Source organism: Dysgonomonas mossii DSM 22836, from assembly GCF_000213575.1.
In the GTDB taxonomy this organism is placed as follows: Bacteria; Bacteroidota; Bacteroidia; order Bacteroidales; family Dysgonomonadaceae; genus Dysgonomonas; species Dysgonomonas mossii.
Genome location: NZ_GL892012.1, coordinates 57,672 through 106,600, shown reverse-complemented (window position 1 = coordinate 106,600; position 48,929 = coordinate 57,672). Strand labels below are relative to the sequence as shown.

Below are 48,929 nucleotides of genomic sequence, written 5' to 3'. Positions count from 1 at the left end.
CTAGATAAATATGTTGATAAAGACAAGAAAAGAAAATCCTGCATTTTTCACAGGACATATAAGCTGCCATACACTTCGGCACACAAAAGCAATGCATTTGCTTCAAGCCGGAGTTATACTCCATCATATAAGGGATATTCTTGGACATTCTTCTGTTATGACAACAGAAATATATGCACGTTCAGACTCAAAGCAAAAAAGAGAGGCAATAGAAAGAGCTTATTTACGACTAAGCCCCAATATTGAATCGGAAAATCTATGGGAAAAGGACAAGGGATTACTTGAAGAGTTGATGAGCTTCCGATAAAAATCTTATTTCATCCGTTCGCCAGTCAATACAAAGACGAGCGGATGAAATTTATTATGTAAAGAAAAAGCGTTAAGCAAATCCTCTAATTGATTGTAATATAGGATTTTTAAAAAGAGAAAAGCTGTTATCTAAACATAATGTATAGCTACGCATAATGTTGTTTATGGATAGCTATCCATAACACACAGTCGTCTATGTTCTTATCGGGTTTAGCGAATGATTCGGCAAATTGAGCATCCGTTTCTGCTCGTTTCTCCAAATAGGTTAATATCGTGCGTGTAAAATATGCTGTTGATTTCATGGTTTTGGTTATTTGTTGTTATTCAGATTTAATACTCCTTCTAATTCTTCTCTCTTAGTTTTGGAAAATATCCATCCAGCCTTCTTGGTTTCCTTGTATGTCAATCGGGGATTGAATTTTCCACCCATAGCGAATAATAGGTCTTTAATAGGCTTGGCATCTCCAAACAGGGCAATAGCTTTCTCGGAATAATCAACTATCTCAAATTGCAGATTGTCGGATTGTATGTATATAGTAGATTGCTGTTCCGATTCGTTTGGACTTATATTATCGGTATAATCTATTTTATTATTAATCTTGCCTGTCTTATTAGGTTTGATGTGGATACCATCGGGAGAGCCTGCTGTGTAGGCGAATTCTTCTATTGTCCTTTCTCGGTTATAGATAGGCTCTTTCTCTATTATCCAACCTCTGTATTTACTTTCGCCTAAATAGTAGCCTGCACCCATAGAGTATTTCTCTCTATGCTCATAATCTTCGTTATATTCCGCTAAATAGGCTATCCCTTCAAAATTAGATGCGTGTTTACGCATTTCGGAGAATATATCCCGTGTATGTTTGGAGAAACCTAATATAACATTGCTTAGAGTAGAGGATGCAAAATAGTCTGTCTGTGAATCGGATTCATCTTGTTTCAAACGACCTACAATAATGGCTTTTGCATCAGTTGGGAGATTGTTTTTAAGCCATTCACGACCAACAACCCGAACTTCTTCCCTGCGTTTTTCTTCGGCTCTCTGCTGTTCCATTTCATCTACATGTTTGGCTTGTGCTTTGGCATAGAGTTCTGCTACTTCTTCTTCGGTCATAAACTCAATGTTCTTATCATCATAGTACATACCGATACCGAACTTCTGACTTAACGGCTTGATTATCTCTGATTGGTGGAAATCGTGGGTTCTGAGGTTGATTAGGTGGTAATGATACCCGAATTGGTTATGTGTTATTTTATGGACTACATACCTGCTGTATGAATAACCTTCCATTTGTACAATTTGGTTTACTTCTACTGATTTAACTTCTGTATCTGTTGTTGTTCCTCCGAAAAGGGAATATAATTTTGTCATGGCTGTTTGGTTTTAAAAGATGAGTAATAGAATTAATGCGGTAATGATGATAAAGGAGAGTAGGGAAAGAATAACTTTCAATACAAACTTCACGACCTTGAATACAAGGCAGATTCCCATATAAGCAAATACACAACCTAAGACTACGGATGTGTTTATACTCAGATGAGTAACTACCCACGCACACAATGCAAACCCTGCCACCCACAAACCAAATTTTATGATGATTCCAGAGGCGAGGGAGTTTTGTTTCAATATGTTTTTCCCGTTTCTCATAACTATGACATTTTTTTTCATGCGTCATCCGTCAGGTCGGTCGTTTTTGTTTCATAGAGCAACAAAAGGTATTGTGTTTAAAGCAGGGATGTTTTTCCGTCAATAAATACGCTCGCCGAAGGAAAGAGGAAGATTTTTGCGGAAACCGACAGGCTCTGAACATACATGGTCTAAACACTATCATACCTTTGCTCTGATGAACAATAGACCGAACAAGGATGGCTCCCAGACAAACGTGGAATAGTTATGGAAGAAACGGGAAAGGGCATCGTTAGATAGTGGATAATATAAAAATATGCTATCACAGCATATCAATAGCAGTAGAAAGTTAAATATTCAAGTGTAGCCTGAAAGTAGCTACTCTTGGTTTATTATCCGAGACTGTTTCCGAAATGGTAGTTATTATTAATGTAATTGTAGAATACGCAGTAATAGTGAGTATTCGAATTACAAATGATATAACGAATGACGGAAAGGGTCGCAGGATACATTAAGTACCTGAAATATTTTCCGGGAATAATATCTATCATAAACAATTCATTCCCTATTTTTGCATTAATACATTATTTCTTTAATAGATAATAAGCCGAAATGAAATTAGCCATTGAAAAGCATATTAAAGGAGATGAGCTCTATTTATATATGGGTGGAAAACTTATCTATAAACGCTGGTTGAAAACAGGAGAATCAAAGATCTTTGATGTGATGGCTTATGATAAATACACATACACCAGCATAAAGGATATCGAATGTAAAGGTGTAGATATGATTTGCCTCAAAGCCAGGATTAAAATGAGAACCACATCTGAAGGTGGCCGAAAAACAGGTTTTTCATCGGGATACAGGCCTAACCATGTTTTTAATCAAGAGCAGGAAGGCGTGTGGATAGAATCTTTTATCGGTGATATAACTTTTGATGATTCTGAATTGATATATCCTGGTGAAGAGCGAATCGTAACTGTAAGATTCCTGTGTTATTCGTCTATTGAAAGGTATCTGAACGTGGGAAGAGAATGGTATATTTATGAAGCGAATAAGTTGATTGGTGTAGGCGAAATATTAGAGTTTAATAAATAACAGAAGATATAACATGGAACTAAACAAAACATTGTGGAATAGATGGCAGTCAGACTGGTCATGGATAATGTCTATTGCAGAGACTAGAAACTGGGATTATAGTAAAATAGTTATTAAAGACCCTATCGCATTAGAAGAAATAAAAACTTTAGAAAAAAGTTTGGATATAGAATTACCTTCTGATTTTAAACATATATTATGTGAATATTCTTCCGGTATTGATTTAAACTGGCATATGGATGATGATGAGATCGAGTCATTCGAAGCTATCTTTTGTGGAGGCAGTGATGGAATTTTATGGGATTTCTCACAATTAGACAGAATGTACAAAAACTATCTGGACTGGGTTGCTAAATGTTTCCCCGATCCGAATAATGAGTATGACAAAATATGGCATAATAAAATCCCGTTTTTGGAAGTCGGTAACGGTGACATGATCGTTTTTGATAGGGTAAGTACGGAAAACGGCTGCCCGGTTATATTTTTAAGCCATGATGGCAGCGATTTCCATGGAAGCCACCTTGCTGATAGTTTTATTGAGTTCATAACTAACTGGTCAAATATTGGTTGTGTTGGGACAGAAGACTGGATTTTAGAAATTTTCTATGATTCTGATAGTAAAAAGCTAATGAGTGAATCTTCTGTCATTAATGAATGGAAGCAAGCTTTGATAAAAGTATAAAACTATGAATGAGGCGCTTAGAAACGCAGCATATTCAGATAAATACAGGGAAGAATGTGCGAAATTCCAACCTTTGTTTTCAGAAGACAACAGGGAAGAGGACGAAACCATCACTCTTCCAGAGGATTACAAAATACTCAAAACTACATATAGAGGAAAAGTGAATGGCTGTAATCTGCATGGTAATAGTAATGTATTGTTGGATAGCAATGGAGAAACCATCCACATATGGAATAGCTTTGATAACGATGCTGAATTTCATACTTTTATTTATCACCGGAATGGCAATAAATATTTAGTTTACAGGCAGGAATTATATGGATATACAGTTTTCGATTTGGCAAACAATAAAGAATTCCAGTATTATCCGCAATGTGTGCTGGATGGTCGGGAATATTTTATCTGGACAGACGTACACTATAATCCTCTAAATAATTTGTTGGCTGTGTCTGGTTGTATATGGGGTGCGCCGTGGAGTACACTCATTGTCGATTTTGAAAACCCTATGGCTGAACCAAAATTTCAGCATGATATTATCGATTGTCTGGAGGGCGGTTATGATGTTTACGATGATGCCGATTTTGTAAGATGGGAGGACTTAAATCTAGTTTTAAGTTGTTATAATATAGAGAAAAACGAGAAAGAAGAAATTATAGTACCACCCGGCATCTATCAAAATACGGATTCCAATTAATAGATTTGTAGGCTTTTTCCTTTTAGCGTAGCTTTCAGTATATTCTTTCGTGTGGTTTTTAACGAAGGGGGTAACTGTGATGCTTCTATCATATCCAATGCCACACGATATTCCTGTAATAATTCGGGAATCATCCGGCACATTTCATAGGCTAGTTTCATACAAAGGGTAGTTGTGCCGGGAGCTTCTTTCATAGCAACCATTTCCTCCAGGCAATAATCGAGAAAGTCTACGCGGGGCGGATCTGCTAACGGCTGCCTGTAAAGCAGATGGAGAAGCAAACGTAAATGGGAAGGATGTCTGGCAGCCAATAACTTGTCTATCATTTCATTCTGTTTTGAGTATAGCCACTTATTTTCAGATAGCGAAAAATGTGTCATTATCCACAAAGCATTAGTCACAACTGTGTCATCTTCATCGAAAATAAAATTATATAGCTGTTGCTTTCCTTTATTGCTACTCTGAATAAGGTAGGTAATCTCATGGATTTCGTCCATTCCAATACGGCCAGATAGCTTTTTTACGAGTCTTGCCGGGATTGTATTGTTACTCTCTTTCTTTTCGAACTGAAAAATCATTCTCGGTATTTCATCCATGATGGATTAACGGATAAAGTTCGTTATTATACGAGCTTCGGGTTCAGGTACAGCTTCTGTGCCGGATTTCAGGTTTTTCAATAGTCATGCCATATTCCGTCCGAGGGTACGCATCGTTTGCAAACCTTCACCATCCTGAGCGGCTTCTCCCGGAAGCCGGCCATGAACACTGTTCCAATATTGAGAAGGAACAACAGGCATATTGGTAATTGTAAAATATTTGTTTAACCGGTCGAATGTGGCACTTGCCCCTCCGCGACGACAAACTGCTATTGCAGCAGCAGGCTTGTATTTCAAATATTGGGAACTGGAATAAAAGACCCGGTCGAGCAAAGCACAGAGTGAACCGTTAGGTCCGGCGTAATAGGTCGGTGAGCCGACTACCAGGCCATCCGCATCTTGAATTTTCTCTCTTACAGTATTGTATAATTTATCTTGGAAAGCACATCGCCCTAGTTCCATACATTTATTACAGGCGATACAGCCTTGTACAGCTTTGGCTCCAATGGAGATAATTTCGGTTTCAATACCACAACCCTCTAATGCGGATGCAACCTCTGATAGAGCAATATATGTATTACCTTTACCTCGTGGACTTCCGTTTATAAGTAAAACTTTCATAGTTATTTTAGTTGATCTTTATTTACAAAGATATTCAATGTTTCGAAAACAAATTTATCTTTGTGCTTCAATTTAAAAATAGAAAATAATGAAAAACTTAGTAGAGAACTTGAATCAACTATTTGCAGATTTCGCAAAAGATGCAACATCACAAGTAGAAAACGGTAATAAAGCGGCAGGAACAAGAGCTAGAAAAACATCTTTGGCTATTGAGAAGGCTTTAAAAGAATTCAGAAAAGTGTCTATCGAGGATTCTAAGAAATAAGAAAGGTGCAAATGCACCTTTCTTATTTAACCTACTTTCATATTAATCCTTTTCGATAAGTCCTCCATGTCTTTACTGACTTTCAAGTCAGTAATTTTTGCATAAATCTGAGTAGTTTTGATGTCTTTATGTCCTAACATTTTAGAAACACTTTCTATTGGGACACCATTTGACAAAGCTATGGAAGTCGCAAATGAATGTCTTGCTATGTGAAAAGTTAAAGTTTTATCAATATTACAAATTGCAGCTATCTCTTTCAAATAATCATTCATTTTTTGATTAGTAATTACAGGTAATACTTTTCCATTCTTTTGTTTTCCTTTATACTTCTCAAGTATCTTATAAGGAATATCTAACAATCGTACTTTGACTTTTACTCCGGTCTTACTCCTTTTAGTCATTATCCACAAACTTTGATCAAAAGCTTGTTGAATGTTAGATTCTGCAAGGTTAAAAACATCTATGTAAGAAAGTCCCGTAAAACATGAAAAGATGAAAATATCACGGACCTGAGATAATCTTTTTGATGCGAATACTTTTGTGTAGATTGTATTAATCTCATCTAAAGTCAATATTTCCCGCTCAACTTCATCATAATGAAATTTGAAATTTATGAATGGATCTGGAATTGTTTCTCCATGCCCTTTTATAATAAAATTAATAACCCTGCGTAGTCGTTGTAAGAACTTCATTGCAGTATTATTATTTATTTCTGATTTATTTCTGAGGTACAAATAGAAATCTTCCAATAATATAGTATTCATTTCTCGAATAGAGATATCTGTTAGGTTATATTTTTCTGATAAAAACTCAATCAGTCTTGTCTTAACTAATTCATATCTTTTGTATGTAGTGTATGTCGTATTTTTACCAACTTTTTGCTGATATTGTTCATTGTGTTTGGTAAAATAATATATTAAAGTTTTATGAGCAGTATCTGTACCCAATAAATCATTCTTTATTTCTTCGGGAAGAGCATACCCATTTTCTTCCATTCTCTTATTGTATGCTTTGTCTATACGCGAGGATAGATTGGTGAGTTTTCTGTTTATTTCTGCAATTTCTTCTGTTCTACCTTTTGCTTTTCCGGCTTTTGCATCCCATTGGTTCGGATGAATATCAATCTTTGTGCTAAATTGTGTAACCTTACTGTTGATCGTTATCCGGAGCATAATCGGATACATACCATTACTTTTAGGTTGATTCTTTCTTAAATAGAAAAGTGTTCTGAATGTTGACTTCATAATCTTCAATTTTAATGTTACAAATTACAGTTTTTGTTATTGAAGAATCTTAGACAACTCTATGACAACTTGTAGTAAATGAGATGTTTATTTAGTAAATCGTTACTAAAATTTAGTGTCAAAAAATAGTAACGATTTAGTAACGATTTATGGCTTTTAAATGTCTTTTTTATCATCCTAAGCTGTCTTTCAAAAACAATAAAAAGCCACCTGAAATCTAATTCTCAGATGGCTTTTCTTTAATTTGTCTTAGTCTATACTTTGACTTTTGTGACCTCGGAGGGGTCGTTTTTTATACCATCTTTGAATTGATATTCAATCGTTTAATCAATAAATCAAGTTTATAAGTAATGACTTCGGAACGATTTAGAGTAGGCATTCATACAAAAGAAAAACCTTCTAAATCTACTATTTAGAAGGTTTCATTTTCATTGGCTCAGATTTGACTCTGGCCTTTTGTGACCCCGGAGGGGCTCGAACCCTCGACCCATTGATTAAGAGTCAATTGCTCTACCAGCTGAGCTACGGAGTCGTTTGGTGAGTGCAAAAGTATAATAATTATTCTTTTTAAGAAAATATTTTCGGAAAGAATCTTTTAAAATCCTTACTTTTGTAGCCGAAGAGAGATTTCTCATCCGTGTATCTTAGGATTAACCACGTAAAAAACAAAGTTATAGAATGAATAAAAAAGAATCAGCGTTGGTCTTGTTTTCGGGTGGACAAGATTCAACAACATGCCTTTACTGGGCATTAGAAAATTTCTCATCCGTCCGCACGCTGTGTTTTACTTACGGGCAACGTCACTCCAAAGAGGTGGAAGTGGCAAAATCTATTGCCGAAAAAGCGAATGTGCCGTTCCAACTGCTGGATGCCTCTATTATCAGCCAACTATCTGTCAACTCTTTGACAAGCGATATTGTTATGGATCAGGAAAAACCGGCAGACTCTTATCCAAATACGTTTGTACCGGGACGCAATTTATTATTTCTTACTTTTGCGGCTGTCATCGCCCGCTCGCACGGTATACGCCACATTGTAACAGGAGTATCAGAAGCCGATTACAGTGGTTACCCCGACTGCAGAGACACTTTCATACTTTCAGCGAATGCTTCCATTAATCTGGCTATGGACGAACATTTTCAGATACATACACCATTGATGTGGAGAGATAAAACTGCTGTATGGCAATTAGCGGACGAACTGGGTGTTTTCGATATCATTCGCACTCAAACCCTGACCTGCTACAACGGTATCATTGCCGATGGTTGCGGACACTGCCCTTCTTGCAAATTGCGCAAACAAGGATTAAACAATTATTTAAAGACAAAACTATAATATGACAATAGAAGGACTTAGCCATTTAGGCGCAAAAACCGAATATAAAGACAATTACGCTCCTGAAGTATTAGAAGCGTTTGAGAACAAACATCAGGATAATGACTATTGGGTAACATTCAACTGCCCGGAGTTTACAAGCCTATGCCCTATTACGGGACAACCCGATTTTGCAACAATACACATCAACTACATACCTGATGTAAAAATGGTAGAAAGCAAGAGTCTTAAGTTATACTTATTTAGCTTTCGTAATCATGGAGCATTCCATGAAGACTGTGTAAATATTATGATGAAAGACCTTATTAAGCTGATGAATCCGAAATATATCGAAGTAGTAGGAATATTTACGCCACGTGGAGGAATTAGTATTTATCCGTTTTGCAACTATGGACGTCCGGGTACGAAGTTCGAGCGACTAGCAGAAGAGCGTCTGATAAATCATAACGCACAGCAAATATATAAATAGTTAAGAGGCTTTAAAGCCTCTTTTTTTATTCTGATTATGCAATCTTAGGTCTTCGTTTTTGTACTCTTTTATAGACTACCGTAAACCAAACAGGCAGTATTATGCCTTTACAAACCGTAGATATAGCAATTGCCCACCATACACCAACAATACCCATTTGCGAAGCCAGATAATAGGCCAAAGGGATGCGTAGCGCATTGAATGTAATACTTATCACGGCAGGCTCTACCGTACGGCCAATACCATTAAACATACCTTGTGTAGTCAACTCAAACATCATAAAAATCTGCACTAAACCCATTACAAACAAATATTCGGCTCCGGCTCGCATAGCATTCTCTTCGGGAACAATAATTCCAAAAATTTGAGCACCAAACAAAATAAATGCAATACTGACAAAAATTCCTAACGTAAACATAACACGTATCGTATAGATATATGCCTTTTTACCTCTTTCCAATTTATTAGCAGCATAGTTCTGAGCAACAAAAGCACTCAACGCCGTAGAAAAGCCCTGTGATGTATTCCATGTAACCGCCTCTATTTGCCCTCCGGTTGTCTGAGCCATCATGCCTAGATGCCCACCATGAATAGAAGCAACACGAGCCAGATTCATATTAATGATGGCATACAATGAGTTCATTATTGAAACAGGCGTTCCCAGAAAAATTATGCGTTTAAGGTAAATCGCTTTTGGCCTAATAAAAAAAGAAAAATCGCCTAAAATACGATTACCATATTTAATCTGATAAAAGAACAAAGAAAACACAAACAATTGCGCAGCAACTGTGCCAATAGCAGCACCGTGCAATCCCATACCCATACCAAACATCAATATAGGGTCGAGTATCATATTTAACACGAGCCCGGCTGCATTATTTTTGAACGGAACAGTACTTCGCCCTGCTCCATTATATATCCCTGCGAAATTATAGGACAAGAACTGAAATGGAAGACTAATCGTGAGTATTCGTAAATAAAGCACCGCATCAGCTGTAATATCAGCAGATAATTTGAAAAAAGATAAGATAGGATTAGCAAATATAAAGAGTGTAGACACCCATACCACGCTAAGTACAATAGAGGTAGTTGTAGAATGTGAAGCATATATAGCTGCACGCTTCATTTTCTTCGCACCTATCGATTGGCCTACTGCTACCTCCGATCCTATCATAGCTAGATATGCGACCGATGAAGTCAACCACAACAACATCCCTATAGCACCAATTGCAGCTTCCGACTTAGTTGCTATTTCGGGATGAGATACAGTACCCAGCCTGCCAACCCACGACATAGCCATGAGCGTGTAAGCCATCTGTAAAAAGCTTGTACCCATCAGCGGCAGAGCCAAGCGTATTAAGGTAGAGAATATTTTTCCCTCGGTAAGATTATGAATACCTGATTTCACGTGTATGAATTATAAATTTTTGAGCAGTTTGTCTCCATTTTCACTATCCGAAAGCTCTTTAATTTCTAAAATAGTCTCCCACTCTCTCCTGAATTTTACATTTGTATCAATCACAAAATCCTCCGAACCATATTGCTCTATTTTCTCAAACAGATAACTTACGGTAATATGATTGATATCCAAAGCAGGAATAAAAGCAGGTACTAATGCGTTTTGAGATGGAGTTTCTACAATAAGACCGATATCCTGCAAATAAAAAAGAGTATCGCTTGTCAACTTTGTTGGGATTTTATATTGCTCCGAAAGTTCATCAGCAGTATAAGGCATATCGCCTTTTTCAAACCGCTTAACGATCAAAGTCATTATTAGTAATGCAACAAAATCCTTATAGCGACGACTTATTTTAGATGTTTCGTGCTCGAAACTAAACTTATTTACATTCTGATAAGCAAAAGATAGCTGCACACCAAACAAAACAAAAAACCATGTCAGTTGCAACCATAGCAACAGCAAAGGTAAAGCGGCAAAACTACCATATATTGCATTGTATTTAGATATCCATATCTGACCGCCGATATACAGCATTTGGAATACCTGAAAACATATACCCGTAAACACACCTCCTAATAAGGCACTGGTAAACTTAACCTTCGTATTCGGGATGTAAATATAGAGTATTGTAAAGAGTAAAATGGTAATAAGAAAAGGAACAACTTTCATAAAAGGGCCAATAACCAGCCCCAGTATATACTGTTGTTCGGCTGTAGTGCTCAAAAGAATATTAAGACCTGCATTGCATATAAGAAAAATAGGTGCAATAATGATAAGAGCGAGATAGTCTGTGAACATCCGAAAATAGGTGCGCCCTTTTTTTATCTGCCATATTTTATTGAAGTTGTCTTCTATGTTCGAAAGCAGATTGATTACAGTATACAACAACAAGATAACACCAACGCCTAAAAAAATCCCACCCTGAGCATATTCGATCGATTTGTCGATAAAAGCAGTTGCCTTGTTCAGGATCTCTTCTTGTCCTGCAAAATAGCTAAAGAGCTGAGTCTTTACAATATTCTGAAAACCAAACCCACGAGCTATCGCAAACAGTACAGCAAGCATGGGGACGATAGACAGTAAGGTGCTATATGTCAATGCTGATGCACGTGTAAAAAGTTGCTCTCCATCAATATTCCTGATAGCAAGGATAAAAGACTTAATAATATCATAAAATCCCATTTTACGGGATGACCTCTCGCGTTTGTTTATCCGCCAGATATCATACGTAAGAAATCGAATTATTCTTTTTACAAACTCTTTTATTCTTTCAATCATACAAGATTTTTATCCGAAATATCTACAAATATAGCTTGTTCTTTATAAGTAAACATACTTGATAGATAGAATCTTAAAAATAGTAACAAATATATCTACAAATAAGATCAATCTTCATTGCTAAAATTTGTAAAAAAATCTCTACTATACCAATAACCTAACCATAAGAGACACTGTGTAGAATATTCACGAAAGAAGAAGACCGATAAGTATAATTTAACTTTGGCATAGAAATATAAAATATCTATACTGGGATATTTTTATTACTTTCGTGTTAGTAAATAACAATGATAGATCAAGCCACCATAGACCGTATAATAGATGCTGCACAAGTAGTAGATGTAGTATCTCAGTTTGTTACGCTCAAGCGTAGAGGAATAAACTATGTAGGGCTGTGTCCGTTCCACGAAGACAGGACTCCGTCATTCTACGTTTCTCCATCCAAGAATATATGTAAATGCTTTGCTTGTGGTGAAGGTGGAACTGCAGTTCACTTCATTATGAAGCATGAGCAGCTCTCTTATTTCGATGCGCTACGCTATCTGGCAAAGAAGTATAACATCGAAATACAAGAGCGAGAGTTAACCGATGAGCAGAAGCAGGCTTATAACGAGCGTGAAAGCCTTTTTATATTAAACGACTTTGCCCGAAATCATTTTGTAAAAACGCTGCATGAACATATCGAGGGTAAATCTGTAGGTCTAAGTTATTTTAAAGAAAGAGGATTCCGTGAAGATATTATACAGAAATTCCAACTCGGATATAGTCTTGAGCAAAGAGATAGCCTCACGCAAGAAGCTATAAAAAATGGCTACAAAGAAGAATATCTTGTAAAAACAGGTCTCACGATAAAAAGTGAGAGTAGCGGTGCTCTTATCGATCGTTTTCGGGGACGAGTTATATTTCCCGTACACACATTATCGGGGAAAGTTGTTGCCTTTGGCGGACGTATCCTCAAAAAGGCAGAGAATACAGGAAAATACGTAAATTCTCCCGAAAGTGAGATATACCACAAAGGCAGCGAACTATATGGGATATATTTTGCAAAACAAGCTATCACCAAAGCCGACTGCTGCTATCTGGTAGAAGGATACACCGACGTGATATCGATGCATCAGGCGGGTATAGAAAATGTAGTTGCTTCCTCAGGGACTGCGCTTACTCACGGACAGATCAGACTTATCCATCGCTTTACGGAATATGTAACAATACTCTACGACGGTGATGCTGCCGGTATAAAAGCGGCACTGAGAGGGATAGACCTCTTGCTTGAAGAAGGAATGAAAATAAAGGTCGTACTTCTTCCTGATGGTGAGGACCCCGATTCATTTGCACGCAAGCAAAATGCCGAGTCGCTGACAAAATACGTACAGGAACATGAAGTGGATTTCATACGCTTCAAAACGCAATTACTATTGGATGATGCAGGCAATGACCCAATAAAGAGAGCAAACCTTATCTCCGACATAGTAAGCAGTATCGCGGTTATTCCTGACAATATTATACGCAGTGTATATATAAAAGATTGCAGTATACTGCTGAATATAGACGAACGAATACTTATTCAGGAAGTAAATAAGAAAAGGCTTGCTCACCTAGAGAAGGCTCCTCAGCCGAAGATAGATCCTGAGCTATCGGCAATCAACGTTGACCTCTCACAGCCTGAAGCGCATAGAGGAAAACCCATTGTAAAAAAGACAAACATCGATAAGTTTGAGTTAGCGATACTCTATTTCATTGTCAGGTATGGAATGGAAATATTGATTGAAGGAGGAGAAAACAATCCTGCGACAGGCGATATGCCGACAACCGTAATAGATTGGGTGAAATTTGACTTGCAAAGAGATGGTTTTTGGTTTACGAATCCTTTGTATAAAACAATACTGGAAGATGCAATAGAGCACTCGGCAAATGAATATTTCAATCCGAGCCGTTATTTCCTGGCTCATACAGACGCTCACATAAGCAAGATTGCAGCCGAACTGGTAAGCGACAGGTATCAGTTGAGCAAACTACATATGAAGCAATTCGGAGAGAATCTAAAAAAGGAAGACACACCTCTTGCCGAAGAAAAACATCTTTGGAAAAACGTACCTCGTGCAGTTACCGAGTTAAAAGATGCTCATATATCGAAACAGATGAAGGAGATCAAAGAAGACCTGATAAAGAAACAAAAGGAAAAAGACTGGGACGGGGCTATTATCCTTATGCAAAAGCTTAAGGAAATGGACGAAATAAAAAAAATTCTGGCAAAAGAACTAGGCGAAAGAATTATTCTGCGGTGGTAAGTAGTTTAAAGTATTTATTGCCGTATCTCATCTTCACATCTCAAGTCCTTTTAGAAAAGGAAATACTTAGTCACATATAAAATACGACAATCACTCTTCGCGGAAACTTAGAGTACCTTATTCTTCATCCTCAACGATAAACCAGCGAGTACTATCTTTTTCTCTCGTAGCAGCTTGTCCCGGTTGCAAATCAGGGAGTTTCTTCAATATCGGTTCCATTTCCAATATCTCGTCTACCGATACCAGATAAGCATCCTCTTCATCATCAACTTCATCATCACCAAACAACTGCCAGTCTCCGTCCTCATCGTAGAGAACGAAAGTTATCGGAGAGCCGTTTGTTAGTACATAACTGGTTGTGAGTACCGATTTGTTTTTTTGTTCTTCTTTTAGTTTCATTGTTTTATATTTTGAAAATAAAGGTAAGCATTATTTAATTAGACAAGGCTTGATTAACTCTCCTATTTATACGCCTTAGCAAAGAAACCTTTTACACATATACATAAACTACTTATTCACAGGAGCGAAATAAAATATCTCAGCCATTATTTTTCGCTTCTTTACAGTTTCTATTACATTCTTATTTTGCTCTTGGAGATTGATTCCTGTCGACGACGATACAACTCTGAATATTTTTCGCAAGTAATCACTAAGCATCATTTATTGCAGAATAATTGACACAAAAAATTAAGAATAGATAAGGACTTTTCGTTAAAACATCCTTAAAAAAGCTCAATAAAATGACACAACACTTCGATTTTTTTCCTAATTATATTTATTGGCAGTACTCTTGTAGCTTCAAATAATTAGTTAAATGAAAAAATCGATAGGAGTACTATTGCTTGGTATATTATATATATTTCAGTCATGCGAGATGATCGAATATCATCCGTACGATGGTCGCATTTCAGGAAAAACAGATATCAACAAAAAGAATATAGCTCGAATAGAGGAAGCTTGTAGAAACAAAGAAACGATACGCTTTGCTTTGATTGGCGATACCCAACGATGGTATGACGAAACGGAGGATTTTGTGAATGCACTAAACAAAAGAAACGATATAGATTTCGTTATTCATGGAGGAGACGTATCAGATTTTGGGCTTACCAAAGAATTTCTGTGGCAACGGGATATTCTAAACAAACTGAAAGTACCCTATGTAGTCTTATTGGGAAATCACGATTGCCTCGCAAATGGAATAGAAGTCTTCAGGAAAGTTTTTGGAGAAGAAAACTTTTCCTTCATTGCCGGAAGGACGAAATTTGTATGTTTAAACACCAATGCCCTGGAGTTCGATTATTCGCTCCCTGTACCGGATTTTCAATTTATAGAACAAGAAATAAAAGACCGGAAAGGTGAATATGATAAAACAGTAATGGCAATGCATGTCCGTCCTTTTTCAGAACAGTTCAACAATAATATAGCCAATGTATTTCAACGCTATATAAAAGAATTTCCAAATCTTCAATTTTGCCTCAATGCTCACGATCACAACATAGCAGTAGACGATCTCTTCGATGATGGAATAATCTATTATGGCACACCCAATATAGCTAAAAAGAAATATTTACTATTCACATTAAATTCAGATAACACCTATGACTATGAAGTGGTCGCTTATTAAATATATATCTTCTTCATCACTTATTCTATTGCTCAGCCTATCCGGCTATTCTCAGAATGGCTACGAAAAACGTGTAGAAAAATATCAGAACCAGTGGGCCAATCTCATTCCTACACATATAAAATTTCAGTATGCAGGCGGGATGGGACTTATATCCATAGGAACTGGATGGGATTATGGAAAAAACAATCAATGGGAGACGGATGTGTTCTTTGGATTTCTTCCTAAATACTCAACAAAAGAAAATAAGGTAACTTTTACCTTGAAGCAAAACTTTATTCCCTGGACAAAGCCAATAGGGACAAAAGGATTCTATATCGATCCGCTAGCCTGTGGCTTGTATATCAACACTATTCTTAACGGCGATTTTTGGATAAGTGAACCCGACAAATATCCAAACGATTACTATTCGTTCTCTACAAAGATGCGGTTTAATGTCTATATAGGACAAAGGCTTACGTATAAGATTCCACACGAAAAGCGTTTTTTTGCTAAGTCTGTTACGGCCTTTTACGAACTAAGTACAAATGACTTATATCTTGCAAGTGCTTTTACGAACAAGTACCTTAAACCAAAAGACTATTTAAGATTATCGTTTGGACTGAAACTTCAATTGCTTTAAAAAATCAATACTGTTCTTTTACAAACTTATTTTTAGAAGACAGCTTAATCGGATTACAGGAAAACCAATCTGTAAAGCTTTTCCATTTACTTTCATTCGCCGACTTCCACTGGAGAAATTCGGAAGGATTTCCCTGCATCAATATCCAATAGTTATAGGCTTCAAGGTGTCCGGCATTCATCAATAACTTTTGATAGTCGAGCAGTACATTTGGATATATATTCTCTATATTATTTTTATAGTAGATATTCAAAAAATTAGTGCGAATCGTACTCAATGTAGCTAAATCTAAAGTTTTAACATCCGGAAGAGACAACATAAGAATTGGTTCGTAAATACCACTACCAAAAGAGGATTCCAAACTATTTTTTAAATCTAGTCCTGCATATTTACAAAAACTGACAGACACAGCAGAGTCACTCACAATCGTGATCTCACTCTTATATGTCTCATACAGCAATTTACTCATCTCAACCGTACGATGTGTATTACGCTCCAGATTCATAAACAGTTCGCCGTAGAGCATCCCCCATACTTCATCTTCTGTATCTAAATATATTTTAGCTGCCCAATAATAATTAGACGGATATGTAGGGTCTGCGGCGATTCCTTTCTCAAAATAAGATAATGCAGTGTATTTTTCATCTTGAGCCATATACGCATTTGCTAATTCGAAATAAAGAGCACCTGAATCAGGAAACTTCTTTATACCTTTCTCAAAGGTCTTTATTGCACCTTCATTATTCCCTATAGAGTTATAGCAGATACCCAACATTTGGAAAAACGTATCCGAAGCATCTTCATTATCCTGTATCGGTTTCAGAATACTAATAGCCTCTTCATAATTTTCTTCGAGACAATGCGCATAAGCTATTTCGTAAGGGTATACAATATTGGCGGGATCAAGTTCCTGAGCTTCCTTAAGCAGAGTGATACTTTCTTCTACTTTTCCACAGTCCATTAATTTTACTGCTTCTATTCCCTTTTGTACCGCAATGTCCTTTTGGGACTGCGAAAGCAAAGGAAGCGTTGAAAGAAAAAAGATTGATGATATAATTAAGATTTTCATTTACGTCTAGTACATGTTTTTTATGGTGTTTAGCATAGCAAATATATAAATAAAAAAGACCGGAGATATAATTTCCGATCTTTTTTGTATTTATCTTAACGTTGATAAACTTTAATCATTGAATGTTGGCAATGAAGAGAACTCTTTCGAGTACCGAATCATTTGCTCTGCATAACCTTCTTTATAATTAATTTTCACATCTGTAATTTTACCATTGCTATCCTTCACCAACTCGAAAGTAGGGTTTACAAATCCCTTGTAAGGCTTCATGTTCAGCTTCTTATAGCGAGCCAAAACTTCACTATGTAATTTTTGATCTACCTTGACTGCATAATTCTCTACAATCGCTTTTGCTCCTTTAAAATCGCCTTCCGATTTTATGCGTTGAATTTCAGCTAACAGATCCCCGAACAGAGTACGTAATTTATTGTAATCGTTAACCACAACGTATGTTTTTCCGTCTCTCACTTTATATTCGACTACATTGTCTGCTTTTCCTTTTTCATAAACCCATTTAGCGATCAACTGACGATTGCGCATGTGCGACTCTTCTATATTCTTACCCGGCTCTATCCGCACCAACTGAGTCATAAGACCATTCATCATAAACTTATAATACTCTGCTTTGTATGCATCACCATTCGGAATTATACCTAGTTCTACAAGCTTAGGATCGGCAAGGAAATAAAGACCGAACAAATCGGCACGGGCTTCTTCTATTGTCGAGCTGAATTCTCCTAATGCATTCGGATCAACCTCCGGCAGCAATTTACCCGAGCCATGGCCTAAACATTCGTGAAGGTCGGTATGTAGCACGTCTGTTATAAAGCCATATTGCTTTACCGAGTTAACTTCACGCTCAGACCACATAAACTCATCATTGAAGCCGGTATGTGCTCCCGCAGCATCGTAAGCCTCCATTATGTTTTCTATTGTCACCGATTTAGAACCATGATCTTTACGTATCCAATCGGCATTAGGCAGGTTGATACCGATAGGTGTTGCAGGATAACAATCTCCACCCAATTGAGCTACTGTAATTACTTTTGCAGATACCCCTTTCACACTTTCTTTTTTGAAACGTTTATCCACAGGAGAATGATCTTCAAACCATTGAGCGTTTGAGCTGATAACTTCTGTCCGTTTGGTAGCTTCTACATTCTTGAAGTTTACCACCGATTCCCAACTTGCTTTAATTCCTAGCGGATCACCATACACTTCTGTAAAGCCATTTACAAAATCAACCTGAGATTTCAGATCTTCCACCCATGCTATAGCGTATTCGTCAAATGTCTTCAAATCTCCTGTTTTGTAATAAGAGATCAGCTTAGTGATAACCGCTTTCTGCTGATCGTTTTCTGCTACAGCCTCAGCCTTCTCAAGCCACCCTACAATTCTTTCAATGGCAGGAGAATAAAGACCTCCTACTTTCCACACATCTTCTACCAGCTTGTTTCCTTGTTTTACAAGGCGGCTGTTAAGTCCGTATGAAATCGGAGTTTGATCTGTCGTATCTTTCATAGCTCCATAGAAAGCCTGTACCTCTTTCTGGGTTACGCCTTCTCCGTAATAGTTATTAGCTGATGAAAGAATAAGGTCGTTACCGGACTGATTTACTTTCTTCGCCATTACATTCGGATCAAACATAACAGGAGTAATCATTTTTATAAATTCATCTGCACTCACAGACTCATTCCCCGAACGACTGGTTCTTGGAATCACATTATCGGGCAAGGCTTTTACCTGTTCGGCAAAAAACTGTTTAGAAAAGCCTGGAAGGAATTTTTCTTCTCCATAGTGGTGATGTATACCGTTAGAGAACCAAACACGTTTCAGATAAACCTCAAACTCTTTATAATCGTTCGTATTCTTGTCACCTTTATAATTTTCATATATAGCTTCGAGCACACGGCGGATAGCCAGATTGTATTTATTATTTTGGTCGTAAAGAATATCACGCCCTTCGATGGCTGCCATCGATAGATAGTAGACCAGTTCCTTTTGTTGTAACGAAAGATTATTGAACCCGGGAACGTAATAACGTAGAATTTGGAGATCGGCAAAGGCATCAACCTCATATTTAAAATCAGCAGGAACAGAGTCGGCCAAGACAGCCTCTCCTTGGGATGCTTTTTGCGCTCCTCCACAGCCTGCAAACAACATTGAAAATCCTGTCATAGCAATTAATACTGTTTTTTTCATTGAGTTATATATTTATTGTTCGATCGTCTCATTATATCTATAATCTCAAAAGGTGACAAAAGTGACACTTTTTTGATTGTTTCATGTGTTACCTTTTCTCTTGCTCTACACTAGCTTAATCATATCTAGATAATGTTTATTCAAAAAAGTAAACGAATTACAAATATACATATTTTAAGAAGAAAATGATAGAGAAGCTTATCCTACTATTCTCATATAGACTTCAAATACAAATTATTCCTTTCATGCATTTCAGATTATACTGATGCATAAGCTCTATTAAAAAAGCTATCCGTATCTTTTCAGAGATACGGATAGATATATAAAGTACAACTATATTCTTATCTAGCCGCTCTACCCTCTCAATACAAATAACGGAGTATCTGAGTGGAACAACATCTTGCGCGAAATACTAGGACTAAACATCCGGGCAAATATATTCCGTTTGCTGGTTGTTAGTGCCAACACCTGTATTCCGTCATCTTTGATATATTCGTCGAGGCTTTTCAGCATATCGGAAGTATCGATGAGCTTATAATCGAGATTCAGATTTGGATATTGCTTCGAGAAATACGTTTTAATACCTTGAAGCTTAATTTCGTCCCACTGATCCGATTTCTTGACAGCAATATGAGTCAAAGAGATACGGATGTCCTGGTAAGGTTGTAATAATTTAGCCAATAAGTCGAACGAGATAAGGTCTCTTTGGCTAAAGTTTGTAAGAAACGCAATGTGTTTCACATCCTTGAAATCCTTAAACGGAGTATTCTCTGGAATGGCTATCAACGGCACATGTGTCATTTCTATCACTTCGGCTGTTACGCTACCTATCAGATCGGCATCCTTCTGGTCTTTCCCTCTAGTGCCCATTACGATGATTGATGGCTTATATTCCTTTGTGAATGTCACTATTTCTTCTTCAGGCAAACCTTCTCTAAGCACATAAGAGTAGTTAACTGACGGAAATTCGCCTTCAGATACTTTCTTATCGATGGTATTGCAGAGACGTTGAATATTTTCTTTTACTTTCTCTATTATGTTTTGAAATTCCTTTTCCTCTTTCCCCTGATAGGCAAAAGCCTCTGCCATAGGAAGGGCGGTAGGATAATAAGGATTGAAATACACATGGAGTATTTTGACCTTCGCACCCAGCTCACGAGCCAAATTGAAAGCGATGCGGCAAGCCTTAAGAGAGTAATCGGAGAAGTCCACAGGAATCAAAATCCTTTGACGTCCATCATCGGTACGATATGTTTCTTCCTCATCGTAGCTAAACAAATGGCGACTTTCTACAACACTTAATGCCTTCGGAAGATCAGATTCTTTTATTCGGATACGAACTCCGGCCGATACTCCGGGATTATCAAGATCTACATCATTGATATGTACTTCAATGTTCTCACCTTCCAATACATGTTTTAATATTTGGGCTTTTTCATTTGTATGAATAGCTAGTGTTACTAATTTATCTTCCATAATCGGCATATTTATATAATTTCTTGTACAAATTTTGTAATCGTTTTCTCTCAGTATTTTAAATTATCATATTCGCAGCTAAGAACGTCGGGATATATTTGAAAAGAGATGAACACTTTTTGGCGTATTCATCTCTTTAATTCTTAGACCTCCCTTGATTCCATCATTTCTAAAGCCATATCCAAAATAGTGGTATCATCAATAGAGACATATCCCCCATCCGGCCCCGGTTCTATATGAATTCCGCAACTTTGACCTTTTTCGTAACTATATCCGCCAAAGTAGTTCCATACAGTTTCCACCGGGAGTTCTAACTTTTCTGCTATTTGGTGTATACTTCCATCCGGTAAGGTGTCCTTAATCCTTCTTAGCTCTGTAAATTTGATAACTCTAGTCATACTCTCTAAGTTTTAAATGGTAAATGATTAGGAATATGTTCTAAAGTTATAAAATTCTTTTTTGAAAAACAATGGATTTTATGTGGGAATATTAAATACTGCGCTATAAATAGCAATCGAAATCACCAGAACCCAAATCGTGCACATTAGTATCTGAGCCCTAACTTTAGTGTAGACAGGAATTTTCAATTCTTCTTTAGGAACTTTTAAGATATACCTGCGTGAGGTTAAATAAACATAATACATAGAAATACCGACCAATGCACCCCATATTGCACCTCCAACAACGTCGGATACAAAATGCACTCCAAGGTATATTCGGGAGTAGCCTGTTATGCATGCCCATAAAAGAACCGTGATTGTATAATATTTATATCTGAAGAGCAGAGATGTAAAAGCGACAATACCAAAGCCATTAGCGGCATGATTGGATATAAACCCATACTTTCCTCCCCGGTAATTACGGACAGTGTCTACATAGTTCTGAAAGTCGGGATGATGGGTAGGTCTGAGACGTTCGAAAAAAGGCTTTATTAGAGAAGAAGATACATAGTCACAAAGCACGCCAACCAAAACTGCACATAGCAATAATAGAAGAGCCTCTTTCCATTTTATTTTGTAGACAAAAACACCTATTGCAACGATTGCGAGTGGAAGCCATACAAGCTTGCCGCTATATATCCACATAAAAACATCCCAATAAGAGGTATGCTGATCATTAAGCCACAAAAAGAGATTCCTCTCATAGGGTAAAATTCGTTCTACTAAACTCATTAAAATAATATTCTCATGTAAATATATAAATGGAAGAAAAGGAATCAGATTATTTCCAGTTTATCGCGCTGTATCCAGCCCACTGTACCATTATCTATTTCTACTTCAAGCCAGTTACGATCTTCTTTTGTTATCGACACTTTCGTTCCTGCGTGCAATACTGTAAGCTCTTTGCTATTTATATCGGGAGAGCTAACCATAGGAGCCGAAGCTGCCATTACTACGGCTGTGTCCCGGTATTCCAAGCGACTCTTTTGCCTAAACGAAAACACATTGGCAAATATAACGACTATAATGAATACTATACCGGTATAAAAAGCTATTTTTTTTATCGTAATCAGTTTCGTGAAGAAGAATAATACCAAGCAGCCGATCAATAGGAGAAATGAAACAACACCGATATTCGCCCAGCTATTTGAGCTAAACAGGTTCTGTACACCATTGAACCAGATGCTAAGAAAGAACGTATCAGCAACAGGAATCTTATCTTCAATCTTAGTCATAATATAATCTATATTATGCTTCGTATCCCTGTCTCCCGGATCGAGCAAATGTGCTCTTTCGTAATATAGGCGGGCTTTTGCAATTTCATTAACCCGATAATATGAGTTACCAAGGTTATAATATAATTCCGCAGACTCTAACCCCTGTTTCTTTTGTTCATTCTTTTCGTTTTCCAGCAAATCTATTGCTTTGCGGAAGTCTCCGCTATTGTACAACTCGTTCGCTTTATTAAATACAGTTTTATTGCCGCCCTTGTTGTCTGCAATCGTAGCAGAAGGCTTCACTGTTGCACTATCTACTTTTACATTGGTTGTATCTTGTGCATATGAAGATATAGCGAATACAAAAAGGAAGAATATGTATGATAATATGACTCGTTTCATCTCACGCATCATTATTTTATTTTTTTGATTGTATTTTCCATTTTACCGATAGCATTTACCGTGTCGTTATAGAGCTTATCCATCGCATCGTCCGATTCTGACGGAGCATAACGTGCAAACTCTCCGGTATCGAGTATATTTATAAACGTTCCTATAATATCGTCTCCAACGCCGTATTTACGAAGTTCTGTTTCAATATTCTCTCTATTAAGATCAGCTACCGGAATAGTCAGTTTATCGCTCAGATATCCCCACACAGCACGAAGTATCTCCTCGTAGAAATTATCTTTTTTGTGCGTAAGCAAATATTGTTTAGCAAGTTTCAGACGTTTAGTCGCAACTTTATTTGCCTTCTTAGTACGCATTAGGGCTATATCAGCATTTGCCTGTATTTGCTTCCTATATACAATAGAGAAGATAATAAACAATGCAAGCGGAATGAGATAGCAAAGAACATAAGAAAGAGAACCTACAAAGAAGTCGTTGGGATTCTTAAACGAATAGTTGCCTGTTTTTATATAACGTATATCCTGATTTATCTCCAGTTCTTTCTGATTAGAATAGCTTGTTGATACATTCTTTCCTGCATTCGGATCTTTATCTACATCCAATTCGTAAGATGGAGAAGATACCGTTTTGTAAGTATTGGTACGTGTATCGAAATATGAAAATTCGATAGGAGGAATAGTAAATTTACCCGGATAACGAGGGATAAACATATATTCTATCGTCTTTGTACCCGACAAACCGTTCTCAGTCAACTTATAATCGTTTTTCACCTGAGGATCGTAAGTCTCTATATCCTTAGGGAATTTTATTTCCGGATTCTTTATAAGCTTCAGGTTACCTGTACCCGAAATATTTAGCTTGATGGTTACAGCATCATTTGCTTTCACTTTCTGTGAAGAAATAGTAGGCGTAAACGTAAATGCACCCACTGCTCCCGAAAAGTTAGCAGGCTTATCTTGTAACGGAAGAGCCGAAATATCGACAGTAACAGGTGTTGTTTTCAATATCTTCTTAGCTTCTGTCATCACATCCTGAGGACCGAAGAAGGTCTGTACTTTACGTCCTGAGGAAACCTCAAAAACAATCTCCATCGTTCCCGAAGGGATAGTTATCTTGCCCGATCGCTGAGGAAACAACAAGGTCTTCTTTACATCTATTGCCATGTAGTTTCGACCTTTATAATGCTCAGCTGTCATTTGTCGGTTTGTGGCCATATCAAAATCCTCTGTCATGAAGCCTTCAAATTCAGGGAATTGTATTTTACCGACATCTCTGATATTAAGTACGGTATAGAATCGGAATGTTACTACAACAGCTTCCTGTTCTTTTACTTTAGTTTTAGAGAATATGGCTCTTACAAAGGCATCATCAGGACTCACATTTCCTTCTTTTGATGTCTGGGTAATAACTTGAGGATTACGTCCCGGCTGTTGAGGCTGTGCATTCTTATCAGGAGGCAACACTTTGATTTGAGCCGTTCCCGACCTATAATTCTTACCATTAGCCTTAATTGACGCAGCAGGTAGTGTAAATGTCCCCTCAGCATTAGCCATCAGTACATAGGTGAAAGTTGTATTGCTCTCCGAGCTAACTTTCCCATTGATATTAGAAGAGCTATAAACCTGAGATACAGAAGGCCCGAAAAGAATATCAAATCCTCTTATCTCATCAGGAATCTGGATGTTGTTTCCACTCCCTCCTTTCAATATATATTGCAGTTGTATCTGAGCTCCTTTTACGGTAGACGCAGGAGCATTGATGACAAACGAGATGTCATCGGCCAATATTTTTGAAACACTTATGAGTAATAATATCAATAAAAACGAACACCTCTTCATTACTCTCTCAATTTATTTTTCTAAAGATTATCACAAAAGTAATATTTTTACTTTATATAGCTTTCAAGTCTTGAACACGTATAACTACCGAATCTATTTTCAGTACCTTGTCGTTAGTCACCGACTCGTCGTATACATCTCCCCAAATATCCCTTACTTTACGTCCGGTAGGAGTCGAATACTGAACAGTCACTGAACCCTCCGGCAATACCATTTCTCCGATTTTGCGGGGTTGCAAGAGTAGTTTCCGCATTTCCACAACTTTGTATGTTTTTCCGTTTATCACTTCTTCAGAAAATGACTGTCTCAAGCGGGTTATATCACTTGAATAGAAATCATTCAGATACGGAAAGTCTACATCCACGATCTTATATATATCCTTTGTTGTATATAGACGATAAGAGAGTGTTAACGTATCGGAGAGGTTAACACTGGTTTTGGAGGCTACCACTTTTAGAAAAGCATCTACATCCTTCACCTTAGCTATATTCTCTTCCAGAGAACGTACTTCTATCTTAAAACTTTCCGATTTATACTTCTTACCATCGATATTCACTTCTGCCTGTGGCAAAGAAAACTTACCCTTTTCGGGTGCACGAAGTATATAGGTTGATGTAGCCGAAAAAGACTGTACCCTCTTCCCTTTTTTGAACACGGTAGAACTTGATGCGGACAAAGAAGGCCCGTAAAGAATTTCAAACCCATTCATATTTTTGATAATTACAGGTTCTTTCACTTCCTTATCACTTTCCACAATATAAGCGACCGTAAACTGCTCCCCAACAGTTACCGTTTCAGGTGCTTTTATCCTCACTTTGTTCTCCTGTCCTGCTAAAGAGATATAAAAAGATAAGGCGAAGAACAAAACTAAAAGCCGATGAAATGAGAGAATATTACTTCTTTTCATTATTACCAGTCTTTATTCTGCTTTCTGTTATTTTCATTCTTTTGCTTGCGTTCCTGAGCCTTCGCTTGGTTTACGCGTTCTTGAGTATTTTTTTCGTCTTGCTCTATAGCTTGCAACATCTGCTGCATATTGTCTTGCGACATCTGATTTTGATCCTTCTGATCTTTTTGGTCTTGTTTCTGATCCTTGTTCTGATTCTGGTCTTGGTTTTGATCCTTATTTTGGTCTTGTTTTTGATCTTTGTTCTGATCTTTATTTTGATCCTTGTTCTGATCTTCGTTTTGTCGGTCTTGTATCATTTTCTGTACAACAGCCAGATTATAACGTGTATTGTCATCTTTCGGATTCAAACGCAATGCATTTTTATACGCTTCCATCGACATTTTCAGGTTATCCCCCTGCTGCTGTTGGGGCTGTGCGGGTTGCTGTCCCTGAGGAACGGGAGCTTGTTGGCCTTGTCCTTTTTCATTTGCTTTCTTTTTCAAGAAAGTGTTTCCCATATTACTCCAAGCAGCACTCATCTTGATCGGGTTCTGATTCTCCAATGTGAGATAATGTTGATACTCTTTTACAGCATCGTCCCATTTCTGTTGTTTGTAATATGCATTTGCAAGATTGAATGAAGCTTCTTTCGATGCAGCATCATCTTTCAGTGCTTTGTGATATTCGGCTTCGGCAGCGCCATATCGTTGGTCTTTATATGCCTTATTACCTGAACGAACGGCCTTGCGTGCTTCTTTCTGAGCCGATAAACTAACTGCGATCAGGGTAAAAAGTGTTATAAATATAATTTTTTTCATTTCGTCGATATTCAATTATGATGTCATTTCAAAACAAAGTAATAAATCTTATATCTCTCCGACTAAGCTCTTCGTTAAATTAGCATGACAAAAACATGTATTACTATCTTACTTAAACAACCTTATATTTCTGAATATTCTATTCTTCTTTTCGAAGATACAAATCTCTACAAAGAGTAAAACCAACAGAGCCCATGCAAAGATCTGGTATTTTTCGTCATATTCAGAATATGCGATACCATCTATTTCCTTCTTCTGTAGTTTATCCAACTCTGCCTGTAAACTTTTCAAGGCACTGTTCGAATTATCAGCATGCGCATACAATCCTTCTCCGGCTTTGGCTATCTGACGGCACATTTCTTCATTGAGCTTGGTAACTACAGGTTGCCCTTGTGTATCCCTTTTTATATCTCGTGAATTTTCAGCTTCGGGAATCATTGCACCCTCTGCCGTTCCTATGCCTACTACATTCACATGCACACCTTTACTCGCAGCACGGGCAGCAGCCTCTTCAGCATTACCCTCATGCCCTTCTCCATCTGTGATAAGCACAATAGCTTTATCTATATCGGCATCGTTGGAGAAGCAACTCATGCTCATATCTATAGCACTACCAATGGCAGTACCCTGTACAGGCACAAGACTCGGATTGATCGTTTCGAGGAACAACTTCGCCGATTGGTTGTCAGGAGTCAGAGGAAGCTGTATAAATGCCTCTCCTGCAAAAACTACAATTGCGACCTTATCATTCTTACGTTCATCGATGATACGAGTCAGTATTTGCTTTGCCTTTACCAATCGGCTCGGGCTGATATCTTCCGCCATCATCGAATTAGAAACGTCTATCGCAATAACCAGCTCTATTCCTTTTTTATCCACTTTCTCAACCTTTGTCCCAAATTGCGGACGAGCCAAAACGATGATACCAAATCCTACTGCAACCATCGTTATCCAAAATTTAAGATAAGAACGTTTTAACGATAGTTCCGGCATCATTTTCTTCACCAAAGACAATGTCCCTAGCCTTTCCACACTTTTACGTTTAGCTATATTCAATAAGATAAAGCTAATAACAAATAAAGGTATGGCAAGGAACAAATATAGGAATTCGGGATTTGCAAACTTAAATACACTCATAATTAATGCTTACACTTGTTTTATTTATGGAATATTTCTCAACCATGTACGTCGCAGAATAAGTTCTCCTCCAATCAGCGCTAAAGCTATAATTGCAAAAGGCAAATAAAGCTCTTTACGCTTTGTCACAGTATTTACACTTATATGAGACTTTTCCATTTGATCTATTTCGTCATATATACCACTCAAACTGGTATTGTCCGTAGCCCGGAAGTACGAACCTCCTGTCTTAGAGGCTATCTCGGTCAATGTGCGTTCGTCAAAGTCGCCCGATACGTTCATCGATTGCATGCCGTATGGAGTCATGACACGCGCCACTGACGTTCCTCTCGAACCTATACCAATCGTATACACACGTATTCCGTATGATGCGGCTAGTTCGGCAGCGGTTAACGGTGCAATCTGTCCCGCATTGTTAGAACCGTCTGTCAGAAGGATAACAACACGAGATTTTGACTGACTGTCTTTCAACCTGTTTACGGAATTGGCTAGTCCCAATCCTATAGCTGTACCATCTTCTATCATTCCGAATTTAACTTCGCTCAATAAGTTGAGAAGTACCCGGTGGTCTGTAGTCAACGGACATTGAGTAAAACTCTCGCCCGCAAATATGACCAAACCGATACGGTCGCTTTGCCTGTCGTTGATAAATTCTGATGCAACTTTTTTTGCCGCCTCCAAACGAGTTGGAGAGAAGTCATTCGCCATCATGGTTCCTGATATATCCAGTGCCATAATAATGTCTATCCCTTCCGACTTGGATATATCTGAAGAATTGACACTCTGAGGTCTTGCCAACACTATTATAACAAGGGCAATAGCAATTACCCTCAACAAAAAGGGAAAGTGGCGCATATATACCCTCAGTGTCGACGGTGCTTTTTCGAATGCATAGCCAGAAGACAACTTGAATGTAGCCTGCATTTTCCTTAGCTTAAAGATATACCACCCAATAAGAGGTATAAGCAATAAGAGTAAGTATAAATATTTCGGATTGGCATATTCCATTTCTGTATCTTTTAGCTTTGTTTATTATTCATATTTTGATTTCCTGTTGCACTTGTTGCTCCCTGCGCTTCTTTTCCTTCCTTCTGCTCTTCGAGAGTAGGTCTTTCTTCTATCTTGGTCTGATTTACAAACAAGAATGCATTAACCAAACTAAGGTCGTTTTCATCGGCAAAAGGCGTATATTTTGCAAACTTCACCAGATCGGATAGTTTCAGGATTTGAGCAAGTCCGTCTGTAGCAGATTTTGTATCTGTAACTAGATGAACAGCTGCAATAATATCGTCCGATATCATTTCGGGAGCAGCAATATCAAAGCGGCGACCAATATACTTACGGAGGATATCCGTCAACTCGGTATAATACTCTTTTTCCATCCCTCGCTGCCACATTTTCGAGTCCTTGAGTTTATCAAGACCCTGCAATGCTTCGACGTGAGGAGGTAATACAATTTTAGGAGTAAAGTAATATCCTTTTTTCTTTTTCCTGTAATAGAGATAAATTAAGGCAGCGATCAATAAAATAATAAGAGATGCCAAGAAAAGTATATACAAGTATTCCAAATAATCGAGCCATACAAATGGAGGAGATTGGACATCCTTGATATCGTTTATCTGAAGTTTAGCAAAATCGATAGAGTCAGTCTCATGATTTTTCAATCGTTCGAGATAAGCCAACGTAGAGTCGGACAGTTGCGGAGCAGATACTTTGAGCCCAAAGTCATTTGTCTTCAGGGTATCTATGCCATCTATCACCATCATATAAGGTATATGATACAGCGTAGAGTCGAATGAGGTAACAATGTATTTCTGATTGATAGTCATCACCTCAGTCATTGTTGTATCCGGCTTCAACATCGCGAGAACCTCTACCCCCCTGATTAATGTGTCCTTGTAGGCAGGGAAAATAATATTCTTCCCTTTGGGGGCAATAACTTCTACATTTATAACTGCTTGCTCACCAATCAATATATCCGACGGCTGTATAGTTGCCCTTACGGTCGACTTTTGTGCATGAAGCGCAAAACTCAAACAGAAGAATAAGCTAAGCAGTATTATATTTTTCAATTTCAACATATATCAATGTATCGATTTTATTTTCAACTTCTCTTTTTAAATAAAGCCAACAATGCTTTCACATAATCTTCATCGGTACGTACCGATACACTGTCCACCTTGCTGCGATTGAATGAGGTCTGCATATTATCCTGTTGCTTCTGCCACCAATCTTTATACGTCTGCCTTACCTTACGAGACGATGTGTCGATCCAATGTTCGCTTCCTGTTTCTGCATCCAGTATCTTCATAAGACCAACGCTAGGCAACTGAGTTTCGAGAGAATCATATACCTGCAACGCAACAATATCGTGTTTACGGTTTGCTATCGTGAGCGCATTGTAGTAATCTTTGACATCAATAAAGTCGGATATCATAAAGGTTGTACACCTCTTTTTTATAGCATTCGTCAAAAATTTCAGAGCCATTCCCATATCAGTTTTGGGACTTTCTGCCTGAAAGTTGATCAATTCGCGGATAATGTACAGAATATGTTTCTTCCCTTTCTTTGGAGGGATGAATTTTTCGATCTTATCAGAAAAAAAGATTACTCCGATCTTATCGTTATTTTGTATAGCAGAAAAGGCCAGAGTAGCAGCAATTTCGGTTACGACATCTCTCTTCACAGAAAGGTGTGTACCAAAATCCTGACTGGCAGAAACATCGACAAGCAACATAACGGTAAGCTCCCTTTCTTCTTCGAAGACCTTCACATAAGGCTTGTTGTATCGTGCTGTTACATTCCAGTCTATATCGCGGATATCGTCTCCATACTGATATTCTCGCACTTCTGAAAAAGCCATACCACGCCCCTTAAAAGCAGAGTGATACTGACCGGCAAAAATATTGCGGGATAATCCACGGGTTTTAATCTCTATCTGACGTACTTTCTTTAATAATTCGCTTGTTTCCATCTTGTTCAGTTAACAGTTATCAGTTAACAGTCAACAATTATTAAATTTTATTTATTCGAGTTATCTTTAATATAGAGTATAACATTTTAGCTATTTCATCAGCATTTTCATGCACATCATTAAAAGTATCAGGAGAAATATATCCGGTATCTTTAAGTAAAGAAAGCCAATATTTAGTCTCCAATATTTCCTTATATGCTATACTGATTTTAGCTGAAAAATCCGAATCCGAAATAGCGCCGTTGGCTTCTGCTATATTAGCTCCGACAGAAGTTCCTGCTCTCAACAGTTGTTTTGATAGAACAAACTCTTGTTTATCTTTTAAGAACTTATAAGCATTTACAATTCTTATTGCAAAAGAATAAGCTTTTTCATATACAAGACTGTTTGTTATCATTTCAGTTTATTACATTGCTAACTGCTCTCTGTTAACTGTTGACCGTGATCAATTACGGAACTTCAATCTTATTTAAGATTTCACTTATTATTTCATCAGATGTAGTATTATTTGCCTCAGCCTCGTATGTCAAACCAATACGGTGACGCAATACATCATGACATACAGCACGTATATCTTCCGGTATCACATATCCTCTGCGTTTGATAAAAGCATAAGCTCTTGAAGCAAGAGCAAGGCTGATAGATGCACGTGGAGAAGCTCCGAACCCGATCATACCTTTCAAAGATGCCAGTCCGTTATCTTCAGGGAAACGAGTAGCAAATACTATATCTACAATATATTTTTCAATTTTTTCGTCCAAATAAACATCACGTACCACTTCACGGGCACTTATGATTTCTTCGGCTTTCATTACCGGCTGAAGCTTACCATAATCTCCGGCGAGGTTGTTCCTGAGGATCAATTTTTCTTCTTCTTTCTTCGGATAGTTAATCACCACCTTCAGCATGAAACGGTCAACCTGAGCTTCAGGAAGCGGATAAGTACCTTCCTGCTCAATAGGGTTCTGTGTAGCCATTACAAGGAAAGGAGACGGCAACTTGTAGGTTTTCTCTCCGATAGTAACCTGACGCTCTTGCATAGCCTCAAGCAAAGCACTTTGCACTTTTGCCGGAGCACGGTTAATTTCATCGGCTAATACAAAGTTAGAGAATACAGGCCCATGTTTCACTAAGAATTCTTCAGTTTTCTGGCTATAGATCATTGTTCCCACCACATCGGCCGGAAGCAAATCGGGAGTAAACTGAATACGACTATATTTAGCATCGATAAGTGACGCCAAAGACTTTATTGCCAACGTTTTTGCGAGACCGGGAACACCTTCCAGCAATATATGTCCATCAGCGAGCAGACCGATAAGCAACGACTCTACCAGATGCTTTTGGCCCACAATAACCCGATCCATTCCCATTGTGAGTGATTCGACGAATGAACTTTTGCTTTGAATTCTTTCGGTAAGCTCCCGAATATCAACATGTGCCATATTTTTCTTCTATTTTGAGTTTATATTGATCTTCATTTTTAGTAAGCACGACAAAAATAGAAATGTTAAATCTTAAAAGCGATAATTCGGAGTTAAAAAAAATTAAGCAGAATGAAGTATTTAAAGGCCTAGAAATAAATATCAAAAAGCAGATATAACATAAATCAATTTTTTATATTTCCATTCTTTAATTATAGTCTAACAATCATAACACTATGAAAAGATTATCTTCGGATACGCATTGTACAAAAAGAACTATAGCCAAGCGAAAGATTTACCCTTTAATCTTAAAAATATAATATAGAGAATAGAGAAGTACATACTCATTTTAATCACCTATAAAATGAGTGAACTAAAGTTTTATCTTTTTTGCAAACTCGGATTAACAAATCTTCGGGTTAAATTAATATTCTGTCAAATTTTACTATAATTTCATTTTTTCATAAAATATCTCTCACAGAATTTAGTATATTTGTATCACTTTTTAAAATGGGCGGCAGCCCCCAACAAAACATTGATAATCAGTAATATTATTTATATTTAACTAAAACAAATCATGATTACAATTGACAAATTCAACTTTGCAGGCAAAAAAGTCTTTGTACGAGTTGATTTCAATGTGCCTCTAGATGCACAATTCAACATCACAGATGACACTCGTATTCGTGCGGCTATGCCTACCCTAAAAAAGATCGTAGCTGATGGTGGTAGCCCAATTATAGCATCTCACCTTGGCCGTCCAAAAGGAGTAGAAGAAAAATATTCATTGAAACATATCCTTGCTCACGTATCTAAACTTCTTGGTGTAGATGTACAGTTTGCAAACGATTGTGTAGGTGAAGATGCCGGAGTAAAAGCTGCTGCCCTTCAACCGGGAGAAGCATTATTACTTGAAAATCTTCGCTTCTATGCCGAAGAAGAAGGCAAGCCTCGTGGTTTGGCAGAAGATGCAAGCGATGAAGAAAAAGCTACTGCAAAAAAAGCTATAAAAGAAAGCCAAAAAGAGTTCACTAAAACACTTGCTTCTTATGCCGATGTTTATGTAAACGATGCTTTTGGTACAGCTCACCGTGCACATGCTTCGACCGCTCTTATTGCAGATTACTTCGATGCTGAACACAAAATGTTTGGTTACCTAATGCAGAAAGAAATTGACGCTGTAGAAAAAGTATTGAAAGATACAGCACGTCCGTTTACTGCTATTATTGGTGGTGCTAAGGTTTCTTCAAAAATCGACATCATTGAAAACCTATTGGATAAAGTAAACAATCTTGTTATTGGTGGTGGTATGGCATTTACTTTCATCAAAGCAGCAGGTGGTAAGATCGGAAATTCTCTTGTAGAAAATGACAAGCTAGACCTAGCTAACGAAATTGTAGCCAAAGCTAAAGCGAATGGCGTACAATTAGTAATAGCAAGTGATGCTAAAATAGCCGATGCTTTCAGCAACGACGCTAATACTGAAATATCAGAAGCTAACGCTATCCCTGACGGATGGATGGGATTAGATATAGGCCCTAAAGGCGAAAAAGAAATTGCAGATGTACTTATGGCTTCAAAAACTATTCTTTGGAATGGTCCTGTAGGTGTATTCGAGTTTGACAACTTCGCTCAAGGAACAAAAGTAACTGCTGAAGCTGTTGCTGCTGCGACTAAAGCAGGAGCTTTCTCTCTTGTAGGTGGTGGTGACTCTGTTGCTGCTGTAAATAAGTTCAACCTTGCAGATGAGGTATCTTATGTTTCTACAGGTGGTGGTGCTCTACTTGAATTCATCGAAGGCAAAGTTCTTCCGGGAATCAAAGCTATCAGAGGATACTAAGATTTTAATTAATCAAATAAAATATGTAAAGTCCGTATAATATTATACGGACTTTTTTTATCTTTATTCTAAAATAATCAAAACAAATGCCATGGCTAAAAAACTATTACTTTTAATTACTTTCAGCATGCTCCTGTTTTCATGTAGCACATACAATAGCATGAAAAATGCAGATAAAAACATCAGGAATATTAGCATAGGAATGTCTCAACAACAAATTGTCTCTATTATGGGAGATCAATATGAAGTAGTGGAAGCTAAGGACAATGTCATAGTCTGGGGCTATAAAGCGTTTGATGAAGGAATATATAAACTCAGGTTTGTGGATGGCAAACTGTTGGGGTGGAATAAAGTATGGTTAAACAAGTATGAGTTTGAGAACAGACCATCTCCATCCCCGTCCTCTGATACCTCAAAATAATAATAAAACACCTTCGGACTATTCATCCGAAGGTGTTTTTCTTTTATAATTAGTATATAATATTTAAGAGAATCGATTATTTCACCAACTCGAATTTACTTGATTTTACATCTTGGCTATTCTTTCCAATCATGACTTCAAACATACCCGGCTCACAAACATAATCTATATTATTATTGTAAAATTTCAACTGATCGGCAGTTATTGTAAACTTAACTGTTTTTGTTTCGCCTGCTTTGAGGAATATTTTCTCAAAACCTTTCAGTTCTTTCACCGGTCTTGAAATACTGGCAACCTCATCTCTGATATATAACTGTACGATTTCATTTCCATCTTTATTTCCTGTATTCGATACAGTTACACTAGCCTCTACACTTCCGTTCTCATTCATCTTATTTGAGTTGAGCTTAACATCGCCATATTCGAAAGTAGTATAGCTAAGTCCGTATCCGAATGGATAAAGCGGCTCATTAACCTCATCAATATAATTTGCTTTAAACTTATGAGGCCCGTCTTTTACATAAGGTCTACCTGTATTCAGATAGTTATAATAGATCGGAATCTGCCCAACTGAGCGAGGGAAAGTCATCGTTATCTTACCCGATGGATTGTAATCGCCAAATAAGATATCAGCTACAGCATTACCCGCTTCACTACCCGGAGCCCAAGCCTCTACGATAGCAGCACAATTCTCATCTTCCCAAGTTAGTGTAAGAGGGCGTCCGTTAAACAATACTAATACTACAGGCTTACCTGTTTTCACAAGCTCTTTAAGCAATGTTTTTTGGTTTTCGAAAAGATCAATATTTGTTCTTGATGCCGATTCTCCACTTTGGCTATTGCCTTCACCTAAAGCAACAACTACGACGTCAGACTGTTTTGCAACTTCAACAGCTTCTTTTAGCAGTTCTTCGGGAGATTTAGGATCTTTGGAAACGAAAGGGAAACCATAGAAATTTGACTTATCAAAAATAAATTCATCATCAACTATATTTGCTCCTTTTGCATATAGTACAGTAGCATTATCACCCACTGCATTTTTAATCCCTTCTTTTAGTGTTATCGAATATTTCTTATCGGCAGTAAGTGCCCATGTACCCATCATATCATATTGCGAGTCCATAAGAGGACCTACCAATGCAATTTTCCCTTTTTTCTGCAAAGGTAAAGTTTGGTTTGCATTCTTCAGTAAAACTGTAGATTGTCTGGCAGCTTCACGAGCCAAAGCTCTCGATTCTGGTGTCACCAATGGCTCTCCTACACGCTTCAAATAGCGGAAAGGGTCTTCAAACAAACCTAGTTTATATTTAGCTTCTAGTACTCTTCTACAAGCTGCGTCTATATCTGCTTGTTTTACAACTCCTTTTTTCACTAATCCGGCTAACTTAGTCAAGAAAGCTTCTCCGGCCATATCCATATCTACTCCTGCATTTAGAGCTAAGCCTGTTACTGTTTCCAGATCTCCCATACCATGATCTATCATTTCGTTGAGAGATGTGAAGTCAGTAACAATAAAGCCATCAAAGCCCCATTGCTTTCTCAACACATCTGTTAGCAACCATTTGTTTCCTGTAGCAGGAATTCCTTCTACCAAGTTGAAAGATGTCATCAAGCTTCCTGTTCCGGCTTCTACGGCTGCTTTATATGGCTCCATGTAGTAGTTAAACATCTGAACCCTACTCATATCCACTGTATTATAATCTTTACCTGCTTCCGATGCTCCATATAGAGCAAAGTGCTTAACGCATGCCATCGCTGTATTATCAGCACTAAGATCGTCACCCTGAATACCTCTGATCATTGCTTTTGCTACAAGTCCGCCAAGATACGGATCTTCTCCTGCACCTTCAGCCACACGTCCCCAACGCGGATCGCGAGATATATCTACCATTGGAGAATATACCCAGTTTATACCTGTACTGGTAGCTTCTACAATAGCTCTACGTGCAGTTTTCTCAATTAAAGCCGGATCCCATGTACATGCAAGCGCTAACGGAATAGGGAAAATAGTTTTGTAGCCATGAATAACATCCAATCCAAAAAGAAGAGGAATCTTCATGCGTGTTTGGGTAGTCACTATTTCCTGAGCCTTTTTCTGTTCTTCGGGGCTTATAACATTCAGGAAAGCTCCGAGTTGGCTTTTTGTCAGCTTTTCATTTATATTTTCTGTAAAAGTAGTACCTGTCATCAGAGCAGGTGATGCAGCAAGATTTAACTGCCCCACTTTCTCTTCAAACGTCATTTGCTGCATCAGATTATCTATAAACTGATTCATCTTTGCATCACCTTTGTTTTGACTATACACACATAAGGATAGTCCCCAAAGAGCTAATAATAAAACTTTTCTCATAATCTCTATTTATTAAAATATTATATTAAAATCTGTATTTAATACCAAATTCTGCTGTAAACGGACGAATATAAGTCGCACCCTGTATAGTTCCGGCAACTGCATTCGCCTGCTCTTGATTATAAAGGTCTGTTCCTCCGATTGTACCACCGATACCTTCTTGGTTAAGCAAGTTTACAAAATTGGCATAAAAATCGAAGTGTCCTTTGTAGTTTATATTCAAACCACCAAATGTTTCCCAATGTCCTTTATAATATAAGTTATTTGGCAAATTAGCATACTGCTTACTATAATAACGTCCACTTAACCAAATTCTTGCATTTGTATTCTTATCTATTCCAAACGAATAGCTAGGATCGATCTCGAGTAAAAATTTAGAAACTACAAGTACATTTTTATCGTCAAATTTTACAGGCTCCGGAAGCATCGCTCCACTTGGGAACTTAGGATTGATCGAATAGTTTTTGTAAACAGGGTCTTGTAATGTAACTAAAAAGTGAAGGTTAAAGTTTTTTAGAGAATTATCGAAAAACTTAAACGGCGTAAACATAAAGTCTGTTGTCCATCCTAGCGTTTGAATGTCGTAGTAAATAACCGTATTAGCACTTTCATTTCCTAATTTCAAGTCCATACGCCCAACATAATTATTTTTACTGATGAAAGTACCTTTCGAAACCAACTCTACCAGCGGGTGATTGAAGTACAGACCTAAACCGCCACTCAATACTGTATTTTGTTTGGCTTCCACCTCATATTGTCCTGCATAGCTCTCCAAGTGAGGAGATTGCCTATTATATCCAGCCTCTGCTAGTAACCCAAAGTTATTTGTCAGTTTATAAAGAGCATCAGTATTAAAAACAAGATTCAAGTAATCATCATTTATTGCTTTATACTTAGATTTGTCTTTCGACAAAGTTCCATCTGCATTACGTGCTGTTACTGCCAGAAGATCTCCTGTCTTGCTATATCTAGGCGCATAAGTACCTTTAACTTTTTGCCATTCTACTCTCGCACCATATCCTACATTAAATTTGGAATTTATATTCCATTTATCAGAGAAATATAATGCCAACTTTCTTTCATATCCACTATCGTACTCTGTTCCGATATTGTACATTTCATTCCCTACAATGCTTTTGATTTGGCCGTATTGATCGAATTGAAATATCTGATTAGAGTTATCAACAACTTTAGATGGGTTCTCTTTTACGTCTGTATAATATGTCGAGGTTTTTGTATAGTATTCTCCCGGATTATACATAGCACCCATTAAGCCTATATTAAAATCATGCGTGCTGGTCTTTTTATTCAGATTCAAGACACCTGATAAAGTTTTTATAGTCATTTCAGGATTAGAAAAGAGCCAATGTTGAATACCCGCATTACCTTCTACAGGCGTACCATCCATATAATTATAACCTGTAATATCGTGCGCACCTAACAGCACCTGAATCAATTGAGAACCTTTGGTTTGTGCTAATTTAAATGTATAGTTTAAGTTCCAGTTATTATCAAATTTATTTTCACCGATTAAATATAACTCATGCGTTTTCCATTTATTTTGGTCAAACATATCTTCTTCAATCATATTTCCGGAATATACGTCTTTCATCCATACTTTTCCTGATTTTTCAAAGAATGAAGATCGTCCGATTTTTATGCCCGGAATTTCCTTTATACTACCATCCCCATTATAGTAAAAGGGGCTGAATCCTAAAGATATTCCTCCTGTATTCATATATTTATACATGATGCTGATCTTATCTCTGCCTCCATTATACTTCTGAGTCAATGCTCCCTTAAACAATTGAGTTTGGTCGCTATAGTACTTTTTGAAAGGCACATCTAATGTTCCGGGATCATAATTAAGATAAAATCCTGCTGCAAAAGAAAGTCCATTTTTATTGATCGGAGCACTTATAGCGCCGGTAGCTTTCATCAAACCGTAATGATTTCCGGTAATATCAAAATTACCAAAAACTCTGTCTGTTCCAAGATTATCATACGTAGCGATAGAAATGCCGACATCTCCTGTACGCAATGCTGTCTGATTTAAATTAAGAGTTTCGAAACCTATAGTTGAAGCATCCAGTCGCCATGCTCTAGTGGGAAGAACCGGCCAGTAAAAATAAGATACAGGCAGGCCGTTTTCCATAACCGAAGTTCCTGCAACACCGGCAGGCAATCCGATATTTACTGTACGAGGCCCGGTACTGCTGCTAGCATTCAGCATCATATTTTTTTCATCCTTAGCATCAACTGCAACCGTATCTTTTTTCAGCGCGTCAACCTTTTGCGCATACATAGTTGTACTACCCAATAAGGACAGTAAGACAGCGGTATATATTCCTTTTTTGATATTTATATTTCTCATATTTATATTAAAACATTAGGGATTAATTTTGTTAAGTTCAGATTACTATTTGCGGTGTATTCAATACGTGATACAAAAGTATAGTATTATTCAATAGCGTACAATATACGCCAATACAAAATAACATGTTTTAAAACATGAAACAACAAAAAAAAATATCCAAGCATGAATAAAACATACTTGGATACACATAAGTAATAACAAAATGATTATATCATAAATCCAACAACTCTTCTATTCTCTTCATATTGAAGGAATATAAGTTTGGCTGGGGATAAGGATCGGTTTCTCTTTTTTTATCGAGACTAACAATTAGTTCAGATGTCAGCATTCGTTTTCTAAAATTACGCTTATCAAGCTCCTCTCCCAATATACCTTCATATATCTTTCGCAATTCGACTATCGTAAACTCCTCGGGAAGCAATTCATATCCGATAGGAATAATATCTATAAGCAGTCGTATATGCTTTATTGCCCGATTTATAATTTCATTATGGTCATGACTGAGCTTGGGTATCTTATCTATATCAAACCACATACTCAAGTCTGCATCATCTTCGCTCAATGATACCTGATCATAGCGCACGAAAGCAAAATAGCCCATAGTTGCATATCGGCTCATCAAGTTGGGAATATCGTCAGGACTAACACCATAACTTTCTAGCAACTCTCTATTATTATCTATATTACAACGATCTTTCTTTCCAAACAAATAAAACTGCCTTAACTTTATATTAGTCAACCCTGTACGTTGAAACAAAACTCTTTGCACAGCTTCATCAACATCTTCATTTTTATGGACTAAACCTCCCGGCAACATCCACAGTTTGTTCAATTTGTATTTATTGAGCAATATCTTCATCTTTTGCTCATGAAACGATATAATAACACAGTCTACAGATAGTCCCGGGTGTATATTCTCTGTCCCTGCTTTGAACGTTTCCAAGTACGACGACCCCATAAGTAACTCTTCTTTAGATTATTAAATTAATAGTATTTTTTTGATTACATGATTTCTCATGCCGTATGTTATACAACATAGAAAAACAATAGCGTATATTATACGTCATTTGGGCATATGTATTAATTTTGCCTTTGGTGTGTAAAATACGTTATTATAAAATTGATAAAAAAATATTGATATGATAAAAAAATATATTTTAACAGGTTTTTGTTTAATTGTCGCAACTTTTCAATTATTTGCACAACCACCTAAACAAATTGTTGTAGATGGAAAAACATTCCTAGACTTAAATAATGACGGAAAACTACAACCGTATGAAGACACTCGTTTACCCAACAACAGACGAATTTCAGACTTAATGACTCGCCTGACACTAGATGAAAAAATAAATCTGGTGTTGGGAACGGGCATGAAAGGTTTCGAAGGGCTGATTAAAGATATGGTAGTAGGAGGAACGGAATATTTAGTTCCGGGGGCAGCCGGTACAACATATCATCTAGATAAATATGGCATACCAGCAATTGTGATGACAGACGGGCCGGCAGGTGTGCGTATCAGCCCAACTAGAAAGAACACAGATCAAACATTTTATGCAACAGGATTCCCTGTGGGCACGCTATTAGCCTGCACTTGGGATACAAAGTTGATAGAACAGGTAGGGCGAGCAATAGGAAACGAGGTACTGGAATACGGATCTGATATACAACTTGCTCCGGCTATCAATATTATGCGTAATCCACTTTGTGGGCGAAATTATGAATACTATTCGGAAGATCCCCTATTGACAGGAAAAATTGCAGCAGCAATGATAAACGGCATCCAGGAGAACGGCTCGGGAACATCGGTAAAACACTTTGCGGCAAACAACAGTGAGAAAAACAGGATGGACTTGAATGTCAACGTATCTCAGAGGGCATTAAGAGAGATTTATTTAAGAGGTTTTGAAATCGCAGTTAAAGAATCAAACCCGGCAACCATAATGTCTTCTTACAATAAGATAAACGGAATATATACTTCTGCCGATTATGATTTGCTGACAACAATACTAAGAGACGAATGGGGATACAAAGGTGTAGTTATAACAGACTGGTTTGGCGGATATAGCAACGGACTAGAGGCTCTGATGGGTAAAGGGAAAGAACACAACACATCGCTGCAACTAAAAGCAGGAAATGATTTGTTAATGCCGGGCATTCCTTCGCAAAAAGAAGACATACTGAATGATTTAAAATCAGGAGCTCTTACCGAAGCGGATTTGGATATTTGTGTAAAGAGAATATTGGATATGATATTATCTTCAAACAAAATAAGAAATTATCAATTTTCGAATAAACCCGATTTGAAAAAACATGCAGAACTCACACGTCAGGCAGCAACCGAAGGCATGGTTTTATTAGAAAATAAAGAGAATGCTCTGCCTCTTGCTCCGGGCACAAAGAATCTGGCTGTTTTCGGAAGTCTATCTTACAATCTCATTGCCGGAGGAACAGGTAGTGGAGATGTAAACAAAGCATATATTGTATCACTAAAAGAGGGTCTGAAAAATGCAGGCTATTCGACGGATCAGAAACTGGAGGAGTTTTATACTCCATTTGTAAATGCTGAGGTAGCCAAAGTAAAAGAAGCGTTGAAGGCAAACCCATTAATGCTGGTTCCCCTAATGCCTCAACCAAAACTTAAGGAGTCGATGATAAAAGAAAGTGCCTCAAAAAATGATGTTGCAATAATTACCATCGGAAGAAGTTCAGGAGAATTGGACGATAGAAAAATCGAAGCCGATTTTAAACTAACACAAGAAGAACTGAACCTAATAGATAATGCATCATCTATATTTCACGCTCAAGGAAAAAAAGTGATAGTAGTTCTCAACAATGGTGGAGCAATAGAAGTTACAAGCTGGAAAGACAAAGTGGATGCAATCTTAATGGCTTGGCTTCCGGGGCAAGAAGCGGGGAACTCTGTCGCAGACATTTTATCAGGGAAAGAAAATCCATCGGGAAAATTATCAATGACATTCCCTATAAAATATGAGGACGTTTCTTCTGCCGACAATTTCCAAGGACTTCCTGCCGACAAACCAACCGAAGTAATGTATAAAGAAGGTGTATATGTAGGATACAGATATTTTAACACGTTCAATGTAAAACCTGCATACGAGTTTGGATACGGTCTGTCTTATACTACATTTGAATATTCTGATATGAGAATAAGTGACAAGGTATTTGACAACGAACTGTATGTAAGCTTTAATGTGAAGAATACCGGAAAAGTGTCAGGAAAAGAGATTGTTCAATTATATTTATCCTCGCCAACGAATGTTATAGATAAGCCCGTAAAAGAACTTAAGGCTTTTGCTAAAACCCGATTGCTAAAACCGGGAGAAGAACAAACAATAACTTTACGTTTATCTCTTCGCGACCTAGCATCTTTCAATCAAGGAAAGAGCGCATGGGTAGCAGACAAAGGTTCTTATCAGATTGAAGTGGCAGCATCTGCACTAGACACAAGGCAGAAAGAATCATTTATGTTGCCGGAAACAAAAATTGTAGAAAAAGTAAATAATGTACTAAACAATAAGGCTTCTTTTGTCGACTTAAAGCCTTAATTAACTGATATAAATATCCAAAGAGGTTGTTCTGAAAAATTCTTTCGGAGCAACCTCTTTAATTTAAAGATGACTGGTAGAGTAGGATCAGTATAAGCAGTCGGGTATCCTTATCTTTATTTTATACATGTTATATTAAATGATAATAGTAAGAGAAAAAACACACTTCTCATAATCGCAATAATTATCTTTCTCTAATAGATGCCCAAAGGTATAAAATTCCATAACCATGAACAGCTTGTTTCATTCTTGAAGAAAAACCCATAAACTTTTCGTATTTTTGTTTAGAAAAAAACACTAACAAATGATCATTTTCAATACTACATTTCATGTAGAAGACGAAGTCTGCAACGATTATATCCGTTTTATCAAAGATGTTTACATAATCAAAGCAACGAGTAGTGGTTTCTTACACGAACCTCGTTTCGCACGTATTCACGCACAGCATGAGGAAAGCGGAACCAGCTATTCATTACAGTTCAAGGTGAAGAACGTAGATACGCTCAATCACTGGTATGCTATAGAAGGCGAAGCCCTCCAGAAAGAGCTAACCTCTCTGTTTGGAAATAAGGCTTTGGGATTTGTCACATTATTGGAAGAAATAAGCTTGTAGTATGATACAAAAAGAACGAATAATATTGGGTATCGACCCCGGCACACAAGTAATGGGATACGGTATCTTGCGTGTGGTGAATAATAAACCCGAACTATTAGCAATGGGGGTACTACAACTCAGTAAGTATGACGACCATTATCTGAAACTCCGACGGATTTTTGAACGAATAATTGGGCTGATAGATGAATTCTTACCCGATGAACTAGCCATCGAAGCTCCTTTTTTTGGAAAGAATGTACAAAGTATGCTCAAGCTGGGTAGAGCACAGGGGGTAGCTATGGCTGCTGCATTATCGCGGGATATTCCCATTTTTGAATACGCTCCGTTAAAAATAAAAATGTCAATTACCGGAAATGGACGTGCAGCTAAGGAACAAGTTGCCTATATGTTACAACATTTCCTCCATATACCCGACAGTAATATGCCAACTCAGATGGATGCGACCGATGGATTGGCGGCTGCAGTTTGCCATTATTTCCAAACAAACAACCCTACACAAGAAAAGAAATTTACAAGTTGGAAAGATTTTATAAATAAAAATCCGAGTAAAGTTAAATAAATCAGCAAACACAATGATATACAAAGACCTAGAAAATATAGAATACGGGCATGCATGGAAATATCAGCAAGAGTTATTCGCAGAAGCCCTATCCCTTAAGGACAAAGGGGAACAGCCCGAAAACTACCTCTTGTTTTGCGAACACCCTCATGTCATCACAATTGGTAAACATGGTAAGCATGAGAACCTTCTGTTTCAGGAAAATTTTCTAAAAGAAAAAGGAGTCTCACTTTTCCAAATAGATCGCGGAGGAGATATTACATATCACGGTCCGGGACAACTTGTAGGTTATCCTATCTTCGATCTGGAATCATACGACATCGGACTGAGACAATACATCTTTAACTTAGAAGAAATTATAATCCGTTTTTTGGCGTCCTACAATATCAAAGCCGAAAGACTGGAAGGTGCAGCCGGTGTATGGATAGATACAACCGTTCCTGCTCGCACACGAAAGATTGCGGCAATCGGTGTGCGTAGTAGTCGCTTTGTGACAATGCACGGATTTGCATTCAACATAAATACAGATTTATCTTATTTCTCACTTATCAATCCTTGTGGCTTTATCGATAAAGGCGTAACATCGCTCGAAAAAGAGCTTGGGCATAAAGTAGATATGGAGGAAGTAAAAAGCAAAATGAAAGAATTATTTGAAGAGGTATTCATCCCCCAATAAATACAGTAATTTATGGAGAGTTTACAAAACAAGATAGTATTTATCACAGGCGGAGCCAATGGCATTGGCAGAAGTATAGTAAAAGCTTTCTGCGAAGCAGGGGCAGATATTACTTTTTGTGATATGGATGAAGAGGCAGGAAAACAACTAAGCGAAGAGATGAGAAACTATAAATGCTCTTTCTCCCAACTTGATGTTGCTGACGCAGGGGCTTTGAGTGATCTTGTTCATACTATTATCTCCAAGAAAGGAAATATAGATATTATTATCAACAATGTAGGAGTCAGCAATTTCGGGTCGATACTCGATGTATCAGTGGAAGACTTCGACAAAGTTCTAAATATCAACCTACGCCCTATATTTATACTAGCCAAATCATTAGCAAAACACCGTTCGCTAAATAAAGAATTAAATACCTACGGGCGAATAATCAATATGGCATCTACCCGCTACCTGATGAGCGAACCGAATTCCGAAGCCTATGCCGCATCCAAAGGAGCAATCGTATCGCTTACTCACGCTTTAGCTATTTCCCTGAGTGAATATAACATAACCGTAAACTGTATCAGTCCCGGCTGGATAGACACAGGGCATTACGGCGATTTACGTCCCGAAGATCATAAGCAGCACCCATCGGGCAGAATAGGCAAACCCGAAGATATAGCACGCACTTGCCTGTTCCTTTGCGAACCGGCGAATGATTTTATTAATGGACAAAATATTGTAGTTGACGGAGGTATGACAAAAAAGATGATATATATAGAATAAAATATATTACTTTTATCTGTCTTAAAATCAGTCGCTATGAAATGCTTATATTTTATTTACCTTTTGCTATTCGTCCTATCCGGTCACGCCATAGCATGTACCACTGCTATTATATCAGGTAAAGGAACGATCGACGGACGTCCGTTACTCTACAAACACAGGGATACAAGTGCCTTGCAAAATAAATTAATGGCATTTAGCGATGGAAAATATCATTACATTGGTATTGTAAACAGTACAGATAAGACAGGCAAAGAAGTATGGGGAGGTTATAATTCTACAGGCTTTGCCATCATGAACTCAGCATCGTACAACCTGAATGAGAAGGAAGTAGGACTTGAAGAACGTGAAGGTATTGTCATAAAAATGGCTCTGCAACAATGTGCAACTCTCGCCGATTTCGAAAAAATGCTGGAAACATTACCGAAGCCTCTTTATGTAAATGCAAACTTCGGGGTGATAGACGCACAAGGAGGAGCAGCCTATTACGAAACAGGCGATTATACATTCAAAAAATACGATGCGAATGATCCTTCCATAGCTCCTATGGGATATATTATTCGTACCAATTATTCTTTTTCGGGAGATAGAGCCAGAGATAAAGGCTTGAGCCGCTATCAGGCTGCCGAACCGTTATTTTACAATGCATCCTTATCCGGATCACTTTCTTACCGCTTCTTGTTACAGGATGTCTCACGTCATCTCACGCACGGATTGACCGGGACAAACTTATACGACATGATGCCTCAAGACACTTCAAAGACTATTTTTACAGCATTCAGAGATTATATACCCCGCTACTCTACCTCTTCGGTTATCGTTGTGCAAGGCGTGAAAAAGACTGAGCCTGCTTCATTAACCACTATGTGGACAATATTAGGTTCACCACTTACCACAGTGGCAGTACCTGTGTGGCTCAACAAAGACAATTTGTACCCATCCACAATGCTTGCCGATGAAACAGGAAATGCAAAGCTATGCGATTGGTCTCTGAAACTAAAGAAACAACTCTTCCCTATAGACAGGGGAGAAGGCAATGACTATATCAATCTAGCGGCACTCATTACCGCTGATGGAAATGGTATTCTGCAAAAGATAAAACCTATAGAAAACCAGATATTAAACAAGTCGGATTCTCTATTAAACCATTGGCGCAAGGATGGCTATAATCCCGCTGAACTAAAAGAGTTTTGCAAATGGGTAGATAATCTTATTCAGCAATATTACTCTTTTTCCCCTTCATTTTCTTCCTCTTCCTGATGTAAAGATATAATCCTGTCAATGGCAGGCTCATACCAAATAGAGTAGAAAGAAATACCAATAATCTGCCCGCTGTACCGCCTATGGCTCCTATATGAATATCATAATTCATACGGCGTAGCTTGTCCGCAAAATCTTTGTTTTCATATTTGCCCTGATACGGATGATCAACCTCAACCTGTTTAAAGGTATATTTGTCAAACGAGTACCTATCGACATTATAATACAATTTCTTGTCGGGGAATACGGTTATCATAATGGCTGAAGCCTTATCTTCTATATTGGGTAGATATATCGAAAAAGCCTGAGCTGTAGGAGCTTTTTGTGACAGATCCGAAAACAATGAATCAATTCCCAGATAAATATCTTTAGCAGGAGTATCAACATGCAACGTATCAGATTGCGCCATTCTCCATTCAGGCATTACTCTGCCACCCGAAGTAACCTTATATACACCTTGCGACCACCATTCCAGTGCCCACACCATACCCGTAAGGCTTATGATAAGAAGTATAAAAGCGGCATAAAAACCAAGAATATTGTGCAAATCGTATACTTTCTTATACATTTTGGTTTTCTTCTTCCACCTGAACCAGAGGCTGTATTTAAGTGCTTTTTTACTTTTCGGAATCCAAAGAATAAGCCCTGTAATTATTACAATCACAAAAACCAATGTAGAATAGCCTACAATGGGTTGCCCTATACTATAAGGAAGCCAAAGAGAAAAGTGCCCCATCCCAATGAAATCCCAAAAGTCGTAACCCGAAGAACCATCGGATCCTTTTACCGATATCACTTTGCCCGTATAAGGATCCATTTGCAATGAATAATTATACCCTTGCCCACGGAAAGTTGCTTTAATTGGGGCATCTTCGGAATACTCTATATAATCAGGTGTTTTATCTTTAAATTCTTTCTTGGCAACTTCGATTACCGATGAGGGCGAAACAACCGTCGTATGTTTGCCTTGCGATACTTCGGGCAGTTTCTCCTGATCTACCCATCCGTTCAGCTTTAATGCCCAAATAGCTCCCGTCAGGCATACAATAAAAAAGATAAGCCCGGAGATAAGCCCCAGGTAAAGATGCAGTTGATAAGCTATCTTTTTGAATGTCATGAGAGTTTTTTTAATTAGAAAATTTAAAGAGGATATCCCAAAAGTAATTTTCATTATTAAAATATTACTTTTGGGACAACCTCATTATTTCTTAGAATCTATAATTCAATGCAAGAGATATGGTACGCAATTTCTGCGGCGTAACTGTACTCCATCCTCCATAATATTTTTTATTGGCGAGATTATCCCCTTTCAAACTGATGGTATAGTTATCTCCATTATAAGAGATCAATGCATTGAAAATAGTATAACTTGGTAAAGTGAAGCTACCGGTTGAATGTCTGTTGAGTGTTTTATATTCTGATGCGTAGTTAGCTCCTGCGCCTATTCCCCACCCTTTCAATGAACCTGTAGTCAATTTGTAGCTTACCCATGCATTAAACAAGTTTGCCGGACCTGACTCTTCCGATCTTAGACCGATATAATCGCCATCGGCAGCATCCTTTGTTATCTTATTGTAATTGTGGCTATAACCCGCAATCATATTCAATCCTACAACAGGATTGGCAATAAGGCTTACTTCTACCCCTCTGCTTTTTACCACTCCACCTTGAATTACATTCAACACATTCGCCGGATCAGCCATCGTCTTGTTAGAAACTTTGATGTCATAGTAACTTACAGTCAACGAAACTCTATCGCTATACAGATTGCTTTTCACACCCACTTCCCACTGATTCGCTTTCTCAGGTTTCAAGATCTTCATAGAAGTATTACCCGAACCATCGTGCTGCGTTACAGGTTCAAGATTTTGAAAACCATTCATATAATTGGCAAACAAAGAAAGATGTTGCAAAATTGGCTGATAAACAAGACCTAATTTTTGAGAGAAAGTCACCTGGTTTTTCACCTCTTTAGTATTCCACGAAGTTGATGCTGAATAGTTATCCAAACGAAGTCCTACTAATGCAGACAGTTGAGGAGTAAAGTTGACAACATCAGACAAATAAGTACTCCAAATCTTAACTGTAGAGTTGGATACACTTCCCGGATCAGCAGATAAGAGAGCATCTACTCCTGTAGCGGTAAGCACGCCTGTATCTGTCTGATTAGCAAGCGACACAACGCCGTTTGCAACCCAAGCATAACCATTATCCTGATATTCTTTTTGTAAGTAATCTACACCGAAAACAACTCTGTTACGCATCTTGCCAAACTTATGATCTCCTGTAAAATTTTGCTGAACATTTATGGCATCGGTAGAAGAATTTAATCTGGAGATGTAGCGTGTAAAATCACTACCATTTACATTATCCCATAAATATTGATAATATCCGTC

46 protein-coding genes, 1 tRNA gene and 2 pseudogenes (1 of these 49 only partly in view) are annotated in these 48,929 nt (G+C 37.7%); 18 read left to right on the top strand and 31 right to left on the bottom strand.

All coding sequences use genetic code 11. The features are described from left to right. Positions 1–52: 52 nt before the first annotated feature. A pseudogene (locus HMPREF9456_RS15870) lies at positions 53–307 on the top strand (tyrosine-type recombinase/integrase); the annotation flags it as partial. Positions 308–455: 148 nt separating this feature from the next. On the opposite strand, the gene HMPREF9456_RS17140 reads toward HMPREF9456_RS15870, so the two are convergent. Genes HMPREF9456_RS17140 through HMPREF9456_RS15860 form a run of 3 tightly spaced genes read right to left on the bottom strand, consistent with a single transcriptional unit; the run spans position 456 to position 1,954 of the window. Continuing rightward, the gene (locus HMPREF9456_RS17140) at positions 456–611 is read right to left on the bottom strand and encodes a Cas9 inhibitor AcrIIA9 family protein (RefSeq protein ID WP_006844584.1); all 156 of its coding nucleotides are present in this window, start codon (positions 609–611) and stop codon (positions 456–458) included. Positions 612–619: 8 nt separating this feature from the next. Then, positions 620–1,678 (bottom strand): hypothetical protein, encoded by a 1,059-nt coding sequence (locus tag HMPREF9456_RS15865; RefSeq protein ID WP_006844583.1) that lies wholly within the window; start codon positions 1,676–1,678, stop codon positions 620–622. 12 nt (positions 1,679–1,690) lie between these two features. Further along, entirely contained in the window at positions 1,691–1,954 is a 264-nt protein-coding gene (locus HMPREF9456_RS15860; RefSeq protein ID WP_006844582.1) for a hypothetical protein, read from the bottom strand. A gap of 591 nt (positions 1,955–2,545) precedes the next feature. On the opposite strand from HMPREF9456_RS15860, the gene HMPREF9456_RS15855 reads away from it, so the two are divergent. The 3 genes from HMPREF9456_RS15855 to HMPREF9456_RS15845 are packed head-to-tail and all read left to right on the top strand — an operon-like array spanning position 2,546 to position 4,407. Further along, the gene (locus HMPREF9456_RS15855) at positions 2,546–3,031 is read left to right on the top strand and encodes an EF-Tu C-terminal domain-related protein (RefSeq protein WP_006844581.1); all 486 of its coding nucleotides are present in this window, start codon (positions 2,546–2,548) and stop codon (positions 3,029–3,031) included. A 13-nt stretch (positions 3,032–3,044) separates the two neighbouring features. Beyond that, positions 3,045–3,713 (top strand): SMI1/KNR4 family protein, encoded by a 669-nt coding sequence (locus HMPREF9456_RS15850; protein WP_006844580.1) that lies wholly within the window; start codon positions 3,045–3,047, stop codon positions 3,711–3,713. A 4-nt stretch (positions 3,714–3,717) separates the two neighbouring features. Then, positions 3,718–4,407: a hypothetical protein gene (locus HMPREF9456_RS15845; RefSeq protein ID WP_006844579.1), complete on the top strand. Its 690-nt coding sequence runs from the start codon at positions 3,718–3,720 to the stop codon at positions 4,405–4,407. Here the strand turns inward: HMPREF9456_RS15845 and HMPREF9456_RS15840 are convergent. Further along, positions 4,404–5,003: a hypothetical protein gene (locus tag HMPREF9456_RS15840; RefSeq protein WP_006844578.1), complete on the bottom strand. Its 600-nt coding sequence runs from the start codon at positions 5,001–5,003 to the stop codon at positions 4,404–4,406. The genes HMPREF9456_RS15845 and HMPREF9456_RS15840 overlap by 4 nt on opposite strands. A 6-nt stretch (positions 5,004–5,009) precedes the next feature. Continuing rightward, positions 5,010–5,624 (bottom strand): annotated as a pseudogene (locus tag HMPREF9456_RS15835) (flavodoxin family protein). A gap of 88 nt (positions 5,625–5,712) precedes the next feature. Between HMPREF9456_RS15835 and HMPREF9456_RS15830 the strand changes: the two are divergent. Next, on the top strand, positions 5,713–5,889 hold the full coding sequence (locus HMPREF9456_RS15830; protein ID WP_006844576.1) for a histone H1: 177 nt from the start codon (positions 5,713–5,715) through the stop codon (positions 5,887–5,889). A gap of 26 nt (positions 5,890–5,915) precedes the next feature. Here HMPREF9456_RS15830 and HMPREF9456_RS15825 read toward each other — a convergent pair whose 3' ends face one another. Further along, positions 5,916–7,133 carry a site-specific integrase gene (locus tag HMPREF9456_RS15825; RefSeq protein WP_006844575.1) on the bottom strand — a complete coding sequence of 406 codons (1,218 nt, stop codon included), beginning with the start codon at positions 7,131–7,133 and terminating at the stop codon, positions 5,916–5,918. A gap of 459 nt (positions 7,134–7,592) precedes the next feature. Next, positions 7,593–7,665: transfer RNA gene (locus tag HMPREF9456_RS15820), tRNA-Lys, on the bottom strand. Between the two features lie 146 nt (positions 7,666–7,811). Here HMPREF9456_RS15820 and queC point away from each other — a divergent pair. Both queC and queF read left to right on the top strand, forming a co-directional pair. Next, positions 7,812–8,468, top strand: a complete 657-nt coding sequence (gene queC / locus HMPREF9456_RS15815; protein ID WP_006844574.1) for a 7-cyano-7-deazaguanine synthase QueC — start codon at positions 7,812–7,814, stop codon at positions 8,466–8,468. A 1-nt stretch (position 8,469) separates the two neighbouring features. Further along, positions 8,470–8,937, top strand: a complete 468-nt coding sequence (gene queF / locus HMPREF9456_RS15810; protein ID WP_006844573.1) for a preQ(1) synthase — start codon at positions 8,470–8,472, stop codon at positions 8,935–8,937. A gap of 34 nt (positions 8,938–8,971) precedes the next feature. Here the strand turns inward: queF and HMPREF9456_RS15805 are convergent, their stop codons facing one another. Next, positions 8,972–10,345 carry an MATE family efflux transporter gene (locus tag HMPREF9456_RS15805; RefSeq protein ID WP_006844572.1) on the bottom strand — a complete coding sequence of 458 codons (1,374 nt, stop codon included), beginning with the start codon at positions 10,343–10,345 and terminating at the stop codon, positions 8,972–8,974. A gap of 9 nt (positions 10,346–10,354) precedes the next feature. Then, positions 10,355–11,674 (bottom strand): YihY/virulence factor BrkB family protein, encoded by a 1,320-nt coding sequence (locus HMPREF9456_RS15800; RefSeq protein WP_006844571.1) that lies wholly within the window; start codon positions 11,672–11,674, stop codon positions 10,355–10,357. Between the two features lie 287 nt (positions 11,675–11,961). Between HMPREF9456_RS15800 and dnaG the strand changes: the two genes are divergently transcribed. Next, positions 11,962–13,962, top strand: a complete 2,001-nt coding sequence (gene dnaG / locus HMPREF9456_RS15795) for a DNA primase (protein ID WP_006844570.1) — start codon at positions 11,962–11,964, stop codon at positions 13,960–13,962. Positions 13,963–14,079: 117 nt separating this feature from the next. On the opposite strand, the gene HMPREF9456_RS15790 is transcribed toward dnaG, so the two are convergent. Both HMPREF9456_RS15790 and HMPREF9456_RS17285 read right to left on the bottom strand, forming a co-directional pair. Then, entirely contained in the window at positions 14,080–14,361 is a 282-nt protein-coding gene (locus HMPREF9456_RS15790; RefSeq protein WP_006844569.1) for a hypothetical protein, read from the bottom strand. Between the two features lie 108 nt (positions 14,362–14,469). Then, positions 14,470–14,622: a hypothetical protein gene (locus tag HMPREF9456_RS17285; protein WP_018075140.1), complete on the bottom strand. Its 153-nt coding sequence runs from the start codon at positions 14,620–14,622 to the stop codon at positions 14,470–14,472. A gap of 154 nt (positions 14,623–14,776) precedes the next feature. Between HMPREF9456_RS17285 and HMPREF9456_RS15785 the strand changes: the two genes are divergently transcribed. Together HMPREF9456_RS15785 and HMPREF9456_RS15780 are read left to right on the top strand one after the other, a co-directional pair. Then, a complete protein-coding gene (locus tag HMPREF9456_RS15785) occupies positions 14,777–15,586 on the top strand; it encodes a metallophosphoesterase family protein (protein WP_006844567.1) in 810 nt (269 codons plus the stop codon). Beyond that, positions 15,567–16,208: a hypothetical protein gene (locus HMPREF9456_RS15780; protein ID WP_006844566.1), complete on the top strand. Its 642-nt coding sequence runs from the start codon at positions 15,567–15,569 to the stop codon at positions 16,206–16,208. The genes HMPREF9456_RS15785 and HMPREF9456_RS15780 overlap by 20 nt, the downstream gene beginning before the upstream one ends. Before the next feature lie 4 nt (positions 16,209–16,212). Here HMPREF9456_RS15780 and HMPREF9456_RS15775 read toward each other — a convergent pair whose 3' ends face one another. The 15 genes from HMPREF9456_RS15775 to HMPREF9456_RS15705 form a co-directional block, all read right to left on the bottom strand. Then, positions 16,213–17,277 carry a tetratricopeptide repeat protein gene (locus HMPREF9456_RS15775; protein WP_006844565.1) on the bottom strand — a complete coding sequence of 355 codons (1,065 nt, stop codon included), beginning with the start codon at positions 17,275–17,277 and terminating at the stop codon, positions 16,213–16,215. Between the two features lie 111 nt (positions 17,278–17,388). Next, complete coding sequence (locus HMPREF9456_RS15770; protein ID WP_006844564.1) at positions 17,389–19,479, bottom strand: dipeptidyl-peptidase 3 family protein; 2,091 nt, start codon at positions 19,477–19,479, stop codon at positions 17,389–17,391. A 354-nt stretch (positions 19,480–19,833) separates the two neighbouring features. Beyond that, entirely contained in the window at positions 19,834–20,955 is a 1,122-nt protein-coding gene (locus HMPREF9456_RS15765) for a universal stress protein (protein WP_006844563.1), read from the bottom strand. A gap of 143 nt (positions 20,956–21,098) precedes the next feature. Beyond that, complete coding sequence (locus HMPREF9456_RS15760; RefSeq protein ID WP_006844562.1) at positions 21,099–21,353, bottom strand: hypothetical protein; 255 nt, start codon at positions 21,351–21,353, stop codon at positions 21,099–21,101. Positions 21,354–21,431: 78 nt separating this feature from the next. After that, positions 21,432–22,127 carry a phosphatase PAP2 family protein gene (locus HMPREF9456_RS15755; RefSeq protein ID WP_006844561.1) on the bottom strand — a complete coding sequence of 232 codons (696 nt, stop codon included), beginning with the start codon at positions 22,125–22,127 and terminating at the stop codon, positions 21,432–21,434. A gap of 44 nt (positions 22,128–22,171) precedes the next feature. Continuing rightward, positions 22,172–23,014 carry a tetratricopeptide repeat protein gene (locus tag HMPREF9456_RS15750; RefSeq protein WP_006844560.1) on the bottom strand — a complete coding sequence of 281 codons (843 nt, stop codon included), beginning with the start codon at positions 23,012–23,014 and terminating at the stop codon, positions 22,172–22,174. 11 nt (positions 23,015–23,025) lie between these two features. Then, entirely contained in the window at positions 23,026–24,861 is a 1,836-nt protein-coding gene (locus HMPREF9456_RS15745; RefSeq protein ID WP_006844559.1) for a BatD family protein, read from the bottom strand. A 52-nt stretch (positions 24,862–24,913) separates the two neighbouring features. Beyond that, complete coding sequence (locus tag HMPREF9456_RS15740) at positions 24,914–25,768, bottom strand: BatD family protein (protein ID WP_006844558.1); 855 nt, start codon at positions 25,766–25,768, stop codon at positions 24,914–24,916. 2 nt (positions 25,769–25,770) lie between these two features. Further along, positions 25,771–26,568 (bottom strand): tetratricopeptide repeat protein, encoded by a 798-nt coding sequence (locus tag HMPREF9456_RS15735; RefSeq protein WP_006844557.1) that lies wholly within the window; start codon positions 26,566–26,568, stop codon positions 25,771–25,773. 108 nt (positions 26,569–26,676) lie between these two features. After that, positions 26,677–27,705, bottom strand: a complete 1,029-nt coding sequence (locus HMPREF9456_RS15730) for a vWA domain-containing protein (RefSeq protein ID WP_006844556.1) — start codon at positions 27,703–27,705, stop codon at positions 26,677–26,679. Positions 27,706–27,729: 24 nt separating this feature from the next. Next, positions 27,730–28,713, bottom strand: coding sequence for a vWA domain-containing protein (locus HMPREF9456_RS15725; RefSeq protein WP_006844555.1), 984 nt, complete (start codon positions 28,711–28,713; stop codon positions 27,730–27,732). Positions 28,714–28,724: 11 nt separating this feature from the next. Beyond that, positions 28,725–29,786 carry a hypothetical protein gene (locus tag HMPREF9456_RS15720; RefSeq protein ID WP_006844554.1) on the bottom strand — a complete coding sequence of 354 codons (1,062 nt, stop codon included), beginning with the start codon at positions 29,784–29,786 and terminating at the stop codon, positions 28,725–28,727. A gap of 23 nt (positions 29,787–29,809) precedes the next feature. Next, a complete protein-coding gene (locus HMPREF9456_RS15715) occupies positions 29,810–30,679 on the bottom strand; it encodes a DUF58 domain-containing protein (protein ID WP_006844553.1) in 870 nt (289 codons plus the stop codon). A gap of 40 nt (positions 30,680–30,719) precedes the next feature. After that, on the bottom strand, positions 30,720–31,076 hold the full coding sequence (locus HMPREF9456_RS15710) for a four helix bundle protein (protein WP_006844552.1): 357 nt from the start codon (positions 31,074–31,076) through the stop codon (positions 30,720–30,722). A 52-nt stretch (positions 31,077–31,128) separates the two neighbouring features. Continuing rightward, positions 31,129–32,121, bottom strand: coding sequence for an AAA family ATPase (locus HMPREF9456_RS15705; protein ID WP_006844551.1), 993 nt, complete (start codon positions 32,119–32,121; stop codon positions 31,129–31,131). Between the two features lie 556 nt (positions 32,122–32,677). Here HMPREF9456_RS15705 and HMPREF9456_RS15700 point away from each other — a divergent pair. Beyond that, positions 32,678–33,940 carry a phosphoglycerate kinase gene (locus HMPREF9456_RS15700; RefSeq protein WP_006844549.1) on the top strand — a complete coding sequence of 421 codons (1,263 nt, stop codon included), beginning with the start codon at positions 32,678–32,680 and terminating at the stop codon, positions 33,938–33,940. Positions 33,941–34,100: 160 nt separating this feature from the next. Next, positions 34,101–34,361 (top strand): hypothetical protein, encoded by a 261-nt coding sequence (locus HMPREF9456_RS15695; RefSeq protein WP_245531039.1) that lies wholly within the window; start codon positions 34,101–34,103, stop codon positions 34,359–34,361. A 76-nt stretch (positions 34,362–34,437) separates the two neighbouring features. Here HMPREF9456_RS15695 and bglX read toward each other — a convergent pair whose 3' ends face one another. The 3 genes from bglX to HMPREF9456_RS15680 all read right to left on the bottom strand — a co-directional run bounded on the left by bglX (position 34,438) and on the right by HMPREF9456_RS15680 (position 40,046). Next, positions 34,438–36,711 (bottom strand): beta-glucosidase BglX, encoded by a 2,274-nt coding sequence (bglX, locus tag HMPREF9456_RS15690; protein ID WP_006844547.1) that lies wholly within the window; start codon positions 36,709–36,711, stop codon positions 34,438–34,440. Positions 36,712–36,736: 25 nt separating this feature from the next. After that, positions 36,737–39,085, bottom strand: coding sequence for a TonB-dependent receptor (locus HMPREF9456_RS15685; protein WP_006844546.1), 2,349 nt, complete (start codon positions 39,083–39,085; stop codon positions 36,737–36,739). 214 nt (positions 39,086–39,299) lie between these two features. After that, positions 39,300–40,046 (bottom strand): NUDIX hydrolase, encoded by a 747-nt coding sequence (locus HMPREF9456_RS15680; RefSeq protein ID WP_006844545.1) that lies wholly within the window; start codon positions 40,044–40,046, stop codon positions 39,300–39,302. Positions 40,047–40,227: 181 nt separating this feature from the next. On the opposite strand from HMPREF9456_RS15680, the gene HMPREF9456_RS15675 reads away from it, so the two are divergent. From HMPREF9456_RS15675 to HMPREF9456_RS15650, 6 genes are all read left to right on the top strand, one after another. Next, a complete protein-coding gene (locus HMPREF9456_RS15675; protein ID WP_006844544.1) occupies positions 40,228–42,654 on the top strand; it encodes a beta-glucosidase in 2,427 nt (808 codons plus the stop codon). 304 nt (positions 42,655–42,958) lie between these two features. Then, entirely contained in the window at positions 42,959–43,267 is a 309-nt protein-coding gene (locus HMPREF9456_RS15670) for a DUF4286 family protein (protein ID WP_006844543.1), read from the top strand. 1 nt (position 43,268) lies between these two features. Next, positions 43,269–43,829, top strand: a complete 561-nt coding sequence (gene ruvC / locus HMPREF9456_RS15665) for a crossover junction endodeoxyribonuclease RuvC (RefSeq protein WP_006844542.1) — start codon at positions 43,269–43,271, stop codon at positions 43,827–43,829. A 13-nt stretch (positions 43,830–43,842) separates the two neighbouring features. Beyond that, positions 43,843–44,505: a lipoyl(octanoyl) transferase LipB gene (gene lipB, locus HMPREF9456_RS15660; protein WP_006844541.1), complete on the top strand. Its 663-nt coding sequence runs from the start codon at positions 43,843–43,845 to the stop codon at positions 44,503–44,505. A gap of 12 nt (positions 44,506–44,517) precedes the next feature. Further along, complete coding sequence (locus tag HMPREF9456_RS15655) at positions 44,518–45,273, top strand: SDR family NAD(P)-dependent oxidoreductase (RefSeq protein ID WP_006844540.1); 756 nt, start codon at positions 44,518–44,520, stop codon at positions 45,271–45,273. A 36-nt stretch (positions 45,274–45,309) separates the two neighbouring features. After that, the gene (locus tag HMPREF9456_RS15650; RefSeq protein ID WP_006844539.1) at positions 45,310–46,533 is read left to right on the top strand and encodes a carcinine hydrolase/isopenicillin-N N-acyltransferase family protein; all 1,224 of its coding nucleotides are present in this window, start codon (positions 45,310–45,312) and stop codon (positions 46,531–46,533) included. Here HMPREF9456_RS15650 and HMPREF9456_RS15645 read toward each other — a convergent pair. Further along, on the bottom strand, positions 46,484–47,650 hold the full coding sequence (locus HMPREF9456_RS15645; RefSeq protein WP_006844538.1) for a PepSY-associated TM helix domain-containing protein: 1,167 nt from the start codon (positions 47,648–47,650) through the stop codon (positions 46,484–46,486). The genes HMPREF9456_RS15650 and HMPREF9456_RS15645 overlap by 50 nt on opposite strands. A gap of 91 nt (positions 47,651–47,741) precedes the next feature. Next, positions 47,742–48,929 carry the end of a TonB-dependent receptor gene (locus HMPREF9456_RS15640; protein ID WP_006844537.1) on the bottom strand. The gene runs 1,212 nt beyond the window's last position, so 1,188 of the gene's 2,400 nt are visible here — the last part of the coding sequence; its start codon lies off the right edge, out of view — the gene reads right to left on this strand; it ends in the stop codon at positions 47,742–47,744.

What these genes read in the sequence shown, in the direction of transcription:
- HMPREF9456_RS15865 (WP_006844583.1), bottom strand. Translation starts at nt 1,678, where the DNA reads ATGACAAAATTATATTCCCTTTTCGGAGGAACAACAACAGATACAGAA.
- HMPREF9456_RS15770 (WP_006844564.1), bottom strand. Translation starts at nt 19,479, where the DNA reads ATGAAAAAAACAGTATTAATTGCTATGACAGGATTTTCAATGTTGTTT.
- HMPREF9456_RS15790 (WP_006844569.1), bottom strand. Translation starts at nt 14,361, where the DNA reads ATGAAACTAAAAGAAGAACAAAAAAACAAATCGGTACTCACAACCAGT.
- HMPREF9456_RS15715 (WP_006844553.1), bottom strand. Translation starts at nt 30,679, where the DNA reads ATGGAAACAAGCGAATTATTAAAGAAAGTACGTCAGATAGAGATTAAA.
- HMPREF9456_RS15650 (WP_006844539.1), top strand. Translation starts at nt 45,310, where the DNA reads ATGAAATGCTTATATTTTATTTACCTTTTGCTATTCGTCCTATCCGGT.
- HMPREF9456_RS15705 (WP_006844551.1), bottom strand. Translation starts at nt 32,121, where the DNA reads ATGGCACATGTTGATATTCGGGAGCTTACCGAAAGAATTCAAAGCAAA.
- HMPREF9456_RS15655 (WP_006844540.1), top strand. Translation starts at nt 44,518, where the DNA reads ATGGAGAGTTTACAAAACAAGATAGTATTTATCACAGGCGGAGCCAAT.
- dnaG (WP_006844570.1), top strand. Translation starts at nt 11,962, where the DNA reads ATGATAGATCAAGCCACCATAGACCGTATAATAGATGCTGCACAAGTA.
- HMPREF9456_RS15725 (WP_006844555.1), bottom strand. Translation starts at nt 28,713, where the DNA reads ATGGAATATGCCAATCCGAAATATTTATACTTACTCTTATTGCTTATA.
- HMPREF9456_RS15730 (WP_006844556.1), bottom strand. Translation starts at nt 27,705, where the DNA reads ATGAGTGTATTTAAGTTTGCAAATCCCGAATTCCTATATTTGTTCCTT.
- HMPREF9456_RS15735 (WP_006844557.1), bottom strand. Translation starts at nt 26,568, where the DNA reads ATGAAAAAAATTATATTTATAACACTTTTTACCCTGATCGCAGTTAGT.
- HMPREF9456_RS15845 (WP_006844579.1), top strand. Translation starts at nt 3,718, where the DNA reads ATGAATGAGGCGCTTAGAAACGCAGCATATTCAGATAAATACAGGGAA.
- HMPREF9456_RS15825 (WP_006844575.1), bottom strand. Translation starts at nt 7,133, where the DNA reads ATGAAGTCAACATTCAGAACACTTTTCTATTTAAGAAAGAATCAACCT.
- HMPREF9456_RS15740 (WP_006844558.1), bottom strand. Translation starts at nt 25,768, where the DNA reads ATGAAAAGAAGTAATATTCTCTCATTTCATCGGCTTTTAGTTTTGTTC.
- queC (WP_006844574.1), top strand. Translation starts at nt 7,812, where the DNA reads ATGAATAAAAAAGAATCAGCGTTGGTCTTGTTTTCGGGTGGACAAGAT.
- HMPREF9456_RS15745 (WP_006844559.1), bottom strand. Translation starts at nt 24,861, where the DNA reads ATGAAGAGGTGTTCGTTTTTATTGATATTATTACTCATAAGTGTTTCA.
- HMPREF9456_RS15720 (WP_006844554.1), bottom strand. Translation starts at nt 29,786, where the DNA reads ATGTTGAAATTGAAAAATATAATACTGCTTAGCTTATTCTTCTGTTTG.
- HMPREF9456_RS17140 (WP_006844584.1), bottom strand. Translation starts at nt 611, where the DNA reads ATGAAATCAACAGCATATTTTACACGCACGATATTAACCTATTTGGAG.
- ruvC (WP_006844542.1), top strand. Translation starts at nt 43,269, where the DNA reads ATGATACAAAAAGAACGAATAATATTGGGTATCGACCCCGGCACACAA.
- HMPREF9456_RS17285 (WP_018075140.1), bottom strand. Translation starts at nt 14,622, where the DNA reads ATGATGCTTAGTGATTACTTGCGAAAAATATTCAGAGTTGTATCGTCG.
- HMPREF9456_RS15670 (WP_006844543.1), top strand. Translation starts at nt 42,959, where the DNA reads ATGATCATTTTCAATACTACATTTCATGTAGAAGACGAAGTCTGCAAC.
- HMPREF9456_RS15750 (WP_006844560.1), bottom strand. Translation starts at nt 23,014, where the DNA reads ATGAAACGAGTCATATTATCATACATATTCTTCCTTTTTGTATTCGCT.
- HMPREF9456_RS15785 (WP_006844567.1), top strand. Translation starts at nt 14,777, where the DNA reads ATGAAAAAATCGATAGGAGTACTATTGCTTGGTATATTATATATATTT.
- HMPREF9456_RS15780 (WP_006844566.1), top strand. Translation starts at nt 15,567, where the DNA reads ATGAAGTGGTCGCTTATTAAATATATATCTTCTTCATCACTTATTCTA.
- HMPREF9456_RS15755 (WP_006844561.1), bottom strand. Translation starts at nt 22,127, where the DNA reads ATGAGTTTAGTAGAACGAATTTTACCCTATGAGAGGAATCTCTTTTTG.
- HMPREF9456_RS15680 (WP_006844545.1), bottom strand. Translation starts at nt 40,046, where the DNA reads ATGGGGTCGTCGTACTTGGAAACGTTCAAAGCAGGGACAGAGAATATA.
- HMPREF9456_RS15675 (WP_006844544.1), top strand. Translation starts at nt 40,228, where the DNA reads ATGATAAAAAAATATATTTTAACAGGTTTTTGTTTAATTGTCGCAACT.
- HMPREF9456_RS15760 (WP_006844562.1), bottom strand. Translation starts at nt 21,353, where the DNA reads ATGACTAGAGTTATCAAATTTACAGAGCTAAGAAGGATTAAGGACACC.
- HMPREF9456_RS15645 (WP_006844538.1), bottom strand. Translation starts at nt 47,650, where the DNA reads ATGACATTCAAAAAGATAGCTTATCAACTGCATCTTTACCTGGGGCTT.
- HMPREF9456_RS15710 (WP_006844552.1), bottom strand. Translation starts at nt 31,076, where the DNA reads ATGATAACAAACAGTCTTGTATATGAAAAAGCTTATTCTTTTGCAATA.
- HMPREF9456_RS15775 (WP_006844565.1), bottom strand. Translation starts at nt 17,277, where the DNA reads ATGAAAATCTTAATTATATCATCAATCTTTTTTCTTTCAACGCTTCCT.
- HMPREF9456_RS15850 (WP_006844580.1), top strand. Translation starts at nt 3,045, where the DNA reads ATGGAACTAAACAAAACATTGTGGAATAGATGGCAGTCAGACTGGTCA.
- HMPREF9456_RS15830 (WP_006844576.1), top strand. Translation starts at nt 5,713, where the DNA reads ATGAAAAACTTAGTAGAGAACTTGAATCAACTATTTGCAGATTTCGCA.
- HMPREF9456_RS15695 (WP_245531039.1), top strand. Translation starts at nt 34,101, where the DNA reads ATGAAAAATGCAGATAAAAACATCAGGAATATTAGCATAGGAATGTCT.
- HMPREF9456_RS15860 (WP_006844582.1), bottom strand. Translation starts at nt 1,954, where the DNA reads ATGAGAAACGGGAAAAACATATTGAAACAAAACTCCCTCGCCTCTGGA.
- HMPREF9456_RS15855 (WP_006844581.1), top strand. Translation starts at nt 2,546, where the DNA reads ATGAAATTAGCCATTGAAAAGCATATTAAAGGAGATGAGCTCTATTTA.
- bglX (WP_006844547.1), bottom strand. Translation starts at nt 36,711, where the DNA reads ATGAGAAAAGTTTTATTATTAGCTCTTTGGGGACTATCCTTATGTGTG.
- HMPREF9456_RS15800 (WP_006844571.1), bottom strand. Translation starts at nt 11,674, where the DNA reads ATGATTGAAAGAATAAAAGAGTTTGTAAAAAGAATAATTCGATTTCTT.
- HMPREF9456_RS15700 (WP_006844549.1), top strand. Translation starts at nt 32,678, where the DNA reads ATGATTACAATTGACAAATTCAACTTTGCAGGCAAAAAAGTCTTTGTA.
- HMPREF9456_RS15765 (WP_006844563.1), bottom strand. Translation starts at nt 20,955, where the DNA reads ATGGAAGATAAATTAGTAACACTAGCTATTCATACAAATGAAAAAGCC.
- queF (WP_006844573.1), top strand. Translation starts at nt 8,470, where the DNA reads ATGACAATAGAAGGACTTAGCCATTTAGGCGCAAAAACCGAATATAAA.
- HMPREF9456_RS15840 (WP_006844578.1), bottom strand. Translation starts at nt 5,003, where the DNA reads ATGGATGAAATACCGAGAATGATTTTTCAGTTCGAAAAGAAAGAGAGT.
- HMPREF9456_RS15685 (WP_006844546.1), bottom strand. Translation starts at nt 39,085, where the DNA reads ATGAGAAATATAAATATCAAAAAAGGAATATATACCGCTGTCTTACTG.
- lipB (WP_006844541.1), top strand. Translation starts at nt 43,843, where the DNA reads ATGATATACAAAGACCTAGAAAATATAGAATACGGGCATGCATGGAAA.